50 protein-coding genes and 2 pseudogenes (2 of these 52 running past the window's edge) are annotated in these 57,225 nt (G+C 59.0%); 29 read left to right on the forward strand and 23 right to left on the reverse strand.

The genetic code is table 11. The features are described from left to right. Positions 1-841 carry the 3' portion of a D-hexose-6-phosphate mutarotase gene (locus ACA044_RS30445; protein ID WP_497444529.1) on the forward strand. 59 nt of this gene lie to the left of the window's left edge, so only the last 841 of its 900 coding nucleotides appear in the window; its start codon lies off the left edge, out of view; the stop codon is at positions 839-841. Between the two features lie 134 nt (positions 842-975). Here the strand turns inward: ACA044_RS30445 and ACA044_RS30450 are convergent, their stop codons facing one another. From ACA044_RS30450 to ACA044_RS30470, 5 genes are all read right to left on the reverse strand, one after another. Continuing rightward, positions 976-1,512 carry a DUF3299 domain-containing protein gene (locus ACA044_RS30450; protein ID WP_497444530.1) on the reverse strand — a complete coding sequence of 179 codons (537 nt, stop codon included), beginning with the start codon at positions 1,510-1,512 and terminating at the stop codon, positions 976-978. Positions 1,513-1,596: 84 nt separating this feature from the next. Beyond that, positions 1,597-1,848 (reverse strand): GlsB/YeaQ/YmgE family stress response membrane protein, encoded by a 252-nt coding sequence (locus ACA044_RS30455; protein ID WP_497444531.1) that lies wholly within the window; start codon positions 1,846-1,848, stop codon positions 1,597-1,599. A gap of 105 nt (positions 1,849-1,953) precedes the next feature. Continuing rightward, a complete protein-coding gene (locus ACA044_RS30460) occupies positions 1,954-3,036 on the reverse strand; it encodes a 5-(carboxyamino)imidazole ribonucleotide synthase (protein WP_123357146.1) in 1,083 nt (360 codons plus the stop codon). 11 nt (positions 3,037-3,047) lie between these two features. Beyond that, positions 3,048-3,539 (reverse strand): 5-(carboxyamino)imidazole ribonucleotide mutase, encoded by a 492-nt coding sequence (purE, locus tag ACA044_RS30465; protein ID WP_497444532.1) that lies wholly within the window; start codon positions 3,537-3,539, stop codon positions 3,048-3,050. A 328-nt stretch (positions 3,540-3,867) separates the two neighbouring features. Next, positions 3,868-4,785 carry a LysR substrate-binding domain-containing protein gene (locus ACA044_RS30470; protein ID WP_497444533.1) on the reverse strand — a complete coding sequence of 306 codons (918 nt, stop codon included), beginning with the start codon at positions 4,783-4,785 and terminating at the stop codon, positions 3,868-3,870. 180 nt (positions 4,786-4,965) lie between these two features. On the opposite strand from ACA044_RS30470, the gene aspA reads away from it, so the two are divergent. Continuing rightward, complete coding sequence (gene aspA / locus ACA044_RS30475) at positions 4,966-6,390, forward strand: aspartate ammonia-lyase (protein ID WP_497444534.1); 1,425 nt, start codon at positions 4,966-4,968, stop codon at positions 6,388-6,390. Positions 6,391-6,478: 88 nt separating this feature from the next. Here aspA and ACA044_RS30480 read toward each other — a convergent pair whose 3' ends face one another. Further along, entirely contained in the window at positions 6,479-6,622 is a 144-nt protein-coding gene (locus ACA044_RS30480) for a hypothetical protein (protein WP_497444535.1), read from the reverse strand. Positions 6,623-6,872: 250 nt separating this feature from the next. Here ACA044_RS30480 and ACA044_RS30485 point away from each other — a divergent pair, with 250 nt between their 5' ends. From ACA044_RS30485 to ACA044_RS30505, 5 genes are all read left to right on the forward strand, one after another. Next, positions 6,873-8,321 (forward strand): alanine/glycine:cation symporter family protein, encoded by a 1,449-nt coding sequence (locus ACA044_RS30485; RefSeq protein WP_497444536.1) that lies wholly within the window; start codon positions 6,873-6,875, stop codon positions 8,319-8,321. 181 nt (positions 8,322-8,502) lie between these two features. Further along, positions 8,503-9,507, forward strand: a complete 1,005-nt coding sequence (locus ACA044_RS30490) for an asparaginase (protein WP_497444537.1) — start codon at positions 8,503-8,505, stop codon at positions 9,505-9,507. A 252-nt stretch (positions 9,508-9,759) separates the two neighbouring features. Further along, positions 9,760-10,470, forward strand: coding sequence for a histone deacetylase family protein (locus tag ACA044_RS30495; protein WP_497444538.1), 711 nt, complete (start codon positions 9,760-9,762; stop codon positions 10,468-10,470). A 12-nt stretch (positions 10,471-10,482) separates the two neighbouring features. Beyond that, positions 10,483-11,598, forward strand: coding sequence for a polyamine ABC transporter substrate-binding protein (locus ACA044_RS30500; RefSeq protein ID WP_497444539.1), 1,116 nt, complete (start codon positions 10,483-10,485; stop codon positions 11,596-11,598). Positions 11,599-11,748: 150 nt separating this feature from the next. Continuing rightward, positions 11,749-16,356: a dermonecrotic toxin domain-containing protein gene (locus ACA044_RS30505; protein ID WP_497444540.1), complete on the forward strand. Its 4,608-nt coding sequence runs from the start codon at positions 11,749-11,751 to the stop codon at positions 16,354-16,356. Between the two features lie 44 nt (positions 16,357-16,400). On the opposite strand, the gene pdxR is transcribed toward ACA044_RS30505, so the two are convergent. Beyond that, positions 16,401-17,948: a MocR-like pyridoxine biosynthesis transcription factor PdxR gene (pdxR, locus tag ACA044_RS30510; protein WP_497444541.1), complete on the reverse strand. Its 1,548-nt coding sequence runs from the start codon at positions 17,946-17,948 to the stop codon at positions 16,401-16,403. 90 nt (positions 17,949-18,038) lie between these two features. On the opposite strand from pdxR, the gene ACA044_RS30515 reads away from it, so the two are divergent. From ACA044_RS30515 to ACA044_RS30525, 3 genes are read left to right on the forward strand one after another with little or no spacing between them, the layout of a single operon-like run. After that, complete coding sequence (locus ACA044_RS30515) at positions 18,039-18,662, forward strand: FMN-binding negative transcriptional regulator (protein WP_497444542.1); 624 nt, start codon at positions 18,039-18,041, stop codon at positions 18,660-18,662. A 9-nt stretch (positions 18,663-18,671) separates the two neighbouring features. Next, complete coding sequence (locus ACA044_RS30520; protein ID WP_497444543.1) at positions 18,672-19,118, forward strand: GNAT family N-acetyltransferase; 447 nt, start codon at positions 18,672-18,674, stop codon at positions 19,116-19,118. Positions 19,119-19,135: 17 nt separating this feature from the next. Further along, positions 19,136-19,807, forward strand: coding sequence for a GNAT family N-acetyltransferase (locus tag ACA044_RS30525; protein ID WP_497444544.1), 672 nt, complete (start codon positions 19,136-19,138; stop codon positions 19,805-19,807). A 120-nt stretch (positions 19,808-19,927) separates the two neighbouring features. Here ACA044_RS30525 and ACA044_RS30530 read toward each other — a convergent pair whose 3' ends face one another. After that, a complete protein-coding gene (locus ACA044_RS30530) occupies positions 19,928-20,827 on the reverse strand; it encodes a homocysteine S-methyltransferase family protein (protein ID WP_497444545.1) in 900 nt (299 codons plus the stop codon). A 111-nt stretch (positions 20,828-20,938) separates the two neighbouring features. On the opposite strand from ACA044_RS30530, the gene ACA044_RS30535 reads away from it, so the two are divergent. From ACA044_RS30535 to ACA044_RS30545, 3 genes are all read left to right on the forward strand, one after another. Then, positions 20,939-21,760 (forward strand): ABC transporter substrate-binding protein, encoded by an 822-nt coding sequence (locus tag ACA044_RS30535; protein WP_497444546.1) that lies wholly within the window; start codon positions 20,939-20,941, stop codon positions 21,758-21,760. Next, positions 21,757-22,593 carry an amino acid ABC transporter permease gene (locus ACA044_RS30540; protein ID WP_230174604.1) on the forward strand — a complete coding sequence of 279 codons (837 nt, stop codon included), beginning with the start codon at positions 21,757-21,759 and terminating at the stop codon, positions 22,591-22,593. The genes ACA044_RS30535 and ACA044_RS30540 overlap by 4 nt, the downstream gene beginning before the upstream one ends. Positions 22,594-22,859: 266 nt before the next feature. Next, entirely contained in the window at positions 22,860-25,064 is a 2,205-nt protein-coding gene (locus tag ACA044_RS30545; protein WP_497444547.1) for an autotransporter outer membrane beta-barrel domain-containing protein, read from the forward strand. 218 nt (positions 25,065-25,282) lie between these two features. On the opposite strand, the gene oadA is transcribed toward ACA044_RS30545, so the two are convergent. Both oadA and ACA044_RS30555 read right to left on the reverse strand, forming a co-directional pair. Then, positions 25,283-27,091 carry a sodium-extruding oxaloacetate decarboxylase subunit alpha gene (gene oadA, locus ACA044_RS30550; protein WP_497444548.1) on the reverse strand — a complete coding sequence of 603 codons (1,809 nt, stop codon included), beginning with the start codon at positions 27,089-27,091 and terminating at the stop codon, positions 25,283-25,285. 11 nt (positions 27,092-27,102) lie between these two features. After that, positions 27,103-28,518 carry an acetyl-CoA carboxylase biotin carboxylase subunit gene (locus ACA044_RS30555; protein ID WP_008156643.1) on the reverse strand — a complete coding sequence of 472 codons (1,416 nt, stop codon included), beginning with the start codon at positions 28,516-28,518 and terminating at the stop codon, positions 27,103-27,105. A 190-nt stretch (positions 28,519-28,708) separates the two neighbouring features. Here ACA044_RS30555 and ACA044_RS30560 point away from each other — a divergent pair, with 190 nt between their 5' ends. Next, positions 28,709-29,671 carry a LysR family transcriptional regulator gene (locus ACA044_RS30560; protein WP_497444549.1) on the forward strand — a complete coding sequence of 321 codons (963 nt, stop codon included), beginning with the start codon at positions 28,709-28,711 and terminating at the stop codon, positions 29,669-29,671. On the opposite strand, the gene ACA044_RS30565 is transcribed toward ACA044_RS30560, so the two are convergent. The 3 genes from ACA044_RS30565 to ACA044_RS30575 form a co-directional block, all read right to left on the reverse strand. Further along, positions 29,613-29,825: a PA3496 family putative envelope integrity protein gene (locus tag ACA044_RS30565; protein ID WP_497444550.1), complete on the reverse strand. Its 213-nt coding sequence runs from the start codon at positions 29,823-29,825 to the stop codon at positions 29,613-29,615. The genes ACA044_RS30560 and ACA044_RS30565 overlap by 59 nt on opposite strands. A 223-nt stretch (positions 29,826-30,048) precedes the next feature. Beyond that, complete coding sequence (gene hexR / locus ACA044_RS30570; protein WP_007896526.1) at positions 30,049-30,915, reverse strand: transcriptional regulator HexR; 867 nt, start codon at positions 30,913-30,915, stop codon at positions 30,049-30,051. Between the two features lie 270 nt (positions 30,916-31,185). Further along, entirely contained in the window at positions 31,186-34,059 is a 2,874-nt protein-coding gene (locus ACA044_RS30575) for an EAL domain-containing protein (protein ID WP_497444551.1), read from the reverse strand. A 258-nt stretch (positions 34,060-34,317) separates the two neighbouring features. Here ACA044_RS30575 and uvrD point away from each other — a divergent pair, with 258 nt between their 5' ends. The 3 genes from uvrD (at position 34,318) to ACA044_RS30590 (ending at position 38,223) form a co-directional block, all read left to right on the forward strand. Further along, positions 34,318-36,501, forward strand: a complete 2,184-nt coding sequence (gene uvrD, locus ACA044_RS30580; RefSeq protein ID WP_497444552.1) for a DNA helicase II — start codon at positions 34,318-34,320, stop codon at positions 36,499-36,501. Positions 36,502-36,802: 301 nt separating this feature from the next. Continuing rightward, positions 36,803-37,678, forward strand: a complete 876-nt coding sequence (locus ACA044_RS30585; RefSeq protein WP_497444553.1) for a Tim44 domain-containing protein — start codon at positions 36,803-36,805, stop codon at positions 37,676-37,678. A gap of 137 nt (positions 37,679-37,815) precedes the next feature. Beyond that, entirely contained in the window at positions 37,816-38,223 is a 408-nt protein-coding gene (locus tag ACA044_RS30590) for an SMI1/KNR4 family protein (protein WP_017341592.1), read from the forward strand. A gap of 158 nt (positions 38,224-38,381) precedes the next feature. Here the strand turns inward: ACA044_RS30590 and ACA044_RS30595 are convergent, their stop codons facing one another. Continuing rightward, entirely contained in the window at positions 38,382-40,145 is a 1,764-nt protein-coding gene (locus tag ACA044_RS30595) for a cation:proton antiporter (protein WP_497444554.1), read from the reverse strand. A 196-nt stretch (positions 40,146-40,341) separates the two neighbouring features. Between ACA044_RS30595 and ACA044_RS30600 the strand changes: the two genes are divergently transcribed. Then, positions 40,342-40,824 carry an acyl-CoA thioesterase gene (locus ACA044_RS30600; RefSeq protein WP_003229693.1) on the forward strand — a complete coding sequence of 161 codons (483 nt, stop codon included), beginning with the start codon at positions 40,342-40,344 and terminating at the stop codon, positions 40,822-40,824. 147 nt (positions 40,825-40,971) lie between these two features. Here ACA044_RS30600 and pdxY read toward each other — a convergent pair whose 3' ends face one another. Beyond that, positions 40,972-41,844 carry a pyridoxal kinase PdxY gene (gene pdxY / locus ACA044_RS30605; RefSeq protein ID WP_497444555.1) on the reverse strand — a complete coding sequence of 291 codons (873 nt, stop codon included), beginning with the start codon at positions 41,842-41,844 and terminating at the stop codon, positions 40,972-40,974. Positions 41,845-41,964: 120 nt separating this feature from the next. Between pdxY and ACA044_RS30610 the strand changes: the two genes are divergently transcribed. After that, positions 41,965-42,378, forward strand: a complete 414-nt coding sequence (locus tag ACA044_RS30610; protein WP_497444556.1) for a DUF3301 domain-containing protein — start codon at positions 41,965-41,967, stop codon at positions 42,376-42,378. Positions 42,379-42,505: 127 nt separating this feature from the next. On the opposite strand, the gene ACA044_RS30615 is transcribed toward ACA044_RS30610, so the two are convergent. After that, positions 42,506-43,468 (reverse strand): CobW family GTP-binding protein, encoded by a 963-nt coding sequence (locus ACA044_RS30615; protein ID WP_497444557.1) that lies wholly within the window; start codon positions 43,466-43,468, stop codon positions 42,506-42,508. A gap of 27 nt (positions 43,469-43,495) precedes the next feature. Here ACA044_RS30615 and ACA044_RS30620 point away from each other — a divergent pair, with 27 nt between their 5' ends. Further along, complete coding sequence (locus tag ACA044_RS30620) at positions 43,496-43,852, forward strand: hypothetical protein (protein ID WP_008073576.1); 357 nt, start codon at positions 43,496-43,498, stop codon at positions 43,850-43,852. A gap of 4 nt (positions 43,853-43,856) precedes the next feature. On the opposite strand, the gene ACA044_RS30625 is transcribed toward ACA044_RS30620, so the two are convergent. The 3 genes from ACA044_RS30625 to dksA are packed head-to-tail and all read right to left on the reverse strand — an operon-like array spanning position 43,857 to position 46,147. Then, positions 43,857-44,507, reverse strand: coding sequence for a DUF1826 domain-containing protein (locus tag ACA044_RS30625; protein WP_497444558.1), 651 nt, complete (start codon positions 44,505-44,507; stop codon positions 43,857-43,859). Further along, complete coding sequence (gene zigA / locus ACA044_RS30630) at positions 44,507-45,715, reverse strand: zinc metallochaperone GTPase ZigA (RefSeq protein WP_497444559.1); 1,209 nt, start codon at positions 45,713-45,715, stop codon at positions 44,507-44,509. The genes ACA044_RS30625 and zigA overlap by 1 nt, the downstream gene beginning before the upstream one ends. A 27-nt stretch (positions 45,716-45,742) precedes the next feature. Further along, positions 45,743-46,147, reverse strand: coding sequence for an RNA polymerase-binding protein DksA (gene dksA, locus ACA044_RS30635; RefSeq protein WP_217856960.1), 405 nt, complete (start codon positions 46,145-46,147; stop codon positions 45,743-45,745). Positions 46,148-46,274: 127 nt separating this feature from the next. On the opposite strand from dksA, the gene ACA044_RS30640 reads away from it, so the two are divergent. Next, positions 46,275-46,652, forward strand: coding sequence for a glutamine synthetase (locus ACA044_RS30640; protein ID WP_497444560.1), 378 nt, complete (start codon positions 46,275-46,277; stop codon positions 46,650-46,652). On the opposite strand, the gene ACA044_RS30645 is transcribed toward ACA044_RS30640, so the two are convergent. Then, positions 46,649-47,854, reverse strand: coding sequence for an N-acetylmuramoyl-L-alanine amidase (locus ACA044_RS30645; protein ID WP_497444561.1), 1,206 nt, complete (start codon positions 47,852-47,854; stop codon positions 46,649-46,651). The two genes, ACA044_RS30640 and ACA044_RS30645, sit on opposite strands and share 4 nt — an antisense overlap. Before the next feature lie 86 nt (positions 47,855-47,940). On the opposite strand from ACA044_RS30645, the gene folE2 reads away from it, so the two are divergent. The 7 genes and pseudogenes from folE2 to ACA044_RS30680 form a co-directional block, all read left to right on the forward strand. Continuing rightward, positions 47,941-48,837, forward strand: a complete 897-nt coding sequence (gene folE2, locus ACA044_RS30650) for a GTP cyclohydrolase FolE2 (protein ID WP_497444562.1) — start codon at positions 47,941-47,943, stop codon at positions 48,835-48,837. Further along, positions 48,834-49,502 carry a metal ABC transporter ATP-binding protein gene (locus tag ACA044_RS30655; protein ID WP_497444563.1) on the forward strand — a complete coding sequence of 223 codons (669 nt, stop codon included), beginning with the start codon at positions 48,834-48,836 and terminating at the stop codon, positions 49,500-49,502. Before folE2 ends, ACA044_RS30655 begins: the two co-directional genes overlap by 4 nt. Next, complete coding sequence (locus ACA044_RS30660) at positions 49,502-50,368, forward strand: metal ABC transporter permease (protein ID WP_497444564.1); 867 nt, start codon at positions 49,502-49,504, stop codon at positions 50,366-50,368. The genes ACA044_RS30655 and ACA044_RS30660 overlap by 1 nt, the downstream gene beginning before the upstream one ends. An 11-nt stretch (positions 50,369-50,379) precedes the next feature. Further along, positions 50,380-51,255, forward strand: a complete 876-nt coding sequence (locus tag ACA044_RS30665) for a metal ABC transporter substrate-binding protein (RefSeq protein ID WP_497444565.1) — start codon at positions 50,380-50,382, stop codon at positions 51,253-51,255. Then, the gene (locus ACA044_RS30670) at positions 51,252-51,812 is read left to right on the forward strand and encodes a gamma carbonic anhydrase family protein (protein ID WP_497444566.1); all 561 of its coding nucleotides are present in this window, start codon (positions 51,252-51,254) and stop codon (positions 51,810-51,812) included. Before ACA044_RS30665 ends, ACA044_RS30670 begins: the two co-directional genes overlap by 4 nt. 2 nt (positions 51,813-51,814) lie before the next feature. Next, positions 51,815-51,922 (forward strand): annotated as a pseudogene (locus ACA044_RS30675) (hypothetical protein); the annotation flags it as partial. After that, positions 51,922-52,596 (forward strand): annotated as a pseudogene (locus ACA044_RS30680) (His/Gly/Thr/Pro-type tRNA ligase C-terminal domain-containing protein); the annotation flags it as partial. The pseudogenes ACA044_RS30675 and ACA044_RS30680, both read left to right, overlap by 1 nt. A 110-nt stretch (positions 52,597-52,706) precedes the next feature. On the opposite strand, the gene ACA044_RS30685 reads toward ACA044_RS30680, so the two are convergent. Continuing rightward, positions 52,707-53,228 carry a DUF3617 domain-containing protein gene (locus ACA044_RS30685; protein ID WP_497444567.1) on the reverse strand — a complete coding sequence of 174 codons (522 nt, stop codon included), beginning with the start codon at positions 53,226-53,228 and terminating at the stop codon, positions 52,707-52,709. Positions 53,229-53,359: 131 nt separating this feature from the next. On the opposite strand from ACA044_RS30685, the gene cls reads away from it, so the two are divergent. Further along, positions 53,360-54,799 (forward strand): cardiolipin synthase, encoded by a 1,440-nt coding sequence (cls, locus tag ACA044_RS30690; RefSeq protein WP_497444568.1) that lies wholly within the window; start codon positions 53,360-53,362, stop codon positions 54,797-54,799. Here the strand turns inward: cls and cfaB are convergent. Together cfaB and ACA044_RS30700 are read right to left on the reverse strand one after the other, a co-directional pair. Next, complete coding sequence (cfaB, locus tag ACA044_RS30695; protein ID WP_497444569.1) at positions 54,796-55,980, reverse strand: C17 cyclopropane fatty acid synthase CfaB; 1,185 nt, start codon at positions 55,978-55,980, stop codon at positions 54,796-54,798. The genes cls and cfaB overlap by 4 nt on opposite strands. A 198-nt stretch (positions 55,981-56,178) precedes the next feature. Further along, positions 56,179-57,225, reverse strand: partial view of a cation-translocating P-type ATPase gene (locus tag ACA044_RS30700; RefSeq protein ID WP_497444570.1) — the 3' portion only. The gene runs 864 nt beyond the window's last position; the window shows 1,047 of its 1,911 coding nt (coding positions 865-1,911); its start codon lies off the right edge, out of view — the gene reads right to left on this strand; it ends in the stop codon at positions 56,179-56,181.

Genomic DNA, 57,225 nt, shown 5'->3' on the forward strand with positions numbered 1-57,225 from the left:
TCACGGTCAGGCTGAATTGCTGGTGGCCCAGCAAGGTGCGCACATCCTCAGTTATCAAGTGGACGGTCAGCCGCCGCTGATCTGGCTCAACGACAAAGCTGTGTTCAAGACCGGCAAGAGCATCCGCGCCGGTGTGCCGGTCTGCTGGCCGTGGTTCGGCAACCTGTCGCGCAACCCGCAGAGTGTCCAGGCCATGCGCATCAGCCAGGAACCGCCAACCGCTCACGGGCTGGTACGGGCGATGGACTGGGAACTGGGCAGTATCGAAGCCGAAGGCGAAAGCCTGAAGGTGGAATTCGTCCTGCCCTACCCCGAAGGCGGCCTGCCGGGATGGCCCCATCGGGTGGACTTGAAACTGAGCATTCGTCTGGATGAGCAGTTGCATATCAGCCTGACGAGCGAGAACAAGGGCGCCGAACACGTCACGATCAGCCAGGCACTGCACAGCTATTTCGCCGTCAGCGATGTACGCAACGTGCACGTTGAAGGGCTGGATGGCTTGAGCTATATCGAAACCCTGGACGACTGGAAAACCGTAACCCAGACCGGTGATTTGCGTTTTACCGGCGAGACCGACCGCATCTATCTGAATACCCCGCCGAAGCTGAGCATCGTAGACCCGCACTGGGAGCGACGCATCGAACTGACCAGCAGCGGTTCGCGCTCGGCGGTGATCTGGAACCCCTGGATTGACCGCGCCGCGGCGTTCAGCGACATGGCCGACGATGGCTGGCAGCGCATGCTATGCATTGAAACGGCTAATGTGATGGATGATGTGGTGAGCCTGGCACCAGGGGCGAGTCACACCCTGGGCGTGAGCATCGCCAGCAAATCCCTTTAACACCACAAAACGAATGTGTGTGCGGGCTTGCTCGCGAAAGCGGTGTGTCAGGCAACATTAATGTCGACTGATACGCCACCTTCGCGAGCAAGCCCACTCCCACATTTTGATCTGTGCCAGGCTGACTGGCGTTTTTACAAATCCGACTCTTTGACCACCCGCACTTGCGCTGCATCCAGCGCATACGCCGCATCCGCCAGATCGTTGTTGACCTTCTCGATCTTCAGCGTGCCGGTCACCCACAGCGGTGTATAGATGTCATCCAGCTTCAGGCCTTTGGGATAACGCACCAACACCAATTGGTTAGGCGGTGGCGGTGGCACGTGGATGCAAGCGCCCGGGTACGGCACGAGAAAGAACAACGTACTGCGACCCTTGGCGTCGGATTCCAGCGGTACCGGATAACCGCCGATGCGGATGTGCTTGTCATTCATCGACGGCACGGTTTTGGTCGAATACATCACCGCCGGCAAGCCCTTGCTCTGCTTCATGCCACCCTTTTGGGTAAAGGTGCCATTGGCTTCCGGGGAGTTGTGATCGATTTCGGGCATGGCCTCGAGGGCTTTCTGGTCCGACTTGGGCATCAGTTCGAGCCAGTCGGTTTCCGGCAGTTCGCCGGCATGGGCCAATCCACTGCCCAGGATAAGAAGAGTCAACAGAAGACGGCGCATGGAAATGCTCGGCAAAGGAAAGGACGATGTAACGCCGAGCATTCTAGCCCTCTCCGGCGATGGCGCAGAGAGGGCTTTGTCGCTTCAGTTAGTTCTTTTTTTGATCAGGCCGTAGATCACCAGCAACACCACCGCGCCCACCAGCGCACCGATGAAACCTGCGCCTTCGCCAGCGCGGTAGATGCCCAGAGCCTGGCCGCCGTAAGTAGCCGCCAGCGAACCGCCGATACCGAGCAGGATGGTCATGATCCAGCCCATGCTGTCATCGCCCGGTTTCAGAAACCGAGCCAGCAGGCCGACGATCAAGCCGATAAAGATGGTTCCGATAATTCCCATGGCATTCCCCTCTGATTGAATGGCTATGCGAAAGCCTAGTCAGGCCTTGGCATCCTGCCATCAGAGAACGGCGGACACTGAAGGTTCCGCCGCCACCACATGAAACTATTCGGCAATCAGCGCTTCGACCTTGAGGATCTGCGCAGCCAACGTCTCACGGTCCGCACAGCGCAGATTGGCGTGACCGACTTTGCGGCCGACCTTGAAGGCCTTACCGTAGTGGTGCAGGTGGCAGTCGGCAATCGCGATCACTTTCTCTACTGGCGGCACGACTCCGATGAAGTTGAGCATCGCGCTCTCACCGACCTTGGCGGTCGAACCCAGCGGCAGACCGGCGACGGCCCGCAGGTGGTTTTCGAACTGGCTGCACTCGGCACCTTCAGTGGTCCAATGCCCGGAGTTATGCACGCGCGGGGCGATTTCGTTGGCCTTCAGGCCGCCGTCGACTTCGAAGAACTCGAACGCCATCACGCCAACGTATTCCAGTTGCTTGAGCACCCGGCTGGAGTAGTCTTCGGCCAACGCTTGCAACGGATGGTCGGTGCTGGCCACGGACAGTTTGAGAATGCCGCTGTCGTGGGTGTTGTGAACCAGCGGATAGAACTTCGTTTCGCCATCGCGAGCGCGCACCGCGATCAGCGAGACTTCGCCGGTGAACGGCACAAAGCCTTCCAGCAAGCAGGCGACGCTGCCCAGTTCGGCGAAGGTACCGACCACATCTTCCGGCTTGCGCAGGACTTTCTGGCCCTTGCCGTCGTAACCCAGGGTGCGGGTTTTCAGCACGGCAGGCAGGCCGATGGAAGCCACGGCGGCGTCCAGGTCAGCTTGCGACTGGATATCAGCGAACGCGGGAGTCGGAATCCCCAGGTCCTTGAACATGCTCTTTTCGAACCAGCGATCGCGGGCGATGCGCAGGGCTTCGGCGCTCGGGTACACCGGAACGAATTGCGACAGGAAGGCCACGGTTTCGGCCGGGACGCTTTCGAATTCGAAGGTCACCAGATCGACTTCATCAGCCAGTTGACGCAGGTGATCCTGATCGCCGTAATCGGCCCGCAGGTGTTCGCCCAACGCGGCTGCGCAAGCATCCGGCGCCGGGTCCAGGAAAGCGAAGTTCATGCCCAGCGGAGTACCCGCCAGCGCCAACATGCGACCCAACTGGCCGCCACCGATTACACCGATCTTCATCGTCAACAACCTCAGGCGATGCGTGGGTCTGGATTGTCCAGGACGCTGTCTGTCTGCTCTGCGCGGAATTTTTTCAACACGGTATGAAATTGCGGATGCTTGGCGCCCAGGATGCTCGCCGAGAGCAGGGCTGCGTTGATCGCGCCGGCCTTGCCGATGGCCAGGGTGGCGACCGGAATGCCCGCGGGCATTTGCACAATAGAGAGCAGCGAATCGACACCCGAGAGCATCGACGACTGCACCGGCACGCCCAGCACCGGCAAGTGGGTCTTGGCCGCACACATGCCAGGCAAATGGGCCGCTCCACCGGCACCGGCGATGATCACCTCGACGCCACGCGCCTCAGCCTCTTCGGCGTACTGGAACAGCAGGTCCGGGGTGCGGTGGGCAGAGACCACTTTCACCTCGTAAGGGATGCCGAGCTTTTCCAGCATATCGGCGGTGTGGCTAAGGGTGGACCAATCGGACTTGGAGCCCATGATCACGCCAACCAGTGCACTCATCGTCGTGCCTCTTCTCTCTGGGCGCCCGCAGGCGCGTCAAAAAACAACAAGCCACGCAAAATGCGTGGCTTGATTGTACGAATTATGGCCAGTAAAGCCGGCCGAAGGCCGCGCAGTATACCTTAAAGAAGCAGATAAACAGCCCCCGATACGACCATCTGTCATACGGTGTAAAGCAGCGGTTTTATTGACCTCAAGGTCAATCCAATACACCACAAATCTACTGTGGGAGCGGGCTTGCTCGCGAAGGCGGTCTGTCAGTCACATCAATGCTGGAAGTACCGCCGCCTTCGCGAGCAAGTCCGCTCCCACATGATCTTCAGCGGTCTCAAGATCCGGTCGTGCCTTGGGCTGCGCTGCCTTCCAGTTTGCGCCAAAGCAACCGTACATTCGCCTTGCGCACCAAGGCGCAACGGTACAAGCGAATTTCCAGCGGCACATGCCATTGCGGACCGCCGCAGACCACCAACTCGCCGCGAGCCAGTTCGGCGCGCACGCTCAGATGCGGCACCCAGGCAATCCCCAGACCTTCCAGCGCCATGCTTTTCAGGCTGTCGGCCATGGCGGTCTCATAAATAGTGGTGAATCGCAGGGCTCGCTGGCGCAACAGCATGTTTACCGAACGCCCGAGAAACGCACCCGCGCTGTAGGCCAACAGCGGCACACTGGTTTCGCCTTCCAGATCGAACAATGGTTTGCCGTCAGCGTCCGCGGCGCAGACCGGGAGCATTTCGGTGTCCCCCAGATGCAGTGACGGGAAAATCTCCGGGTCCATTTGCATCGCTGCGTCCGGATCATAGAACGCCAGCATCAGATCGCAGCCGCCTTCGCGCAGCGCATGCACCGCATCGCCGACGTTGGTGGCCACCAGTCGCGTGGCGATGTTCAGCCCTTCGTTGCGCAGTTGCGCGATCCAGCGCGGGAAGAAACCCAGCGCCAGGGAGTGAGCGGCGGCGACCTGCATCACCTCGCCCTGCCCGCCTTCCAGGTGATGAAGGTGGCGCAGCACTTCACCCAACTGTTCGACCACGGTCCGCGCGGTGACAAGAAAGAGCTGCCCCGCCGCCGTCAGCTCGACCGGCGTGCGGGCGCGATTGACCAGGGTCAGCCCCAGCGCGGCTTCGAGGCTGCGGATCCGCCGGCTGAATGCAGGCTGGGTCACGAAGCGTCTTTCAGCCGCCTGGGAGAAGCTGCGGGTGGCCGCCAGAGCACTGAAGTCCTCGAGCCATTTGCTTTCCAGATTCATCACGCCCTCCCGGACACGCACCAATTTAGGTCACACGCTCGCCGCACACGCGGCGTCACATGGGCATTATGCCGAATGTGCATAGGCTAGTGTTTAACAGCATTGGCTCTAAATTCTTCACAAGCCTAGCATTTACCGTGTTCCGGCACAGACCGGGTCCATATCGAGATGATTTCTATCATGTCTTCCGCTGCATCTTTCCGCACAGAAAAAGACCTGCTTGGCGTACTCGAAGTACCTGCTCAAGCGTATTACGGCATCCAGACCCTGCGAGCGGTGAACAATTTCCGTCTCTCCGGCGTTCCGATTTCGCATTACCCGAAACTGGTTGTTGGTCTGGCGATGGTCAAACAGGCCGCCGCTGACGCCAACCGCGAGCTGGGTCACCTGAGCGAAGCCAAGCACGCTGCCATCAGCGAAGCCTGTGCCCGATTGATCCGCGGCGATTTCCACGAAGAGTTCGTGGTGGACATGATTCAAGGCGGCGCTGGCACTTCGACCAACATGAATGCCAACGAAGTCATCGCCAACATCGCGCTGGAGGCCATGGGCCACAGCAAGGGCGAATACCAGTACCTGCACCCGAACAACGACGTGAACATGGCGCAGTCGACCAACGACGCCTACCCGACCGCAATCCGTCTGGGTCTGCTGCTGGGCCACGATGCGCTGCTGGCCAGCCTCGACAGCCTGATCCAGTCGTTCGCCGCTAAAGGCGAAGAATTCAGCCACGTTCTGAAGATGGGTCGTACCCAGCTGCAAGATGCCGTGCCGATGACCCTGGGCCAGGAATTCCGCGCCTTCGCCACTACCCTGAGCGAAGACCTGGCGCGTCTGAAAACCTTGGCGCCTGAATTGCTGACCGAAGTGAACCTGGGCGGCACCGCGATCGGTACCGGCATCAACGCCGACCCGCGTTACCAGGCCCTGGCTGTTCAGCGTCTGGCCCTGATCAGCGGTCAACCGCTGGTTCCAGCCGCCGACCTGATCGAAGCGACTTCTGACATGGGCGCCTTCGTGCTGTTCTCCGGCATGCTCAAGCGCACCGCGGTCAAGCTGTCGAAGATCTGCAACGACCTGCGCCTGCTGTCCAGCGGCCCACGCACCGGCATCAACGAAATCAACCTGCCAGCGCGTCAGCCAGGCAGCTCGATCATGCCCGGCAAGGTCAACCCGGTTATCCCGGAAGCCGTGAACCAGGTTGCTTTCCAGATCATCGGCAACGACCTGGCCCTGACCATCGCGGCCGAAGGCGGCCAGCTGCAACTGAACGTGATGGAGCCGCTGATCGCCTTCAAGATCTTCGACTCGATCCGCCTGCTGCAACGCGCCATGGACATGCTGCGCGAGCACTGCATCGTCGGCATCACCGCCAACGAAGAGCGCTGCCGTGAACTGGTCGAGCATTCGATCGGCCTGGTCACCGCGCTGAACCCGTACATCGGCTATGAAAACGCCACCCGCATTGCCCGTGTCGCCCTTGAAAGCGGCCGCGGTGTGCTGGAACTGGTGCGCGAAGAAGGCTTGCTCGACGAAGCAATGCTCGCCGACATCCTGCGCCCGGAAAACATGATCGCTCCGCGTCTGGTGCCTCTGAAGGCTTAACCAAACGCTGGCTCTTTTGAAGAGCACCGCTCACCAGGTCGAGGGACTAGACACCTCTCACCTTTTGAGGGCTTGGGGATTTGTTCCCTCAAGCCCTTTTTTTTAAATCTTTGCGGATTTCCGAACATGGAGTGTTTTCAGTGCCGCCAAGATCGCAGCCTTCGGCAGCTTCTACAGGGTTTGACACCCCTGTAGAAGCTGCCGAAGGCTGCGATTTTTGATTTGCAGCCATCTCGTTTTCGTCGCTTGCACCACAATCGTGCAGACGGAAGGCACTCTCCTATGTATAGTGCCGGCCCTCTTCGCTTGAGCGGTCGTCGGTAACGAGACCCAAACCCATGCGAAACCCGAACTAATAAAACCCGCGATATGGAACAGGGACGAACCTTCAGCCCACCTGCTGTGCCACGCGCAAGAGGGTGAAATGCGATGTGTCGGACCACCCAGTATTCGCACACACAAAAAATAGCGAGGAATAAGCCATGCTCGAAGTCATCAACGACTTCCTCTCAGGGAAAGTACTGATCGTGCTCATTGTCGGGCTCGGTAGCTACTTCACGATCCGCTCGCGTTTCGTTCAGTTCCGTCATTTCTTCCACATGTTCGCGGTGTTCCGTGACAGCCTGCGCAGCAGCGCCGGTCAACTCAGCTCGTTTCAGGCCCTGATGCTCAGCCTTGCCGGCCGTGTCGGTGCGGGCAACATCGCGGGTGTCGGCATCGCCGTGACCCTCGGGGGCCCCGGTGCAGTGTTCTGGATGTGGGTGACCGCGCTGGTCGGCATGTCCAGCAGCTTCTTCGAATGCTCCCTCGGCCAGCTCTACAAGCGCTGCGACTCCGAAGGCCAGTACCGTGGCGGCCCGTCCTACTACATCCAGCACGGCCTGCAGAAACGCTGGCTGGGCATGATCATGGCCGTATTGCTGCTGGTGACCTTCGGCTTCGCCTTCAACGGTCTGCAATCCCACGCCGTGACCCATTCGCTCAATAGCGCCTTCGGCCTGAACACCACCTACACCGGGCTGGGCCTGGCGGCGCTGTTGGGTCTGGTATTCATCGGTGGCATCAAGCGTATCGCCAAGGTCGCTGACCTGCTGGTTCCGGTGAAGACCCTGGCCTACATCGGTGTAACCATCTACGTGATCGTGCTGCAATTCGAGCACGTGCCGGGCATGCTGATGACCATCGTCAAAAGCGCCTTCGGTCTGGATCAAGCTTTCGGTGGCCTGATCGGCAGCGCCATTGTCATGGGCGTGAAACGTGGCGTATTCGCCAACGAAGCCGGTTTGGGCAGTGCGCCGAACGTCGCCGCTGTGGCGCAGGTCGAGCACCCGGTCGCACAAGGTGTGGTGCAAGCGTTCAGCGTGTTCCTCGATACCTTCTTGATCTGCACCTGCACCGCGTTGCTGATCCTGCTGTCGGGCTTCTACACTCCGGGTTTCGAAGGTGACGGCATTGCCCTGACCCAGAACTCCCTGGCTGCGGTAGTCGGTGAATGGGGCCGGATGTTTATCAGCGTCGCACTGGCGTTGTTCGTGTTCACCTCGATTCTCTACAACTACTACCTGGGCGAAAACAGCCTGCGCTTCCTGCTCGGCGAAAACCGCAAGGCGCTGATGGGCTATCGCGCGCTGGTACTGGTACTGATCTTCTGGGGCGCGATCGAGAACCTCGGCACGGTGTTCGCTTTCGCTGACATCACCATGACCCTGCTGGCTTTCGTGAACCTGATCGCGCTGTTCCTGCTGTTCAAGGTCGCCATGCGCATCCTGCGTGACTACGATGACCAGCGTGCTGCCGGCATCAAGACTCCGGTGTTCGATTCGAGCAAATTCCCGGACCTGGACCTGGACCTGAAAGCCTGGCCGGCCAATCCGCCAGCCGTTCCTCAGGCACAGGCTCAACCGGAAGGCGTGACCGCAGCGCAACGCTGATCGGTAAAAAACCGGGCGCACCCCCTGCGCCCGGCGTGACACAGCGTTCGGTCAGCGTCATGCTTGGCCTGACGCTGTGGCAGCCCAATGAAGCTGCCGTTTTGGTTCGAGTCCGCAAGACCGCATCGCTCCCTTCGCGAGCAAGCCCGCCCCCACAAGTCATCGTTTTCGGAGAATGACCATGAATTCCTCGACTTTTCCTGCTGCCCAGCACGTCATGGTGCTCTACACCGGTGGCACCATCGGTATGCAAGCCAGTACCCACGGCCTGGCTCCGGCGTCCGGGTTCGAAGCACGAATGCGCGACTACCTGCACAGCCAACCCGATCTGGTAGTGCCGCAGTGGCGCTTTCGCGAGATGTCGCCGCTGATCGACAGCGCCAACATGACGCCCGCGTACTGGCAGCAACTGCGTGAAGCGGTGGTCGACGCCGTTGATGTTCAAGGCTGCGACAGTGTGTTGATCCTGCATGGCACCGACACTCTGGCCTACAGCGCCGCGGCCATGAGCTTTCAATTGCTCGGCCTGCACGCCCGCGTATGTTTCACCGGCTCCATGCTGCCGGCCGGCGTGACCGACAGCGATGCCTGGGAAAACCTCAGCGGTGCATTGGCTGCCCTTGGCCAGGGCCTGGCGCCGGGTGTCCACCTGTACTTCCACGGCGAGATGCTGGCGCCGACCCGTTGCGCGAAGGTTCGCAGTTTCGGTCGTCATCCGTTCAAGCGGCTGGAGCGCCAAGGCGGCGGTGTGAAGGCGACTTCCGTGCCGGCGCAGCTGAACTACAACCAGCCCAAACAACTGGCGGAAGTCGCGGTACTGCCGCTGTTCCCAGGCATCGGCGCCGAGCAGCTGGATGGCCTGCTGAACAGTGGGATTCAGGGCCTGGTGCTGGAGTGCTACGGCAGCGGCACCGGGCCGAGCGACAATCCTGAGTTTCTCGCCAGCCTTGCGCGGGCGCGGGACAACGGTGTTGTGGTGGTCGCGGTCACGCAATGCCATGAAGGCGGTGTGCAGCTCGACGTGTACGAGGCCGGTAGCCGCTTGCGCGACGCCGGTGTGTTGTCCGGTGGCGGCATGACCCGCGAGGCGGCGCTCGGCAAGTTGCATGCGCTGCTGGGGGCAGGCCTTGAAACCGCTGAAGTTCGGCAGCTTGTAGAACTCGACCTGTGCGGCGAACTTATCTGATCCAACACCAAAACCTGTAGGAGCGAGGCTTGCCCGCGAAGCTTTTGGCGCACTTGAGGACGCCTTCGCGGGCAAGCCTCGCTCCTACAGGGGTCGGATGCGTCATTCGAGGGCATCGGTGCGCCATCAAGGGGCGAATTCCGGTCAAATCTTTTGGCCATATCAATCCCTTTTTGGCCTTTCCTGCCGTTCTCCCAAACGCCACCCGCCGCAAGACTGTGTTCAATCGAATCAGCCTGCGGAGAACAAGAAATGCTGATGATCTACTCGGACGATCATCACCTGCACCACGGCCGTTGTGAATTGATGGACGGGCAACTGATGCCCTGCTTCGAAATGCCTTCCCGTGCCGACCATGTTCTGCAGCGCGTGCAGTATCGAGACCTGGGCCGTCCACCAGGACACCATGCCGCCAGTGACTTGATGGGCGGTTATTGCTACCTCAACAACGCCGCCATCGCCGCTCAGGCATTCCTTGATCAGGGCCATAAAAAGGTCGCGATCCTCGACGTCGATTACCACCACGGCAATGGCACCCAATCAATTTTTTACGAGCGCAACGACGTACTGTTCGCCTCGATCCACGGCCATCCGGAAGTCGAGTTTCCGTTCTTCCTCGGCTACGAAGACGAACGCGGTGAAGGCGCAGGCGAAAGGTTCAACTTCAACTACCCTTTGCCCGCCGGTTCTGGCCGGGACAGCTGGAGCGCAGCGCTGGAACAAGCCTGCAAAGAGATCGAAAAGTACGGTGCCGACATCGTCGTCGTTTCCCTGGGCGTCGATACGTTCAAGGACGACCCGATCTCCCAATTCAAACTCGACAGCCCGGATTACCTGGCGATGGGCGCGCGCATCGCGGGCCTCGGCAAGCCCACGCTGTTCGTGATGGAAGGCGGTTACGCGGTAGAAGAAATCGGCATCAACACCGTGAACGTTCTCGAAGGTTTTGAAAGCGCCCAATGAGGAATTGGAACAATGAACAGACTCAAGCGTTTTATCGCGCCAGCGCTCTTCTCCACAGTGCTATGCGCCACGGTACTCAGTGGCGCCGTTCACGCTGAAGAACGTACTTTGCGGGTGTACAACTGGTTCGACTACATCACCCCCAAAGCGCTGGAAGACTTCAAGGCCCAGAACACCCAGACCAAACTGGTCTATGACATTTTCGACACCAACGAAGCGCTGGAAGCCAAGCTATTGACCGGCAACTCCGGCTACGACGTGGTGGTGCCGTCCAACGTATTCCTCGCCAAGCAGATCGAAGCCGGGGTGTTCCAGCCGCTGGACCGCAGCAAATTGCCGAACTGGAACCACCTCGATCCCAAGCTGATGAAGCTGATCGAAGCCAACGATCCGGGCAACAAATTCGCCGTCCCGTACATGTACGGGACCATTCTGATTGGCTTCAACCCGGACAAGATCAAGGCGGCTTTGGGCGACAACGCACCGGTGGACAGCTGGGACCTGATTTTCAAAGAAGAGAACATCAGCAAGCTCAAACAGTGCGGCGTGGCCCTGCTCGACTCGCCGTCGGAGATCTTGCCGCTGGCCCTGCAACACCTCGGCCTGGACCCCAACAGCAAGAAGCCGGCGGACTACGCCAAGGCTGAAGCGCTGCTGATGAAGATCCGTCCGTATATCACCTACTTCCATTCGTCCAAGTACATGGCCGACATCGCCAATGGCGATATCTGCGTGGCGGTCGGTTACTCCGGCAGCTTCTCCCAGGCCGCCAACCGCGCCAGGGAAGCCAAGAATGGCGTGATCGTCGACATGCGCCTGCCCAAAGAAGGCGCGCCGATCTGGTTCGACATGCTCGCGATCCCGAAAGGGACGAAAAATCCGCAAGACGCCTACACCTTCATCAATTACCTGCTGCAACCCCAGGTCATCGCACCGGTCAGCGACTTCGTCGACTACCCGAACCCGAACAAGGACGCCACGGAAATGGTCGACCCGGCGATTCGCAACAATCCGAACCTGTACCCGTCCGAAACGGCAATGAGTACGCTCTACACCCTGCAGCCATTACCTCGCGATGCCGAACGGGCGCGGACCCGGGCGTGGACAAGGATCAAATCCGGCCAATGAATGTGGCATAAACCTGACCTCGCAACGCCACCCCGGCGTTGCGAGGCGCCTATATATAGTTACCACCCTGCCTGTCTTGCTTGTCCCTAGCATGGAAAAGCCTAAGCGTTCAGCTCCGGCGATTGCCATATCACAAGACAGGAACATCCTATGACGCAATCCTCTTCAACCACGACTTCGTCGCCTGATGCCGACCCTGGAGCCGCTCTGGTCAACCAGATGAGCGTCGGCCCCTCCTTCCCCGAGGTTGCCGCAGTGCTACTGCGAGAAGCCCTCAAAGAGGTGTATCCGACACTAAACATTGACCCGCACATCGCCATGGTCGGCGATCCGGATTGGGAAATGGTCGATGGCGAAATCTTAGCCCTCCCTACTCGCTATAAGGCGCTCAGCGATATGCTGGCCGAGCTGGCGATCCAGAAAGATTCGACGCTGCTGATAGAAGGTTTGCATTTTCTGACCCAACAACCGATCACAACACCTGCAATGCATTTGCCCGTGCGTATCGACCGGGTCGGGCGTCTGCTCAATGAACTTGTGCCGGCCATGCTACCGGCCTTTCAAGAGCAACAGCTGACGTTCTGGAATGAATCCAACGACACATCGGGCCCGCGCTGGCATGAACTCTCCAGTACGTTGCGCAAGGTCTGGAATGTCGAACAGAGCGAAGACTGGAGCTCGACTGAATGCAACATGGCCAGACAGTTGTTCGCTAACCCAGACCTGGAAGATCGCAAAGCCAAGGACATCTACAAGACTCATGCCTATCTGCTCGATATCGATGAAGTCGATGGCGACGAAGTGAGACATCTGAACGAAACGTCCCTGGTGGTGCTGATCGGCGAAATCGAGAGCAAGGAAGTCATCCTTACGTATTCAATACTCAACGGCTACGAAAAATTCGACTCGCAAGAAGCGTTGGGAGAGTCCCTGGCAGCTCACCTGGACACCTCGGTAGAACGCAAGAAAATCCAATGGCGGTTGTATGAACCCGCTGGCAATATTTTCGATCACCAGGCCTGTGCGTTGATTGCCATGCAGATCCAGGCCATCGGATCCATTGATCTTTCAGGCAACTCGACATCCGGCAATACAGACCACCCATTGAGCAAGCCTCCCGGCACCGAGGGGCCAGTGGTTAAAAAAAGCCCCGGCCAGGGGTGGTTTCAAAAACAAATGCCCGACTGGTTGCGCGCAGCGTCAGAGTCCGATCAGACGCTGTTCGCTCGACACATGAAGAATCTGTCGGCTCTGAGCAGTACGCAAGCCGGCAAAACCTACCTGGACGATATTCCATCCATCACCGACTATGCGTTGAGCGCTCTGAAAAAGCAGATGCAAACAGAACACGCCGACGCCTCGACTCTCGATTTGAAGAAAGTCCAGATTGAGGTCAAGAGCCTGGTTGTCTGGGGAACTTTTATCGTTCCCGGCAAAGTCGAGACCACCACGTTCAGCCTCGTGGATCTTGCACTGCAAAATCTGATTGCCCTGCCCCTCGGGAACAAGACAATCAAATACCAGAACGGCAAACCGGTGCCCAAGTGGATGACTGTCGATTACATCGAAAAGCTCATTACCACCGTAGACATCGGCCGCACTTACCCCGCATTGGTCAAAAGCAAACTTCTCGACGACTCATCGGAATCAACCCGCCGCGAAAAGTTGTATACCAGCCAGTTACGCATTCAGTTACCGCTGCTCACGTTGGAGCGCAAGATTCGCGGACAGGCCAACATAGACGAACGGGGTTACCGTTATGTCGCCGCGCTGATGGAACCCGAGGAAACGGATCGCAAGGTAGACGGGCACACCATCGTCATGCGCAAACTGGTCTTCGTACCCGATTTCGGACTGAGCACCTCAGAGGATGTCGTGGCCAACATGTTCTTGATCGGCCCGCAAGAACCGGATGCCGGTCCTTGTCTGCTTTATCGACCGCTGCTCGACCCACCGATTTCCCAATATCCGTCGCTCAGCAACTTGCTATATGCGATCCGGAAATCGGCGCCTCTGCGCCAATCGGTACTGGCATGGCTGCCCGACGGGGTGCGCGAGGATTACAGCCGATACACTTTTCCTGGCCCCTTGCCCTCGCCCTGGGCCGTCGTGAAATATGTGGCAAACCCCATACTGTCATATATGAAAAGCGGTCCCGTCCAACTGGGCCAAGAAACCCTCAAGGGCGATTTCCTGGCCGTGTTGTTCAAAGCCAATACCGATGCTCTGGTTGAACTCGCCAACCGTCAGTCGGTATCTGACAGCGAAAACCGCTGGGAGACCTTCAAACGGGCTGGCTGGCAGATTTTCAGTTTGACGCTGCCGTATCTGGGAAACACCGCAGGGGTTGCGACCTGGCTCTGGCAGATCATGGATGATCTGGAAAAAGTGACCAACGACAGCGATATAACCGACAGTCAGACCAAATGGGAAGCATTCGTTGACTTGCTGCTGAACATGGCAATGGCGGTTACCACTCATGCCATCAACCGCGCCAGGGATACCGGCAGTCGCCGTCGAACAGACGCGCCTGAGGTGGTACCAGACGTGGAAAACCTGCCGAAACCAACACTCGTCACCGAAAAGCTCGCCCCTCTCAAGACCGGAGAGCTGCCACCCGATCACCATGAGCCCATCCATACCAACGGTGCCTTGACAAGTAACCAGAGAAATCGTCAGAGCGCCCTGAAAGCCTTCAGCACGAACAAGCCCACAGACCTTGGGCAGCCCGAGGCCGACGGCATGCGCAAGGGCCTCTATAAGCATGCAGAAGAATGGTATGCCGAAGTGACGAACACATGGTTCAAAGTCACGGTGGAAGGCGATGAAGTGCTCATTGTCGATGCGAAAGATTCTACGCGCACGGGCCCTCTGTTGATGAGTAACACTCAAGGCCAGTGGAACATCGACACCCGCCTGCGCTTACGCGGAAGCGGATCAAAAGGTGCCCGGCAAAACGTCAAGGCCGACGCAAGACGCCGCAGCATTGAACTGCTCGACGAACTGAACCGGTTTGAAGCGAAGAAACCGCAGCAACAGGCCGCGCTGAAAATAGCCTACGACGACGTGACCAATGCCCCAGGCTCCTCCAGGGAGGCTAAGCGCGATGTTTATATAAAAGCTCTGAGCATGGAGCGAACAAGCTACGAAGCAGCGTTGAAAATACTGATCGAATGGCCCGTCTTCGAGTCGATGCCCGACTACGCACGAAGCAGGCTCGGCTACCTCAACGCGCAAATAAATTTCACCTTCGCAGAGATCGATGCACTGCTCGAACGGTTTAGCCCGGCCGTGAAAAAAGCCACGGACATGATCGACTCTAAGGTCGATGTACTGGAGCAACAGCACATTGATGATGCCCAAAGCATGATCACGGTCGGTGACGACATGATTGAGCGTCTGGACTATATGGAAACACGCTTTGGCGCGCTCAAGACGCTGGGTCGGGAAGGTTTCGAACTCATCAGGCAACACCGTAAAGCACTGCCCGTCTACAAGATCGACGATCTTCGACTCATCCAGTTAGAAATGTATCGCTATCTCTGTCTGTCACTGGACAGCGTCAAAACCGTACCCGAAGGCTGGGCAACCCTCGAACAAATTGTGGATAACGTTACGGTCTCGTTTCAAAGCCTGCGCGACGCTATTGATGAACGAAGCGTGATACGCCTGGACGAACAGATCAGCGCGCTGGGAAGCCTGACCGAACAGTTCACGGCCATCGAAGAGCATCTGAAGCACTTTGGTGAAGAGTACAAGGATAGCGCCCGCCCGGAACAAATCACCCGACTGAATCGGCAGATCGGCGGCATCAAAAAACGTGCCTTGCGTCATCTGGCGCATGCCCTTGACAAGAGATATTTTCAGAGAAACGCAGGCAACCCTTACGAACCACGTCCAGGACCCAGGAAAAAATTCATAAGGACACGTCATTGGGGCATCGTCAGCGGCGAGCCTCGCTTATCGAAAACCGGGAAAGAGACCGACTGGGTAGATGTCAAGAATCCGTTCTCGAAAAAGGTCATCGTCACGTTCCACCACAAGGGAGCAGGCGAGTGGGTAGCCCACGAAAGGCATGGCTCTCACCCAGCTGTCACCCCTGCGCTGGCAAGCAGTATCACCAAGGGCAATGCTTTAATCGACGGCTTGGCTGCGTTCAAGACGAAGGTCGAAGAACAGGTAAAACAGCCAGACCGAACGTCGACCGGTATCGGGCTGATCATGCATGAACATGCAACGAGGCTGGAACTCGTCAGCCGAGCGATCAAGACGCGACTGGATGCGGAAAATGTTTCTGAAGAGGAAAAGCGTTCGGCCGAATCCTTGCGTACAACGCTCGACAAGGAGTCCAAAGAGCTTCATACGTTGGCCATCAAAACCGTGCTGAGTGTAATCAAACAAAGCCCCCCCACCATGGATAACGTTAAATGGCTTAAAGACAGGGGTGAAATTTCCATCGAGAAACAAAAAAACAGGTCTCAAATCGACGGCCCACGACGCGATTATCTCGACAGGTATCAGATCAAGGATTTAACAGAGGGGCAGACGCTCTGGTTCGCCGACTTCCATTACTCGACCAAGTGGGCACCTGTTCATGCGTACCTCTCTGCCCGCTTGAAAACGCCAGAACAAATCAAGCAAGGAACAGCCGTCGATACCACCGAGGGGTTGAACCAGCGTCAACTGATCAGTCGCTACCGTAGTGAAATTGCCGTAGATCAGGCCAAGGAGCTGTTCTTCCCAAAACAGCCGTCATAAATGCGCAGACCAGGGTATCCCGTCATGCCCTGGTCTTCGAGCCGTCACATTGTCCAGGCCCTTGTCAGACTTGCCAGCGCGATGCGGATCGCCGCTGGCGGGACGGCCGCGAACCCCAGAACCAGCCCCGCACGCATTTGCGACGGCTCCGTGGCGGGCAACCAATAGCCGCTCAATCCATTGACCTCGACACCTACGCTGGCAGCCTGTGCCACCAGATCACGCTCGCGTTCGACGCTGTCCACCGCAACGGTGACATGCAGCCCGGCCACGACGACCGGCATGGCGCCGATGCCCGGAATATTCTTCGGCCACCCTGCAAGCAGCGCATCACGCCGAGCCAATGCGGCCCGGCGCATGCGGCGGATATGCCGCTGAAAGTGCCCTGCCGCCATGAACTCGGCCATCACTGCTTGGGTGCTCACCTCAGAATGTCGAACATCGACCGCACGGCGCTGAGAAAACGCGTCTACCAGTGCCGGAGGCAACACCAGATACCCCAAACGGAGCGCCGGAAAGGCGACCTTTCCGAAAGTCCCGACATACAGCACCCGCCCCTGCCGATCGAGTGCAGCCAATGGTGCCAGCGGCGCGCCGCTGTAACGGTATTCGCCATCGTAGTCATCCTCGACGATCCACCCTTGGGTGCGTTCGGCCCAGGCCAACAATTCAAGACGTCGCGCCAGACTCATGACCACCCCGGTCGGGTACTGATGCGACGGCGTGACATAAGCCAATCGACAATCGCTGAGCGCCGCCAATTCGGTGCAATCAATGCCCTCACTGTCCACCGCTATCCCGTGCAATCGCGCGCCGGCTACAGCGAACGCATGACCCGCCGCTCGATACCCCGGATTCTCAATGCCCACCCCATCGCCAGGCTCCACCAGCAACTGTGCACAAAGGCTAATCCCCTGCTGCGCACCACTGGTGATCACTATTTGCTCAGCCGAGCACTGCAAGCCCCGCGAACTGCGCAAGTACGCGGCAATCATGCCGCGCAACCGCGCATCGCCCGCCGGATCGCCGTAACACAGCTGCTGTAAATCCGGTTTACGCCAGAATGCCGCATTCAGCTTGGCCCAGACCGCGAAAGGAAACAGATCGAACGCTGGAACGCCAACCCGAAATGCCCGAGGTGGGCCACTGGGAGGCAAGGCCAAATGGTTCTTTTCAACGCGACCCAAAGCGCCGCTGTGGATAACTTTACTGGATGGAATCACAGGTAAATCCAGCCAATTTGTGGATAAGGCTGTGGGTAAGCCTGTTGAAAACCCTGTGGATACTTTTGTGGATAGTTTTTTCGCCGCAAGCGCGGGTTGAGGCAATTGCGCGACATACGTCCCGTCGCCAATACGCCCCTCGATGAAGCCTTCAGCGTAAAGCTGATCGTAGGCACGAACCACGCTGTTGCGGGAAATCGATAACGCCGCCGCCAGATCGCGACTGGCTGGCAGTCGGGTGCCGCTGGCCAATCGTCCGTCGAGCACTCGCACTCGCAACGCCTGATAGAGCTGACGGCTCAAACCCTGACGGCGGTCGAGTTCGATACCCGCCGGGTTGAACGACGTGGGAAACGGCGTATTCGACATGGGAATGGACCTATGAAATTGGTCATTAATGGCTCTTACAACAGACCAATAGCCTGCCTAGGATGCAGGCATTCGCCAAGGAAAATTTCCATGTACACGCCCAGCACTTTCGCCATCGATGATTTGAATGAACTGCATCAGCAGATACTCGACACTCGTCTCGCTGTCTTGGTCACCCACGGTGAACAGGGCCTGCAAGCCAGTCATCTGCCGCTGCTGCTGAATGTTGACCAAGGCCCGAATGGCACCCTCTACGGCCACCTCGCCCGGGCCAATCCACAATGGCGGGAATTGCAGAACGGCGCCGAGGCGCTGGTGATTTTTGCCGGTGCCGATGCTTACGTCAGCCCGGAGTTTTACCCGAGTAAAGCCGAACACGGCAAAGTCGTGCCGACCTGGAACTACGTCGCCGTGCACGCCTATGGCATGGCCGAAGTGTTCACCGACGCCGATCGCCTGCGCAATCTGGTCAGCGCTCTGACTGATCGTCATGAAGCCGGTCGCACCCATCCATGGAAAGTCGCCGATGCCCCCACCGACTACATTGATGGGATGCTCAAGGCCATCGTCGGTTTTGCCTTGCCGATCCAGCGTCTGGAGGGCAAACGCAAGCTCAGCCAGAACCGCAATGCTGCAGACATCGCCGGTGTGCGCGAGGGGCTGGCCGCCAGCCCTGATGTGCATGACCAGGCCCTCGCCCACTTGATGCGTTAAGGAACCAACATGAGTCAGATCGACATTCGCCAGGTCTCCGCCGACGATTACGCTGCCTGGCTGCCGTTGTGGCAAGCCTACTTGCGCTTCTACAACACCGAATTGCCCGATGCGGTCACTCAAAGCACCTGGCAGCGCCTGCTCGACCCGAGCGAACCGACCCACGGGTCGCTGGCCTGGGCCGATGGCAAAGCGGTGGGCATGGTGCATTTCATCTACCACCGCTCGAACTGGAGCATCGAAAACTCCTGCTACCTGCAAGACTTGCTGGTAACGCCCGAAACCCGCGGCACCGGTGTCGGTCGGCAACTGATCGAATTCGTCTACACCACGGCCAAGGCCGATGGGTGCTGCAAGGTTCATTGGCTGACCCACGAAACCAACGCCACCGCGATCCAGCTCTATGAGCGCATCGCCGAGCGTCCCGGTTTCATCCAGTTTCGCAACGTCCTATAAGGTTCAAGGAGAGCAGTATGTCGACTTCACTCGCGGACTGGAAAGGTGTTCCGCCGCCCTCGGTTCAACTGATCGAAGGGCGTTTCATCCGCCTGGAAAAACTTGACCCAGCACGTCACGCCGACAGTTTGTGGAAAGCCCTGGAAGGCCCGGGCTCGGATCCGAAGCTCTGGGACTATTTGCCTTACGGTCCTTTCCCGGAGCGCAGCGCATTCAACGATTGGCTGAACAACCACGCGGCCAACAGCGACCCGTATTTTTTCACGGTGATTGACCGCGCCAACGGCGACGTACAGGGACTTCTCAGCCTGATGTCGATTGTCCCGTCTCAGGGCCGCATCGAGATTGGCCATGTGACCTTCGGCGCACCGATGCAGCGTTCGCCAAAAAGTACCGAGGCGGTTTATCTGCTGGCCAAGGAATCCTTTGCCTTGGGTTACCGGCGTCTGGAGTGGAAATGCAACAACGACAACGCCCGCTCCAAATACGCGGCGCAGCGGTTGGGGTTCAGTTTTGAAGGGGTATTCCGCCAGCACATGGTGGTCAAGGGTCAGAACCGTGACACAGCGTGGTATTCGATTCTGGATTCGGAGTGGCCGGCGATTGGAGCGGGGGTCGAGCGGTGGCTGTCCGATGAAAACCAGACGGAATCGGGGCAGGTGAAAACGCTGGTTGAGTGTCGCCAGTAATTTTCGGCGTCTGGGAGGACGCCTTCGCGGGCAAGCCTCGCTCCTACAGGGGTTTTGTGTCGATCACCATTTTATGGTCAACCGAAAACCTGTAGGAGCGAGGCTTGCCCGCGAATGGCATCACGCTAATTTCTGGGCCAACACCGCAATATGCTCCGGCCCGATTCCGCAGCACCCGCCTAAATGGCTGGCCCCGCGCTTCTGCCAGTCGGCTGCCCATTGCAGATAACCCGGCGGGTCGAGATCTTCGCGCAACGGGTCCAGACCGTCGTTGGCCGTGGCCTCTTTCGGTTGCGGCGGGAAGGCATTGGCGTACGCGCCGATCTGAATCTTTACCCCCAATCGTTCGAAGGTTTCCCGCGCCGCATCAATCGCAGCGCCAATCACTTCCGGCTGACTGCAGTTGAACAGCAAGGTCTCGACACCCAACTCCGCCGCCACCGCTGCGGCCTCAGCCACGGGCTCACCGGAGCGCAAACGCGGCACTTCGTCGATGTCTTCATCCTTCAAGGTAAACGACAGCCAGAACGGCTTGCCGTCCTTCGGCAGGCCGGCATGGATCCCCCGTGCCTCGATAATCGAGCTCTGGGTTTCGGCCAGCCACAGATCGACATGCGGCGCCAGGCCATTGACCAGAGGGGTCAGCAGTTCAGTCACCCGGGCCGCATCGAACAGATCGGGACGGTAGGAGCCGAACAACGGCGGCAATGAACCGGCCACACGCACCGGTTTGCCCGCCGCATCGACCGCTCGCCGGGCCAGCTCACCGGCCAACGCCGCAAGGGCCTGACCTTCAGCGGCAAAACGCGCTTCACCAATATGGAACGGCACCACCGCGTAACTGTTGCTGGTGATCACGTTGGCACCGCTTTCGATATAGGCCGCGTGCACCGCCTCCACGGCTTGCGGCGCCTCGCTCAAGGCCAGCGCCGACCACTCGGGTTGCCTGAACGGCGCCCCTCGGCGTTGCAGCTCACGACCCATGCCGCCATCCAGAATTACCGTGCTGCTTGCGCCCATATGCTTTTCACTCATAAGCTTATGAAAATAACTCACTACCAGAGTCGTTCTTATAACTATTTAATACGCACCACCCGGTTAATAACAACCTCTTTTTTTCAGGGATCAACTGTGAAATTTCAACCGCTGCTGGCCCTGGGCCTGACGATTCTGGCTGCCTCCACCCAAGCCTTTGCGGGCGCCACTCTGGACCGCATCGAGCAAAAGAAAGTACTGGTAGGCGTGTTGATGGAAAGCTATCCACCTTTCTCGTTCCTCAACGATCAAAACCAGCTTGATGGTTTCGACGTCGACGTGGCTAAGGCCGTGGCGGACAAACTGGGCGTCAAGCTGCGCCTTGAAACGCCGTCCTGGGATGTGATCGCCGCCGGTCGCTGGAGCGGACGTTACGACATCTGCATCTGCTCCATGACCCCGAGCAAGGCTCGCGCCGAAGTCTTCGATTTTCCGGTCGAGTACTACGCCTCCCCTGCCGTGATCGTAGTCAATGCCAAAGACAACAGCATCCACAGCGCCAAGGACCTGAGCGGCAAAAAAGTCGGCCTCACCAGCGCCTCCAGCTATGAAAGCTACCTGAACAAAAACCTGGTGATCGAAGGCGCTGAAGATACCCAATTGCAGTACCCCTTCGAGAATGTGCAAATCGCCCCGTATGACACCGACAACGTCGCGTTCCAGGATTTGGGCCTGGGCGCCGGTGTGCGTCTGGACGCAATCCTCACCAACCTTGTCACTGCCCAACCGCGCCTGAACGAAGACAAACGCTTCAAGCTCGCCGGTGAGCCGTTGTACTCGGAGCCGAACTCGGTGGCCATCGAAAAAGGCGATGCCCAGTGGGACGCCAAAGTACGTGATGTGTTTGCCCAGTTGAAACAGGACGGCACCTTGAGCAAGCTGTCGCAAAAATGGATCGGCGCCGACATCAGCAAATGACTTCTTTCCCCAAACCACCTCAGCCGCCGCAACCGGTGGCTGAGTCGTTGCTGCAACGGGTCTTCGGTTTCCGCACGCGGTTGTACCTGACCTGGGCAGCGATGTTTGGCTTGTTCGCGAGTTTCTTCCTGAGCTTCGACCTGAAGTTCTCGATCATCCTCGACAAACTGCCAAACCTGATCGGTTTGCACCTGGCGCCCAACGGCTTTCTGCAAGGCGCGGCGCTGACGCTGTTTCTGTGCCTGTGCTCGATTGTGGCGTCGTCGCTGCTGGGCTTCATCACCGCCTTGGCTCGACTGTCGAAAAGCGCGGTGGCGTTCGGCATCGCAAGCTTCTATGCCTCGTTCTTTCGCGGCACACCGCTGCTGATCCAGATCCTGCTGATCTACCTCGGCCTGCCACAACTTGGCGTCGTGCCGGGTGCCATCGCCGCCGGCATCATCGCCCTGTCGCTGAACTACGGCGCCTACCTGAGCGAAATCTTCCGCGCCGGTATCCTCGGCGTCCCCCACGGCCAACGCGAAGCGTCACTGGCCCTGGGCATGCGCGAAACCGTGATCTTCTGGCGCGTCACCCTGCCCCAGGCCATGCGCACCATCATCCCGCCCACCACCAACCAGTTCATCTCCATGCTCAAGGACTCGTCACTGATATCGGTGATGGGGGTTTGGGAAGTGATGTTCCTGGCGCAATCCTATGGGCGTTCGAGCTATCGCTACATCGAGATGCTGACGACGGCGGCGATTATTTATTGGCTGATGTCGATCGGGCTGGAGCTGATTCAGGCGCGGATGGAGCGGCATTATGGGAAGGCGTATTTGAGCCGTAGCTAGTCGACGCACACCCTATCAGGAGGGCTGCGATCTTTTGATCTTTAACGTACAGCAGATGCGTTTTTGACGGTGCGATAGCCCCTGTTTCTTGATTCATTGTATGAAAAAGCCACAGCTCGAACGGGTAAAAACAGCTGCACTCAAGCGACTGACCATTTTCTCCACAACCATCTGACACTCCCCGCAAGCCCGTCGGAAGCAGCTGACATCGGCACCTATAGCCTCCCTCTTAGAGTTTGGCCTCCTGTCAAAAGAGGCCGTACTCGATGCCCGTTCAACACAAATACAAACCCCACCACCTTGTCTTGGCCATTGCGCTTGCAGTTGGTTGTGCAGAGTTCTCCCTGGCCCAGCAACTGGAGCCTCAAGTCGACGCCGACGCAAAACCCACCAAAACCCGAAAAAAAACCGCCAAACCTGTAGCCCCCACTGACAGTGGGTTTGAAGACATCGAACCCATCGGCCCACTTGAACTTACAGCCCGATCAGCGGCCCCACCGAACGAAGATCAGACAACTCTGCCGGCAGCGACAAAACCTGTCAGTGCTGCAATCGAGTTCGACGATGCCTTCTACGAAGCCCTTGTGTTCCCCGAACCCTCCGCGACAGAAGCAGCAGTCGTTGCAGCCGAAGAGAACCCTTTCGACGACTTCCAGAATGCCTATACCACTCAGCACACAATCCCTTCAAAGCCCCTCGAAAACATTGATGGCGTCTCCTTGCAGCTGGGAGAGGCCGACGACCTGCTCGTGATCAACAATGGCATCCGATGGGACGGCCGTATAGACGGGGGCGAAGGGAAAAACGGCTTGCTGCTGAACGCCACCGAAGGCGGTGAGATTGGTGAAACAAGTAACTTTGAAGGTGTCCGCGTAGCCCGAGGCCTTTGGACACTAAGCCATGATTTCAACGGCACCGCCGAGGTCAAGGCCGGGGCCGCCCTATTGAACAACGGCTCGATAAAGGGTGATGCCTATGTCGACCAAGGCGCAATCTTTGCCGGTAAGGGCGACGTTCAAAATTTGTACGTGGATGGAAGGTTGTTTGTCAGAAAAGATAGCGCCCCCATCATCAGGGGTAACCTGGAGTTATCCGAAGACGCGGCTATCGACTACATCGTGTCGGCCACCGAAGGCGCTTCAGCGCTTACGGTCAAGGGTACGGCCACACTGGGTAACGCAGGTTTGAATGTTATTGGTCTTCCCGGTAACTACGCCCAAAGCACCGTCCACACCGTGCTGAACGCCGGAAAGATTGAAGGTGAGTTCGGACAAGTCACCAGCAATCTGGTATTCATGACGCCGAAGGCTTCCTACAGTGACACTCAAGTGACGCTGACCTATACGCGCAACGACGTGCCGCTCGAGACAGTTGCCACCTCTGCCAGCGGGCAGGCCCTGGCCCGCAGTGTGGACACCCCCAAAGCCATGACCGCCAACGCCGCCATCAGCGCGCTACTGGCCAGCAACAAGGCCAATGCCTCCGTCGCCATTGAACAATTGGCCGCAAGTAGCAACGCCAACCTCGCAAAAGCCACTTTAAGCAGTGTCAGCCCGGTCAGCGCCAGCATGCTCTCAGCCATGCGCCAGCTGGATAACGGCACGAGCACTTTCTCCGACAAAGCTCCACGCCTTGCCACTGGTAGTGAAAACAGCAGCCGCGTCTGGCTTCAGGCGTTGGGCAATGGCGGCAAAATCGAGAGCGACTTTGACAACACGCTGAAACATTCCACCCAAGGCCTCGTTCTGGGCGCCGACTGGCGGCTCGACGAGCAATGGCAAGTCGGGGTGATGGGCGGAAAATCACAGACGAAACTCGATGCCCGGCAATTCGACGGCGATCTCGACAGTTGGCACCTGGGTGCTTATGCGGTGCGCCAGGACGGCCCATTGGCGCTGCGTCTCGGTGCTACCTACGCCACTCATGAAGGCAGCAGCAAACGTCGGGTCGCATTCAACGGATTCAACGACCGCCTCAAAAGCAGTTATGACGCCAACACTCAGCAGGCCTTCGCCGAAGCGGGCTTCAATCTGGGCCGCAACAATGTGACGGTCGAGCCATTCGCCAGCGTCGGCTATCAACGCTACCAGCGTGACAACCACACCGAAAAAGGTGGGGATGCAGCGCTGAAAGTCTATGGGCAAACCCAGGACAACTTCAGCAGCACCTTCGGCCTGCGCGCGGCGAAGCTGAACACACTGGACAACGGCATGCGCCTGACACCGCGATTCAGCGCCGGCTGGAAACACATCTACGGCGAGCTCGACAGCGAAACGCGCCAACAGTTGGTCAAGGGCGGGAAACGTTTCGACATCGCCGGGGCAGCGTTTGATCGCGACAGCCTGTCGCTTGATGCCGGGCTCGACCTGGGGCTCTCGGCCCACCACACGCTGGGCGTAGGCGTCACCGGCGAAATCGGCAGTGATAGCCGTAATCATGGGGTGATGGGGCAATGGCGGATAGCGTTCTGATGAACCCGCCTCATCCTCACTGATTCAGTGCAATACCTTGTGGGATCGGGCTTGCTCGTGAATGCGGTGTGACATTCAGCATCCATATTGACTGACACTCCGCTTTCGCGAGCAAGCCCGCTCCCACACTTGATCTGCAATCCACCCAAACGCCGGGCAAAAAAAAGGGGAGCACATGCCCCCCCGAGGTTTAAAGCGGTGTTATCTCGGCTGTTAACTCAGCCTTCGATCTCGATCAGAATCTCGCCCGGGTTCACCCGGTCGCCCTTGACCACGTGAATGGCGGTGACTTTGCCGGCGATGGCCGATTGGACTTCGGTTTCCATCTTCATCGCCTCGGTGATCAGCACGGCCTGGCCGGCTTTCACGGTGTCGCCTTCCTTGACCAGCACGTCGACGATGTTGCCCGGCATGGTGGTGCTGACGTGGCCCGGTGCAGTGGCTTGTTTGCGTTTGCTGCTGCCACCGCTGACGAATTCGTTGAGCGGTTCGAACACCACCTCTTCCGGCATGCCATCGATGGACAGGTAGAAGTGGCGCTTGCCTTCCGCCTTGACGCCTACACCGGTGATATCGACGCGGTAGGTTTCGCCGTGGACGTCGATGACGAACTCGGTCGGCACGCCTTCGCCGCCGGCCGACGCCACGCCGCCCACTTCCGGAATCGGCAGCAGCACTTCTGGTGTGAGGGTGCCGGCTGCGCGTTCTTCGAGGAACTTGCGGCCGATGTCCGGGAACATGGCATAGGTCAGCACATCTTCTTCAGACTTGGCCACGGCGCCGATTTCGGCACGCAGCTTGGTCATTTCCGGCTTGAGCAGATCGGCCGGACGCACGTCGATCACTTCTTCGCTGCCGATGGCCTGACGACGCAGTTTTTCGTTCACGGTGCCCGGCGCCTTGCCGTAGCCACCTTGCAGGTAGAGCTTCACTTCGTTGGTGATGGTCTTGTAGCGCTCGCCGGCCAGCACGTTGAAGAACGCCTGGGTGCCGACGATCTGCGAGGTCGGTGTCACCAGCGGCGGGAAGCCGAGGTCTTCGCGAACGCGAGGGATCTCCGCCAGCACTTCGCTCATGCGGTTCAGGGCGCCCTGCTCTTTCAACTGGTTGGCCAGGTTGGAAATCATCCCGCCCGGAACCTGGTTGACTTGCACACGGGTGTCGACGGCGGTGAACTCGCTTTCGAACTGGTGGTACTTCTTGCGCACGGCGTAGAAGTACAAGCCGATTTCCTGCAACAGCTCCAGGTTCAGGCCAGTATCGAACTCGCTGCCTTTAAGGGCGGCAACCATTGATTCGGTACCCGGATGGCTGGTACCGGAAGCGAAGCTGGAGATCGCGGTGTCAATATGATCGGCACCGTTTTCGATGGCCTTGAGTTGGCACATGGTGGCCATGCCAGCGGTGTCGTGGGAGTGGATGAACACTGGCAGCGACTGCTCGGATTTCAATGCCTTGACCAGTTCGCCGGTGGCGTACGGGGTCAACAGGCCAGCCATGTCCTTGATCGCCACGGAGTCGCAACCCATGGCTTCCATTTGCTTGGCTTGGGCCACGAAGGCCTCGATGGTATGTACCGGGCTGGTGGTGTAGGCGATGGTGCCTTGAGCGTGTTTGCCGGCAGCTTTCACGGCTTCGATGGCGACTCGCAGGTTACGCACGTCGTTCATCGCATCGAAAATACGGAACACGTCGATGCCGTTGACCGCCGCCTTGGCGACGAAGGCTTTGACCACGTCGTCGCTGTAGTGGCGGTAGCCGAGCAGGTTCTGGCCACGCAGGAGCATTTGCAGACGCGTGTTAGGCAATGCCGCGCGCAGCTGGCGCAGGCGCTCCCACGGGTCTTCTTTCAGGAAGCGTACGCAGGCGTCGAAGGTCGCGCCGCCCCAGCATTCCAGCGACCAGTAGCCGACTTTGTCGAGCTTGTCGCAGATCGGCAGCATGTCTTCGGTGCGCATGCGGGTGGCGAGCAGCGATTGGTGGGCGTCGCGCAGGATTGTGTCGGTAACGTGGATTTGTTTGCTCATTGTTCTATTCCTCACAGGCCTGCGTGGGCGGCGATGGCGGCGGCGATGGCCAGGGCCAGCTCTTCGGGTTTGCGCTTGATCGAGTAGTTGGTCAGTTCAGGGTGGCTTTCAACGAAGCTGGTGTTGAACTGGCCGCTACGGAATTCCGGGTTACGCAGGATTTCCTGGTAGTACGCGGCGGTGGTCTTGACCCCTTGCAGACGCATGTCGTCCAGAGCGCGCAAGCCACGGTCCATCGCCTCTTCCCAGGTCAGCGCCCACACCACCAGTTTCAGGCACATGGAGTCGTAGAACGGTGGAATGGTGTAACCGGTGTAGATCGCCGTGTCGGTACGCACGCCGGGGCCGCCGGGCGCGTAGTAACGGGTGATCTTGCCAAAGCTCGGCAGGAAGTTGTTTTTCGGGTCTTCGGCGTTGATCCGAAATTGCAGCGCGAATCCGCGGTGCTGAATGTCTTCCTGTTTCACCGAAAGCGGCAGACCGGACGCGATGCGGATCTGCTCGCGAACAATGTCGATGCCGGTGATTTCTTCGGTGATGGTGTGCTCCACCTGCACCCGGGTGTTCATCTCCATGAAGTACACCTCGCCTTCGGCGAGCAGGAACTCCACGGTGCCAGCGTTCTCGTAACCCACGGCCTTGGCTGCGCGCACCGACAGGTCGCCGATGTAGGCGCGCTGTTCCGGGGTCAGTTGCGGGCTCGGAGCGATCTCGATGAGCTTCTGGTTGCGACGCTGGATCGAGCAGTCACGCTCGAACAGGTGCACCACGTTGCCGAAGCTGTCGCCGAGGATCTGCGCTTCGATGTGTTTTGGATTGACGATGCATTTTTCGAGGAACACTTCCGCGGAACCGAAGGCCTTGGTGGCTTCGGAAATGACACGAGGGAATGCTTGTTCAAGTTCTTCCCGGCTGTCGCAGCGACGGATACCACGGCCACCACCACCGGAAGTCGCCTTGAGCATCACCGGATAACCGATGCGGTCGCCTTCGATCAAGGCTTCCGCGATATCCGCGACGTTGCCTTCGGTCCCCGGGGTGACGGGTACGCCAGCCTTGATCATGCTGCGACGGGCTTCGGTCTTGTCGCCCATGCGGCGAATCACTTCAGCCGATGGACCGATGAACTTGATGCCGCGCTCCGCGCAGATATCTGCCAGTTCAGCGTTTTCCGAGAGGAAACCGTAGCCGGGGTGCAGCGCATCGCAACCGGTTTCTACCGCCAGATTCACCAGCTTGCGCGCATTCAGGTAGCCGGCCAGTGGCTCGGCACCGATGCTGTGGGCCTCGTCCGCGCGTTTCACATGCAAGGCATGACGGTCGGCGTCGGAATAGATCGCGACCGAGCGAATGCCCATCTCGGCGCAGGCACGTACGATTCGTACGGCAATCTCACCACGGTTGGCGATCAGGATCTTTTTTATCACTTGGAGGTTCCCTTGAGCCGGTGGTACCCACGACCTGTCAAACCAGGTCGACGCGTGACCAAATGTTTCAATTCAGTCGCAGCTCCACACTAGCCTTCGCAAGGGATTAACAAAAATGAATAATAATTGGGTTACACATAAGCAAAGACTTATAGTTGAGGCATCAGCATTCGCCCAGGATCTCTAGAAAATGCGTAAGTCATTGATGCGTATGACATTGCGTCAATTGAAGATCTTCAATGAGGTGTGCGACTTAAGATCCTACAGCCGCGCTGCCGATGAAATGTCTCTCACACAACCTGCCGTGAGCCTACAGATTCGTCAACTCGAGGAGCTGATCGGCCAACCGTTGTTCGATTACGTCGGCAAAAAACTCTACATGACCGAGGCAGCCGAAGCACTGCAGCGCGCCAGCCGGGACATTTTCGGGCGCCTGGAAAACCTCGATATGCAACTGTCGGACATGCAAGGCTCATTGCAGGGCCAGCTGAAGCTGGCGGTGGAGTCCAGCGCCAAGTATTTCGTGCCGCACCTGTTTGCCGCGTTCAAGCGTCAGCACCCCGAAGTGAACCTGCACCTGACGGTGGTCAACCGAGGCCAGGTCATCCGGCGCCTGTCGGACAACCGTGATGATCTGGTGATCATGTCGATGGTCCCACAGGACATGGGGCTGGAATTCCTGCCGTTCCTCAATAATCCGATTGTCGCTGTAGCGCCGCCGGATCATCCACTGTGCCACATGGGCCCCCTGCGCTTGCAGGATCTGGAGCCCTACACATTGCTGTTGCGCGAACCCGGTTCCGGTACGCGATTGGCGTGCGAAGAGTATTTCAAAGAGAAGCGGGTGCACTTCACCCAGACCCAGGAGGTCGCCTCGGCGGAAGCTCAGCGTGAATGCGTATTGGCGGGTCTGGGCCTGGCGCTGTTGACACGCCATGCCCTGAACCTTGAGTTGGCGACCGGCGCCCTTATTGAGCTACCGGTCGAAGAGCTGCCGCTGCTGCGTAGCTGGTGCCTGGTGCAGGCCAAGGCCAAACGGCTATCGCCGGTGGCCCATGCATTCCTTGCGTTTATCCGCAGCGAACGGGCGCAGATCAGCGCGCTGGTTGAGCGTTTCGACGGGAAACTGCCGGTGCTGCCTGCCAGTAGTTGAGTTCGAGGTCGTCAGGAAATTCGCCAATTTCATTCAGAAGCTGGCGGCGTTCGCAGCGATCTTCAATGGCGCGGCGAAATTCCATGCGGCGCTGGTCTTCTTGCTGACGACGGGTTTTGACGGCGCTGTTGCGTTCTTCGTAGGGCTGAGCCATTTCGAGTCTCCCAAGGCGAGTACGGGAGTTTCACGATAGGCGCGAGGGATGACGGTTTGGCGGCTTGTAAGTTACAGACTGATGAAATTCATCAGGCGACGCCGTACATGTGACGAGGGGGCTTTCCCCCGTTGGGGCGCGTAGCGGCCCCAACGCGTTTGCGACTGCTGCGCAGCCGAACGGGGGCAAGCCCCCTCGCCACAAGGTCCGCGACAATCTTGAATCAATCGTCGAGGGCTTTTACTGACTTGGGCGACAGTCGCAAGCTGCGAAGGCTGCGTTTGACGCTTTTCAGGTGATTGACCAGGCTCGGCCCGCGAGCCATGGCTACGCCCATCGCCAACACATCGATCACCACCAGATGCGCGATACGTGAAGTCAGCGGCGTATAGATTTCGGTGTCTTCGTGCACGTCAATCGCCAGGTTGACGGTCGACAACTCGGCCAGCGGTGTCTGACTCGGGCACAGGGTGATCAGCGAGGCGCCGCTTTCACGCACCAGGTTGGCAGTGATCAACAGGTCCTTGGAACGCCCCGACTGGGAAATGCAGATCGCCACGTCGCTCGGCTTCAAAGTCACCGCCGACATCGCCTGCATGTGCGGGTCGGAATACGCCGCTGCGGTCAGCAGCAAACGGAAGAATTTGTGCTGGGCATCCGCCGCCACTGCACCGGACGCGCCGAAACCGTAGAACTCGACACGCTGGGCCTGGGACATGAGCGACACAGCCCTCTGCAACTCCACCGGATCGAGTTTCTCGCGAACCTCCATCAGGGTGTGCAGGGTGGTGTCGAAGATTTTCAGGCTGTAATCGGCGACCGAATCGTCTTCATGGATCGCGAATTGCCCGAAGCTCGCGCCAGCCGCCAGGCTCTGCGCCAGTTTCAGCTTCAAGTCCTGAAACCCGGAGCAACCGATGGCGCGGCAAAACCGCACGATGGTCGGCTCGCTGATGCCCACGCTGTGGGCCAGGTCGGCCATGGAACTGTGCATCACCGCCGCAGGATCAAGCAGCACATGGTCGGCGACCTTGAGCTCCGACTTGCGTAACAGGTGGCGTGACTGGGCGATGTGTTGCAGCAGATTCAAAGGGCTGGACTCTTTGTTATTGGCAGGTGCCGGGGATGTAGCACGCTTGTAGTTATACTACATGAATGGGCTTTTTGCCTGCTCAATACGTAACTCAATGTCCCGTTTCACGCGACATGCACTCCATGTAGCCCTCTCGATCCTTGTAGCAGCTGGCGAAGCCTGCGTTCGACTGCGAAGCAGTCGTGTAGGTGAATGCGGTTTAGCAGGAAAAATCCGGTACGCAGGTTTTACGACTGCTGCGCAGCCGAACGCAGGCTTCGCCAGCTGCTACATGGGGCTGGCGTCGCGACGTAAAAGTTCGGCCAGGTCAGTGGCTTCGGCCGGACGACTGATCAAATAACCTTGCACTTCATCGCAACGCTCGGTTTTCAGAAACTCCAGTTGCTCCGGCCGCTCGACACCTTCAGCCACCACTTTCAGCGACAGGCCGTGGGCCATGGCAATGATCGCCCGAGTGATCGCCGCATCCTCGCTGCTCTCCCCCAGGCCGCGGATAAACGCCTGATCGATTTTCACGTAGTCCACGGGGATGCGCTTGAGGTAGCTGAGAGACGAATAACCGGTACCAAAATCGTCAATCGCCAGTTTCACTCCGATATCGCGCAACTGCTGGAAGGTCGCGATGATGTGCTCGACGCTGTCCAGCAACTGGCTTTCGGTGAGTTCCAGCTCCAGGTAGTGCGGCGCCAGACCGGTTTCTTCCAGCACCTGGCGCACCAGGCTGACCAGTTTCCCCTGACGCAATTGATGTACCGACAGGTTGACCGATACCCGAATCGGCTCAAGTCCCTGACGCTGCCACTCACAGGCCTGCCAGCAAGCCTGACGCAAAACGAACTCGCCGATAGCGCCGATCAGCCCGGTTTCCTCGGCCAGTCCGATGAAATCCCCTGGCGGTACCTGGCCCAAAGTCGGGTGACTCCAGCGTACCAACGCCTCGGCGGCGTTCAGCCGGCCGGTGGCGAGGCAGAGTTTCGGTTGATAAAACACCTTCAGCTGCTTTTCTTCGATGGCTTTGCGCAACTGGTTCTCAAGCTGCAAACGCTCAAGGGTGCTGGCTTGCAGGCTGTCGGTGTAGAACTGGAAGTTGTTGCCGCCCAGATGTTTGGCATGTTGCATGGCCATGTTCGACTGGCTGACCAATGCGGAAATCTCCCGCGCGGTGTCCGGCAACAGGCTGATGCCCATGGACGCGCTCACCACCAGTTCATGCCCCTCTACGGTGATCGGCAAACGCAGCTTGGTCGACAATCGGGTCGCCACGCGCGCCAGGCTCGACAGGTTGCCGTAGGCATCGAACAGCACCGCAAACTCATCACCGGACAACCGGGCGATGGTGTCTGCTTCCGGCAGCGCATTGACTAAGCGCCGGGCCATTTTCTGCAACAGTTGATCGGCAATTTCGTGACCGAGGCTATCGTTGAGCAGTTTGAAACGATCCAGATTGATGTGCAGCAACGCCAGACTGCGCCGACCGCCCTGGCGCACCCGCTGATGAGCCTCGCGCAGCCGTTCGCGGAACAACGAACGGTTGGCCAGCCCCGTGAGTTCGTCGTAATGCGTGAGGTAGCGCATACGCTCTTCGGATTCGCGTCGCGCAGATAGATCGGCGAAGAAGCCGACAATATGACTTACATTTCCCCGCGTATCGCGTACGGCATTCAGTTGCAGCCATTGCGGATACAACTCGCCATTCTTGCGGGTTTCGACCAACTCGCCCTGCCAACTGCCGTGCTGTTCCAGTGCCTGACGAATCGCCGCGTAATGCCGGCGAGCGTCGCGGCTGCAGGGCAAATCGACCACTTTGCGCCCGAGCATGTCGTCGATGTCATAGCCAGTAACCCGACTGAAGGCCTGATTGACGGCAATCAAGGCGTAATTCGGGTCGAAAATCACAATGCCTTCGCTGGCCGCCTCGAATACCGTCGCCGCCAGTTGGCGCTGTTCTTCCAGACCTTTGCTGGCACTGATATCGCGGCGGGTGCCGACCATGCGGATCACCCGGCCGTTTTCGCTGCGCTCAACCGCTCGACCACGGTCCTCGATCCAGACCCAATGGCCATCGCCATGCCTTACGCGGTATTCGATCTGATAGTCCTCGCTGCGGCCCTTCAAATGCTCGACCAGCGCCCGCTTCAGCGACGGCAAGTCTTCAGGATGCAGCCGCGGCTTGAGGTGGCTGAGCATCGCCGTCACGTATTCCGGCTCCAACCCGAACAACTCCTGAAGGTGAGTGTGATGGACTTCGTCTGTTTGCAGATTCCAGTCCCACAAACCGAGCTCGCTCGCCTTCAACGCCAGCGCCAACCGCGCTTCGCTCTTGCTCAAGGCCTGATTGGCCGCGTCCAGCTCCAGGCTGCGTTGCGCGACTCGGTTTTCGAGGCCGACCTGGGTTTCGCGCAATTCGTCTTCGGCGCGGCGGCGCTGGTCGATTTCCTTGGCCAGCTCTTGGTTGAGCTGGTCGCTGCGGCTTTGCGCCTGCTGCAAGTGCTCGATCAAGGCCTGATTTTGAAAACGCCGTAGCAATCCCTGATTGATCAGCCGATTGACCTGCCAGGCGACCACACTCAACGAACCCAGCAAAATCAACCCGAACCAGCCCCAGCCCTGTTCCTGCTCATCGCCGCCCCAGAACAGATAACCGATGGCCGGCAACAGACAGGGCAAGGTAAAGGACAGAAAAGCCGGCAGGCTGACCGCGTAAGCGACGCTGGCCGAAAGGGTCGCGGCGCCGATCAGGCCGAACACCCAGGCTTGCTGCATGAAATTGTCAGCAGGCACCAGTGCGATGCCGGCACCGGCCAGGGTCAAACCAGTCATAGCCGAGCCGAGCAGGAACATGCGACGCCAGATCGGGTGGGCCTGACGGTGGGGAATCGCCGAATCGAAGGCTGCGACCTGAATCACTCGCAACGCCACCAGCGACAACAACCAGATCAGCCAGACGCTGACCACGAAGTAACGCTGCGGGCTCCAGAGCAACCCGGCGCAGACCAGACCGTTGATCAGCATGAACAGCGTAGGCAACAGCGAGCCCTGGTACAGCAGGCGCGTGCGTTCGACCGCCATCTCCATGGCGTACTGTTTGCGGATAACCCGAGGCTCCACAGAGGGGCCCGACAGGTCGGAGCTGAGGGTCATAGGCAATGTTCTTGTTCTTATAGTGAGCATGGGAGCCCGAATTGTGGACCGAGCATACACAAGCAAATGCCCGGACCAAACAGCCCAGGGTCATAAAATAGACAAAAAGTTTGAGTCGCCCGCGCCGGTGCAAAAGCAGCCAGACGAGTCCCACCCATGCTTGCAGCCAATGACCGACCGGTCGTCATCGGTGCTTCTTTCATCGGCTAATGCAAAGCTCGGTTTGCCCGGTGCGACGGCGCACCCTAGAATGCCCCGATGCGCGATGATCTCTCCCTTCTGCTGAACTCCCTCAACGATGCCCAACGTAAGGCCGTAGCTGCCTCCGTGGGTCGTCAGTTGGTCCTGGCCGGTGCTGGCTCCGGTAAAACCCGAGTGCTGGTGCACCGTATCGCCTGGTTGATCCAGGTCGAAAACGCCTCGCCCCACTCCATTCTGTCGGTGACCTTCACCAACAAGGCCGCTGCCGAGATGCGTCATCGCATCGAGCAGCTGATGGGTATCAACCCGGCCGGCATGTGGGTCGGCACCTTCCACGGCCTGGCGCACCGCTTATTGCGGGCGCACTGGCAGGAAGCCGGCCTGAGCCAGACCTTCCAGATTCTCGACAGCGACGACCAGCAACGGCTGGTCAAGCGGGTGATCCGCGAGCTGGGCCTGGACGAGCAACGCTGGCCAGCACGGCAGGCCCAGTGGTTCATCAACGGGCAGAAAGACGAAGGTCTGCGCCCGCAACATATTCAAGCCAGTGGCGATCTGTTCCTGGCGACCATGCGCAGCATTTATGAAGCCTATGAGGCCGCGTGCCTGCGCGCCGGCGTGATCGACTTCTCCGAACTGCTGCTGCGCGCCCTCGACCTGTGGCGCGATCACCCGGGCCTGCTCGCCCATTATCAGAAACGCTTCCGGCACATTCTGGTGGACGAGTTCCAGGACACCAACGCCGTGCAGTACGCCTGGTTGCGTCTGCTGGCCAAGGGCGGTGACAGCCTGATGGTGGTCGGTGACGATGACCAGTCAATCTACGGTTGGCGCGGCGCGAAAATCGAGAACATTTATCAGTATTCCGACGACTTCCCGGATGCCGAGATCATTCGTCTGGAGCAAAACTACCGCTCCACAGCCGGGATCCTCAAAGCTGCCAACGCCCTGATCGCCAACAACACCGGGCGCATGGGCAAAGAGTTGTGGACCGATGGCGGCGAAGGCGAAGCGATCAATCTGTACGCCGCCTTCAACGAACACGACGAAGCACGCTACGTGGTTGAAACCATTGAAAGTGCGCTGAAAACCGGCTTGGCCCGCAGCGACATCGCGATTTTGTACCGCTCCAACGCCCAATCGCGCGTTTTGGAAGAAGCCTTGCTCCGTGAGCGCATTCCGTATCGCATTTATGGTGGTCAGCGCTTCTTCGAACGAGCAGAAATCAAGAACGCCATGGCGTACCTGCGTTTGTTGGAAGGCCGTGGCAACGATGCGGCACTGGAGCGGGTGATCAACGTTCCGGCCCGTGGCATCGGCGAAAAAACCGTCGAAGCCATCCGCGATCATGCGCGCCACAGCGATGTGTCGATGTGGGAAGCCATGCGTCAGTTGGTGGCCAACAAAGGCCTGACCGGTCGCGCTGCCGGCGCCCTTGGGGTGTTTATGGAGCTGATTGAGAACCTTGCCGCCAAGTGCATGGAAATGCCGCTGCATTTGATGACCCAAACCGTGATCGAGCAGTCGGGGCTGATTGCCTACCACCAAGCGGAAAAAGGCGAGAAAGGCCAGGCCCGGGTAGAAAACCTTGAGGAACTGGTCAGCGCCGCGCGCAACTTCGAAAACCCGGAAGAGGATGAAGAGCAGTCGCCACTGGCGGCATTCCTCGGTCACGCTTCGCTGGAGGCCGGAGACACCCAGGCCGACGAGCACGAAGACAGCATTCAGTTGATGACCCTGCACAGCGCCAAGGGCCTGGAATTCCCTTACGTGTTCCTGGTGGGCATGGAAGAAGGTCTGTTTCCGCACAAGATGAGCCTGGAAGAGCCCGGCCGTCTTGAAGAGGAACGCCGCCTGGCCTACGTCGGCATCACCCGGGCGATGCAGAACCTGGTGCTGACTTATGCTGAAACCAGACGCCTGTACGGAAGCGAGACCTACAACAAGGTGTCGCGTTTCGTACGCGAAGTGCCAAAAGGTCTGATTCAGGAAGTGCGACTGTCCAACAGTGTCAGCCGTCCGTTCGGCGGCGGCCAGCAGCAGAGCTCCAGCAGCCTGTTCGGCGGCAGCGAGATCCCGGATACCGGGTTCAGCCTCGGCCAGACGGTGCGGCACTCGGTGTTCGGCGACGGAGTGATCCTGAATTTCGAAGGCGCCGGCGCTCAGGCGCGGGTGCAGGTGAACTTCAGCGAAGGCAGCAAATGGTTGATGCTGGGTTACGCCAAGCTGGAAGCGATCTAAAGGCTAAAAAGATCGCAGGCTTCGCCAGCTCCTACAAGGAATTCGCATACCCTGTAGGAGCTGCCGAAGGCTACGATCTTTTTCCAAAGCCGCCTCATAGTCAGCTTGCGCAGCAACACTAGGTATCCTTCCTACAGAACTCATCCACTCATCCTACAGACCAAAGTTAACAGGCCTTATTGCGCTGACTGAAGCTGAACACAACCTGTCAAGCAAAAGCCCGAAACACTCTGCCGCTAGCCAGTAACACTCCAGCTGTGCAACATGGCGCGCGTGCCTTCCACAAATGGGAATTCCCTTTATGAAACGTTTTCTTAGCATCGCCATGGCGTTGTGCATTGGCCTGACGATGAGCCTCGACGCCAATGCCGCCAAGCGCTTTGGTGGCGGCAAGAGCTCCGGCGCTGCGCCGACTCACCAGACCAGCCAAATGGCTCCTTCTTCTGCTGCAGGCGGCGCTGCTGCCACTGCGGGCGCGGCCGGTGCTGCTGGCGCCGCTACCAAGGCCAGCGGTGCTTCGCGCTGGCTCGGCCCCCTGGCCGGTATCGCTGCCGGTGGCCTGCTGGCCTCCATGTTCATGGGCGACGGCTTCCAGGGCATGCAGATCTTCGACATCCTGATCATGGCGATCATCGCCTTCCTGGTCTTCCGCTTCATCGCTGCCCGTCGTCGCAAGCAGCAGGAGCACATGGCTCCAGCCGGCGCGCCGATGCAGCGTGAAGTGTTCGAACAGAAACCAACAGCCATGGGTTCGATCTTCGGCGGCTCGGCTGCACCTGCTGCCGCTCGTCCGGTGATCAATGCTCCGGCCTGGTTCAATGAAAACAACTTCATTGAAGCGGCCCGCAACCACTTCCAGTCCCTGCAGCAACACTGGGACGCCAACGAAATGGACAAGATCGCCGAGTTCGTGACTCCGCAACTGCTGGAGTTCCTCAAGCGCGAACGTGCCGATCTGGGCGACGGCTTCCAGTCGACCTACATCGATAACCTTCAGGTACAACTGGACGGCGTTGATGACCGTGCGGACAAGACCATCGCCACCCTGACCTTCAGCGGCGTGTCGAAGAACTCGCGTTTCGACCAGGGCGAAGTGTTCAGCGAAAGCTGGAACATGGAACGTCCACAGGGCGAAAACCAGCCTTGGCTGGTAGCGGGTATCCGCCAGAACGGCTGATCACTTCCCGCGTTTCACCTGCTGTAATAAAAACCCCGGCCTCGGCCGGGGTTTTCTATTTCGCGGTTGCATCTATAGCGAGCTACTGTATAAACCGCCCCAACTAAACCGCGCCATCAAGCAAGAGGATCCCGGACGTGGAAGAAATCATCGAACAACTGCGTGAAGCCAACGAACCGGTACCGGTCCCCTTGGAGTTGCCCGACGAAGATCTGCTGGTAGAAATCGAAGAACAACTGTTCATCGATATTCCATTCGTATTCAGAGAATTCCTGCTGACCGTCAGCGATGTGGTCTATGGCAGCCTTGAGCCTGTAACCGTCACCGACCCGCAATCCCACACCTACCTGCCAGACGTTGCTGCCAACGCCTGGGACGCTGGTGTCGATCGCAGCATGATTCCGATCTGTCAGGATGGTGACAACTACTACCTGGTCGAAGAAGACGGCACCGTGGTGTTGTGGTTGGCCGAAGAAGAGCTGATCGCCGAAGAAACCTGGGAATCGGTATGGCACTGGGCGCGGGACGTCTGGCTGGAAAGCTGATTTTCTCCTGCGCGACTTTTTTGCAGCAGCTGGCGCAGGCTGCGTCCGGCTGCGAAGCAGTCGTAGATCTGCGACCCGGTTAACCAGACTCACATCATTGCCTCATTTGCGACTGCGTCAGCCGGACGCAGCCTTTGGCAGCTGCTACAGGTGCAACGTCAGTGGCCAGAAGCATCCTTGTGGTTATCCAGGGTTTCCAGCAAGGCCACTTGCATCCGCGTATGCACGCGAATGAACCAGCGCCAGAGCAGCGCCGCCACGGTGGCCGCGACTATGGCGATCAGCACCAGTAACTTGTTGGTCGGCAGAGTACTGGCCGACAAGGCCGCCAGCAGCAGGAAAACCACCAACAGCGAGAGGATCGGGATCACTTCGGCGATCACCCGACGCACTCGCTGTGTATGGCGGCCGGCCATCTCCGGCTTCACCCCCATCTCTGCCAGCAGCATCGACAGCGCCTTGAGCTTGCGATAAGCGGCGATCAGAAACGGCAGTGACAACAGCAACGCCCCGCCCCAGATCAACGCTTTCTGCCAGCTTGGGTCGCTGATCCAGGCTTGCAGGTAAACGGACATGCGCTCGGCGAAGAAGGCGCCCGATAAAAAGATCGCTATCACCAGCGCCAGATTGACCCCTACCTGCAACAGAATCCGCCGAATCATCGACGCCAACAGTGCGCCCTCACCCTGAGGCTGAATGCTGCGCAGCCATTCGCCATACATCGCCAGCACACGGCCCAGACGCTGCGGCATCACCGCAGCAAGCTTGATCGACAGCGGATCGGCCGCGCGGATCAGATACGGCGTTAGCAGCGTGGTGATCACCGAGACGGCCACAGCCACCGGATAGAGAAAGTTGCTGGTGACCTGCAGCGTCACGCCCAACGCCGCGATGATGAAAGAGAATTCACCAATCTGTGAAAGCCCCATCCCCACTCGCAGTGAAGTACGTCCGTCATTGCCGGCGATAAACGCGCCGAGGCCGCAGGACAGCATCTTGCCCAGCACCACGGTCACGGTGATCACCGCGATCGGCCAGGCGTATTGCAGCAGGATCATCGGGTCGAGCATCAGGCCGATGGCGACAAAGAAAATTGCGCTGAACAAGTCGCGAACCGGCTCGATCAACTGCTCGATCTTCAGCAGTTGGTGCGATTCGGCCATGATCGCGCCGATCAGGAACGCGCCGAGGACCATGCTGTATTCAAGTTTGACCACCAGCAGGCAGAAGCCGAAACACAGGCCCAGCACGGTGATCAGCAGCATCTCGTTGCTTTCGAATCTGGCCACATAAGCCAGCAGCCGCGGCACCAGCAGGATGCCGATGACCAGCGCGACGATCATGAAAAGAGAGAGCTTACCGACCGTGGAAAAGACCTCGTTAGAACTGACGGTGCCGCTGACCGCGATACTCGACAGTAACGCGATGATGCCGATGCCAAGGATGTCTTCGACGATCAGTACGCCGAAGATCAACTGAGCAAAGCGCTCGTTCTTCATCTTCAGGTCGTTGAGCGCCTTGACGATGATGGTGGTCGAGGAAATCGCCAGGATCGCACCGAGGAACAGCGAATCCATGGTATTCCAGTCGAACCAGCGGCCGATTTCATAGCCGATCCAGATCATCAGGACGATTTCCAGGAACGCTGCGATGAACGCCGTGGCGCCGACCTTGAACAGCTTGCGCAGGCTGAACTCCAGGCCCAGGCAGAACATCAGGAAAATCACCCCGAGCTCGGCGAGGGTCTTGATGGTTTCTTCGTCGTGGATCAGGCTGAACGGCGGCGTGTGCGGACCGATGATGAAGCCGGCGACTATGTAACCGAGCACCACCGGTTGTTTGAGACGATGAAAGAGCACGGTCACCACGCCCGCGATCAACATGATCACTGCCAGATCCTGAATGAAACTGATGGCATGCATGGTGTGTGGCTCCTGGGGTGGGCTTTTGAAGGGTAACATCGCGACTTCCGACGGGAAGACGGTGCAATATATGGAAACAGATCGATCCGGGCGTGACGGCGGCCCCCCGCCCGGCGTCCCGATAACTGTTGGTTTGAAAAACCAAGCACCCACAGAGGTGCAACCCCGAATCCTGCCTTGAACCCGTGAGTACGTTATGGAACCCGGAAACGCCCAGCTGTCGATGACGGTATTGATGACCCCCGACATGGCCAATTTCTCTGGCAATGTCCACGGCGGCACCTTGCTCAAATACCTCGATGAAGTGGCCTACGCCTGCGCCAGCCGGTATGCCGGCCGCTATGTGGTGACCCTGTCGGTGGATCAGGTGATTTTCCGCGAGCCGATTCACGTCGGCGAACTGGTGACTTTTCTGGCCTCGGTCAACTACACCGGCAACACCTCGATGGAGGTGGGCATCAAGGTCGTGACCGAGAACATCCGCGAGCGCTCGGTGCGCCACACCAACAGCTGCTTCTTCACCATGGTCGCGGTGGATGACCAGCGCAAACCGGCCGCGGTCCCGCCGCTGCAACCGCAGAACAGTGAAGACAAGCGTCGGTACATGCAGGCCCAGCAGCGTCGGCAGATTCGTCAGGAACTGGAAAAGCGCTATCAGGAAATCAAGGGCGACGCCTGAGCTGTTCAGTGCGTTCGATGGTGTTCATGAGATCATCTTCGCGAGCAAGCCCGCTCCCACAATAGATCTTCAGTGCACACAGATTTCGTGTACGACAGAGAGCCCGTGTGGGAGCGGGCTTGCTCGCGAATGGCGTCGACACGGATCTCAGAGACTGATCGCAGTCGCCTCGAACCGCACCCGGGGATGGGCGACCCGGTCCTGCGCCCGCACCAGTTCCAGCTCATAGCTGGCGCAAGCCTGGGTTTCCAGCAGCACTTCATGCACCGCCGCTGCGGTGAATTCAAAGGCGCTTACAAGACTGTCCCCCAACAGCACACGCGCCAGGAACAACCCGGAAGTCAGATCACCAACGCCCACCGGCTGACGCGGAAACGCCAGCAACGGCCGACGCAGGTGCCAGCTGCCTTCAGCGGTCACCAGCAACATCTCGAAGCCATCCGTCAGTTTGCCGGGATAGTCCAGATGCTTGACCAGCACCGCCTTCGGACCGCGTGCCAACAGCGCGCGAGCCATCGCCAGGCAATCGAACAATGACTGCGCCTTGCGCCCCGAGAAGCTGTTCAGCTCCAACTGGTTCGGGCACATGAAGTCGGCCACCGCTGCGGCCTCTTCCAACAGAAAATCGCTAACCTCCGCCGGTACGCTGCAACCCTTCTCCGGATGGCCCATCACCGGGTCGCAGAGGTATAACGCTTTGGGATTGATCGATTTGATTCGCTCCACGCCCGCGAGAATCGCCCGACCCTGGGCCGCGCTGCCGAGGTAGCCGGACAACACGGCATCGCAGTTGCCCAGCTCGCCAATCGCCGCGATCCCTTCCACCAATTCCGGAATCTGATGCGGGGCCAGCACTTCCCCGGCCCACTGGCCATATTGCGTGTGGTTGGAGAACTGCACGGTATTGAGCGGCCAGACGTTCACCCCGACCCGCTGCATCGGGAAAACCGCGGCGCTGTTGCCAGCGTGGCCGAACACCACGTGGGACTGGATGGCGAGCAGATGGGGCGTACGTTTCATGCGGGGAGTTTTCCGTAAAACGATTGAAATTCGAGCCGCGCAGTATGCGACTAAACGCAGCCTGTACGACAGACCGGCGACGCAGTTAAGCTGGCACTATCTTGTTGGAGCACCCCGTTGATGCTGACCCTCGGAAATATCTTCGTGCTAATGCTGCTCGCCACCGGTGGCGCGTGGTTGTGGCACAACCACGGCTTGCGCGAACGCGCACTGGAGCGGGTCACGCAGCATTGCGCCAAGCTGCGGATCGAGCTGCTGGACGGCAACGTGGCCTTGAAGAAGATCGCTTTCATTAAAGATGCCAACGGCCGTCGGCGCCTGGCCCGTGTGTATAACTTTGAATTCACCGTGACCGGCGAAACCCGCCACACTGGCACCATCACCCAGTTCGGTGCCCATAGCGCACAGATCGAGCTCGCGCCCTACCCGATGCCGTTCGACGACACACCGCCGGTGGTCGATGTCGCGAAGCCCCGCGCCGAGGTGATTGAACTGAGCCAGTGGCGGCAAGAACACACCAAGTGGCGTCCCTGAGTCGGGTGTCAGTCTGTTAAAACCAATCGCGGGCAAGCCCGCGCCCACAAGGTTCACACTGTACCTGTGGGAGCGGGCTTGCCCGCGATGAGGCCTTCAAAAACTGCGCAAAAACTCGCTAATTTGCCTAGGTGCGGCACCCCGCCAGACCTTTCTGCAGCACTTCTACAGCCTGCTGCTCACTGAAAATCAACTCGATACGCGAATCTCGCCGCCATTCGCTGGGCTGCCAATCCGGCACCGAGTTATCCAGCGCATTGGCCGACACCCACCCCCCGACGCTGTGGATAACCAGCTTCGCCCGCCGCCATTCAAGGCTCTGAAGCCACTTTCCGATCAGTTCAGCATCGAATGTCTGACCTGGATGCCAGCGCCAGCCGACGCTCCAGCCGCCCTCTTGTGCCTGACTCAAGCAAATCGGCAGCGCGGGGTCGGTCCAGATGGCCGGCATCTGCGCCAATCCCTTGGGCACGATGAAGTTATCCACACCCGCTACAGCCTGAGTCTTGAGACCCGGTAACTCGCTCAACGGCAAGACAGCTTGCTGCGTCCAGTACAAAGGACGTGTCGGCAACTGTGCGGTGATTCGCTGGCGATCACTGTCGTCGAGGCCTTCTGCCTTGTTCAGCAACAGCAACCCGGCACTGTCCATGGCTTGCTGTTGCGCCGCAGGTAGCGGTTTTCCGGCCGCGAGCGCCTGGGCGTCCAGCACCAGCACGCAAGGTTGAACAGCCAGGACGCCTTGCCACGGCGCCTCACTCAATTGCCTGAGCAACTGCGCCGGATGTCCCAGCCCGGAGGGTTCGATGAACAGTCGATCCGGTCGCGCCTTGCGCAGCAACCGCCCGAGGCCGATCTGAAACGGTGCACCATTGACGCAACACAAACAGCCCCCGGCCACTTCCCCCAGTGCGATACCATCGGCGTCCTGGGTCAACAGCGCGGCATCCAGACCAATCTGGCCGAACTCGTTGATCAGCACCGCCCAGCGCTCACCTGCGGGCCGTTGCGCCAGCAGGTGCTTGATCAGGCTGGTCTTGCCGGCACCCAAAGGGCCGGCAATGACGTGGGTGGGAATGTTCTGCAACATGGTCGAGGTTTTCTGAGGAGGTAAAGAATGCGGTTGATGGGATGGTCGTTGCTACTGGCGCTCACATCGGGCGAAGCGCTGGCCCAGGCCTGCGTAGTGCACAGCACAGCTGAGCGGCTCGACGTGAAGGTCTGCCAGCAAAACCGCAACATCCCGGAAAAACTGTTCGCCGATGGTTTCTGCCAGCCGAATCTGCCCGGGCAGAAAGTCGAGGTGCAGTATGTCGACCAATGCCCCACCGGCGCGTTCGGGGTGTGCAGCAACGCTCAAGTCGCCAATATGCCTTACCGGCAGGATATTCACTATTACGGCGTGGCCACCGATGCGGCGTATTTGAAGCCGTTTTGCGAAGCCCAGAGCCAGGGAACCTGGCTCAAACCTTGAAAGGTTAACTCAGCCAGTCGAGGGTCAGGATCAAACGACGCTCGCCCGGCGCCGGCTGCGGCGAGCGATGGATCAGGCCGAGGCCTTCGTTGCCGTGCCACTTCTCCCCTTTGAGTAGTGCCACTTCGCCGCTGACAATCTGCTGGATCAGCGAATCGTCCTGCGGTTCGGCGTCAGGTTTGCCTAATTGCCGGCGATCCATCGCCCCTTCTTTCAGCCACTGGCTGCCGATGCCTGCGTAGGTGGTGATCAACCGCACCGGCACATGATCGACGTGGAAACGCGGGCACATGGCTTTGTCCAGAACCCGCAGACGCAGGCCGATACGCTGGGCGCCCAACAGGCAGGCAAAGGCGCTGACCAGCCAGGAAACGTCGGCGATGAAGCCTTCGTAGCCCTCGATGTCGCTGAAGCCTGAGGCTAAACCGTGGAGATTGGGTGCGGCGTCATCGCTAGGCATTTCCAGGAACAGCGACTCGGCCAGCGGCTCGTTCAGGGACAACAACAAACGACCGAAATCGGCAATGTGCGCCGGGAGTTGGCGTTGCCAGAGGGCGAGGTTTACGCCGTCATCCAGAATTCCGGTCAGCGCTTTTGGCGTATCACCTTGAACCTGACGAATGACCGGTCGCAGCTTCAGGCTGGGCGCCAACATCAGGCGGCCGCCTCTTCGTGCCAAGGACCAAACGGATCGGGCAGTAACTGCCAGCCCTCGACACCTAAGGCCATTTCAGCATCCGTCAGCAGGCAGTTATCGAGTTCGACCGTGAGTTGCGCGAAATCGATGTTCTGGCCGATAAACACCAGTTCCTGGCGGCAATCACCGGTGGCCGCCGTCCAGTTTTCCATGATCCCGGCGGTGCTTTCTTCGTCTTGCGGCCACTGGTTTTTCGGCACGAAACGCCACCAGCGCCCGGCAAAACCGTGGCGCATCAAGCCGCCGGCCTGGGACCAGCTGCCAGCGTCCCTGTGTTTGCTGGCCAGCCAGAAAAAGCCTTTGGAACGCAGCAATTTGCCGTTCACCCACGGGCGGTCGATGAAGCTGAAGAAACGCTGTGGATGAAACGGTCGCCGCGCACGATAAGCCGTGGAGGCGATACCGTATTCCTCGGTTTCCGGCACGTGCTCACCGCGCAGTTCCTGCAACCAGCCCGGGGCTTGGGCAGCCTTTTCGAAGTCAAAGCGGCCGGTGTTGAGAATTTTCTTGAGCGGCACTTCGCCCATGACCATCGGAATGATTTCGGCCTGGGCATTGAGCCGTTCGAGAATCGCGATCAACTCCTGGCGCTCACTGCTGCTGATCAAGTCGATCTTGCTGATCAGGATCACGTCGGCGAATTCGATCTGCTCGATCAGCAGATCGGTGATCGAGCGTTCGTCCTCCTCGCCGAGGGTTTCGCCCCGAGAGGCGAGGCTTTCGGCGGCCTGATAGTCGAGCAGGAAGTTCATGCCGTCGACCACGGTGACCATGGTGTCGAGCCGCGCAATGTCCGCCAGGCTCTGCCCTGCTTCATCGCGAAACGTGAAGGTTTCCGCCACGGGCAGAGGCTCGGAAATCCCCGTGGACTCGATCAGCAGATAATCGAAACGACCGTCCTTGGCGAGTTTGCTGACTTCATCGAGCAAATCTTCACGCAAGGTGCAGCAAATGCAGCCGTTGCTCATTTCCACGAGCTTTTCTTCGGCACGATTCAGGCTGACATCGCGCTGAACTTCGCTGCCATCGATATTGATCTCGCTCATGTCGTTGACGATCACTGCGACCCGCAGATTATCGCGATTACGTAGTACGTAATTAAGCAGCGTACTTTTTCCGGCGCCGAGAAAGCCCGACAGGACGGTCACGGGGAGACGATTGGGCATCAGGTATTCCTCATCGGATGTGGCCGGTCAGATCGCCCGTTGATGGCGTTCGCGCAGCTCTTCACGTTCTTTGGCTTCAATACACAGGGTGGCGGTGGGTCGTAGCAGCAGGCGCTTGAGGCCGATCGGCTCACCGGTTTCACGACACCAGCCGTACTCGCCGCGGGCCAGGTGTTCGAGGGCTTCGTCGATCTTGTCCAAGAGCTTCTTTTCCCTCTCCAGCAGGCGCAGTTGCCACTGGCGCTGTTCTTCGGCGCTGCCAATGTCAGCGGGATCGCTGTGGGGTTCCTGCTCGCGCAACACATCGAACTCTCCGGCAATGCGCTCTTGCAGCTCGCTGCGCTGAGCCAGCAACAGGTCGCGAAAGAAGCCTTGCTGGGCGTCGTTCATGTAATCGGCGGCGGGTTGAGCGAGGAGTTCTTGTTCAGTCATGGCGGTGGATCACAAAAGCGGGCGTGCCTTTATGTTATAGTATAACAACACAAACAAGCCACTCCCCTCTTGCTCGCCGCGACAAAGGGCACGATGCTTTAACCCGTCCGTCCCTTTGAGAAATGCCATGGGAAACACCCTGAGATTCTCGCTGTTGAGCCTTTCGTTGCTGATCGCGGTCGATGCCTGGGGACAAGTCCCGAGCCTGGCCAACTGCACTCGCAGCGCCAATCTGCTGGCTTGCGTAGATGCCGACGGCAATGCCTACAGCGTTAACACCGTCGGTAACACGATCTATTTGCGCGGCTTCGAAGTGGCCGGCAAACGCCAATGGGCGCAAACCAACAGCCGCTATGGGCAACTGACGTTCTTCACTGGCATCGCGTCCGATGGCGAAGCCTGGGTCGGCTACAACCGCCGGGTTGGCTGGACAACCATCAATCGGTTTTCCAGCTCCGGCGGCAGCAGCGGCAAGTTCACGTGTAGCCGAATGACCGGCTGCTAGGCCTGCGCCTTTTTCTGTTCCTGCTGCCAGGCGATGTAGCTGTTCATCGGTGGGTTCTTCTGAAAATAGCGCTGCAAACCTTCGAACAAACCATCTGCCACGGCCTGCTGATGGCGGGCGGTGACCAGTCGCTGGCTGTCGCGGGCATTCGAGATGAAGCCGGTTTCCACCAGAATCGACGGCACATCCGGTGACTTCAATACAGCGAATCCCGCTTGTTCCACGCGCTTCTGATGCAACGTGGTGATGCCCGCCAGACTGCCGAGTACCGTGCTTCCCAACTGCAAACTGGCGGCGATGGTGGCGTTCATCGACATGTCGAGAATCACCCCGGCGAGCATCGGATCCTTGTCCTTGAGATTGAGCAGGCTGGTGGCGCCCAGCAGATCTGCACCGTTCTCTCGTTGCGCCATGAAGCGCGCCGTGGCCGAGGTCGCGCCGCCTTCGGACAGGCAGTACACCGACGCACCTGAAGCGGTCAGACGCGGCGCCGCATCGGCATGAACCGAAATGAACATGTCGGCATTGTGCTTGCGGGCAATCTCCACGCGTTTGCGCAGCGGGACGAAAAAGTCGTCGTTGCGCACCAGTTTCACGTCGAAGCCCTTCTCGCGCTGCAGCCGCTTGGCCAGCAGTTGGGCGATCGATAGCACCACGTCTTTTTCCCGCTCACCTTTGGCACCGACCGCGCCCGGGTCTTTGCCGCCGTGACCAGGGTCGACCACCACGATGATGTCGCGCTTGGGGTGGGCCTTGTCGGTGACGGGTTCACGTTTTTCCGACGGCGCCGCGATCTGTAGCGGTGCAACACTCTTCAGATCGAGCACCAATCGATGCCCCTGCCCGTCCTGCGGCGGTAACAAGAAACTGTTGAGCTGCACCGGGCCGCTGAGGTCAAGGACGATGCGCGTATCGCCCTGACCGAAATGTCCGGAACGGATCGCGCTAATCACCGTGTTGCTGAGCACCAACTGACTAAAGTCGCCACTAAGGCTTGCGCCACTCAGATCGATGATCAACCGCTCCGGAGCACTCAAGGAAAAGGTTTTGTATTGCACCGGCCCGCTCAGATCGAACACCAGGCGCAGCTTGTCGTTGGAACGCCACAGTCGTGCATTTCGAATTTGTGTGGCGGACGCACCAAAGGGTAAAGCGAAGGCCGCGCTGGCCAGAATCAGATTGAGCAAGTGACGTCTGTGCATGGTGAAAGCCCGCTCACGAAAAAGGCATCGTCGATTTGGTTGTTATAATATAACATGCCAAATCAACTCCTACGATGGACCTGCTCATGAATGCGCTGACTCTGCCGGATATCGCCGCGCAGGCCTCACGCCAAGCCCTGTCACTCGATTGGGTGGGCATGTGCGGCATTGCTCTGCCTGTTTTGTTCGATGGCCAACGACTGAGTGCCAAAGCCGACGCAGGCGTTAGCCTCGACGATGGAGAGGCGCGCGGTATCCATATGTCGCGGCTGTATCTGGCGCTGGAAATGCTTGAGCAGGAAAACCTTTCGCCCGCGTTATTGCGGCGAGTCTTGCAGAGTTTTCTTGAGACTCATGAAGGACTTTCCCACAACGCTTACCTAAAAATTCACACCGAACTATTGCTCAAAAGACCTGCGCTCGTCAGTCCACTGGCCGGCTGGAAAACTTATCCAGTGAGCATCAAAGCGAGTTTGAAAAACGCGATGTTCCACGTGGAACTAAAAATCGACGTTCCTTATTCCTCAACCTGCCCGTGCTCAGCAGCACTTTCGAGACAATTGATTCAGCAACAATTCGTTGATGACTTCGCCAATCGGCCATTACAACACGCCGACGTTTTGGCTTGGCTCGGCTCCACGAGAGGTATCGTCGCGACGCCGCATAGCCAACGCAGCAATGCGCAATTGCAGCTGCGCCTGCACGACTATCTGGATGACCTGCCGCTGATCGCAGCAATCAACGACGCGGAAGCAGCCCTCGGCACCGCGGTGCAAACCGCCGTGAAACGTGCTGACGAACAAGCTTTCGCCCTCGCCAACGGACAGAACCTGATGTTCTGCGAGGACGCTGCCCGACGTTTGAATCTGGCCCTGAAACGCTCTCCAGGCATCAACGCCTTTCACGTGCGAGTCGTCCACGCCGAAAGTCTTCACGCCCACGATGCCGTCGCCGAAACCCGCTGGAATTGGGAGGCCGCATGATCCGGTGCCAAGCTTTGCGCTGGGGCGCACCCGGTCAACCGCTCACTCCGCCGGTGGATTTCCAATTATCCAAGGGCAGCCTGACCGCCGTCATCGGTGCCAACGGTTCGGGCAAAAGCAGTTTGCTGAAAGTCATCGCCGGCCTGCAAAAACCACTGGCCGGCAAAGTCATCATTGATGTTCCACGCAAAGGCGGCCTTTCGTTTCTGCCTCAGCAACAACACCTGGACCGACAATTCCCCATCAGTCTGCAAGAGTTGGTGGCCGCTGGTTTCTGGGGCAGCAAACAAGCTCCGGAAATTCGCAGCCAGCGCCTCAAGTCAGCGCTGGAAGACTGGTGCCTGACCGGCCTGGAACATCGCCCATTGATGGCTCTCTCCGGAGGCGAATTACAGCGGGCCCTGCTCGCCCGGTTGAGTCTCGCCGAAGCCCCCTTGTTGTTGCTCGACGAACCCCACGCCGCGCTCGACGAACTCGGCCAGGCGCTGCTCTGGAAACACATCCACGCGTGGCATGCCGAAGGTCGAACCCTGGTCGTGGTGTGTCATGACCTGGCCGCTGTGCGCCAACACATCCCACAAGCCCTATTGATCAAAAGCAGCGGCTGCGTCCTCGGCCCCAGTACCGATCTGATTCGCCAACAACCCCAGACGCAGGTGGCTTGATGATCGCCGCCGCTCAGCTTTGGCAACCGTTCCACGAATTCGTATTCATGCGCCGGGCGTTGCTTGGTGGTCTTGTTCTGGCGTGCAGCACCGCTCCGCTTGGGGTGTTTCTGATCCTGCGGCGCATGAGCCTGATCGGCGATGCAGTGGCTCACGGCATCTTGCCGGGCGCCGCATTGGGCTTCTGGTTCGCCGGTTTGAGTTTGCCCGCGTTGACCATCGGTGGCCTCGGCGCTGGTCTGAGCATGGCCGGGCTGGCCGCCTGGATCACCCGCCGCACCGGCCTGCGAGAGGACGCGAGCCTGGCCGCGATCTACCCGATATCGTTGGCCAGCGGCGTGCTGATCCTCGGCATCGCCGGCAAGCGTCTGGACCTGTTGCACCTGTTGTTTGGCTCGGCGCTTGCGGTCGATGGGCCGACCTTGACCGGCATGCTCTGGGTCTCGGGCTTCAGTCTGATCGCCATGGCCCTCATCTACAAACCCCTGTTACTGGACACCCTCGACCCACTCTTTCTGCAAACCGTCAGCCGCCTCGGGCCATTGGCTCACGGAGTATTTCTAACCCTGGTGGTGCTGAATCTGGTGATCGGGTTTCAGGCCATCGGCGCCCTGATGGTGGTCGGTTTGATGATGTTGCCGGCCGCGGCTTCGCGCTTCTGGAGTCGCCGCTTGCCGGCACTGATGGCCATCGCCGCGCTGCTCGGCTGCCTCTCGGTCTGGCTCGGATTATTGCTGTCGTTCTACTACTCGCTGCCCAGTGGCCCGGCGATCGTGCTGGTGGCTGGCGGTTTGTATCTGCTGTCCGTGGTGTTCGGTCCGGTGCACGGTTTGCTGCGCCGCCCGCCTTTACTCACATCCCAATGAGGTGTTACCCGATGCGCGCTTTACTCGTGCTGTTCAGTTTGATGCTGTCGATGTCGTTGTCTGCCGCAGAAAAACTCCAGGTAGTCACCAGCTTCAGCATCCTCGCCGACATGACTCATCAGGTCGGCGGCGACCATATTCAGATCACCAACATGGTCGGCCCGGACGCCGATGCCCACACCTACGAGCCGACTCCTGACGATGCAAAGGCATTGCTCAAAGCCAAACTGATCATCAAGAACGGGCTAGGTTTCGAGCCGTGGCTGGACCGCCTGGTGACCAGCACTGAGACCAAAGCCCCGGTCATCAGCGCCAGCCACGGTGTCATTCCGCGCTCGCTGGATGAAGACGGCGAAACCATTCCCGACCCACACGCCTGGCACAACCTGGCGAACACCGAGTTGTACATCAGCAACATCACCAAAGCGCTGATCGCCGTCGACCCTGCAAACAAGGCCGACTACGAACACAACAGCCAGGCCTACCTGAAAAAGATCTACGCCTTGCTCGCCGAGGCCAAAGCCAAGCTCGGCTCGCTGCCGCCAGGTAATCGCAAAATCGTGACCTCCCATGACGCCTTCGGCTATCTCGGTCAGGCTTACGGCATCGATTTCATGGCGCCTCAAGGTCTGTCCACCGAGCGCGAACCTTCGGCCGCCGAAGTCGCTGCGCTGATCACTCAGATCCGTCAGGCCAAGGTCAAAGCGGTGTTCATGGAAAACATCAAGGACGCGCGCCTGCTCAAGCAAATCGCTGATGAAAGCGGCGCGCATATCGGCGGCACGTTGTACTCCGATGCTCTTGCGGCAACCGGTCTGGCCAGCACCTTCACCGGGCTGTTCGAATACAACCTCAACACCTTGTACGACGCGTTGAGCAAGCCATGATCCGCAAGAATCCTTCCGGCGATCTGCCGTCGATTGCGGAGTCGGCGTATGTGGATAAAACCGCCATCATCTGCGGCAAAGTGGTGATCGGCGAGAACGTCTTCGTCGGCCCCTACGCGGTAATTCGCGCCGACGAAGTGGACGACTCCGGTGAGATGGAAGCGATCACCATCGGTGCCAACTCGAACATCCAGGACGGCGTGGTGATCCACTCCAAGTCCGGCGCGGCGGTGACCATCGGCGAGTTCAGCTCCATCGCCCACCGCTCCATCGTGCATGGCCCCTGCACCGTCGGTAACCGCGTGTTCATCGGGTTCAACAGCGTGCTGTTCAACTGCGCGGTGGGCGACGGTTGCGTGGTGCGGCACAACTCGGTGGTCGACGGTCGTGACTTGCCTGAAAACTTCTACGTGCCTTCCACCACGCGCATCGGCCCCAACACTGACCTGTCGCAGTTCCCACCGGTGAGCGTCAGTGCCTCGGAGTTTTCCGAAGACGTGGCGCGTACCAACGTCGATCTGGTGCGCGGTTACAAAGCCCTGCAGAACGAGTTCTGACCATGAGCAGCGTGCTGATTCGCAACGCCCGGTTGGTGAGCGAAGGTCGTGAATTCGACGGTGATTTACTGGTAAACCACGGTCGCATCGTCAAGATCGCCAGCAGCATCGCCGTTCCTGCGCGCTGATGCTGGCCATGGCCGTCAAACAGCTCCATCCGAATGCACAGTTGCGAGCCGGGTCGTCGCTGGGTGATGGTTTCTTTTATGAGTTTGCTTTCCAGCGCTCTTTAACTCTGGACGAGCTGCCAGTTATCGAAGCGCGCATGCATGCACTGGCGGCGACCAACCATTCGATCCGACGGGAAACAGCTCCCCGGGCGACGCCAGCCGAACGGCTAACGCTGTATCGCTTGGGGGATTTTGAAAGTTTTGCCGCAGGCCCGCATGTTCCCACCACCAAGGTATTGCAAGCGATCACTCTGGACCATATCAGCGGCACGTCGCAGCAACGGATCTACGGCACGTGTTGGTCCAGCCAACAGGAGCTGGACACCTGGCGAGCGCCGCCACAGGTGATGGTCGTGAACATCGATGAACGTCAAACCGGTTATGCACACTCATTGACCGAATCGCTGCGCCGCCGCGGACTGCGTGCCAATTCGGACCTGCGGAACGAGAAAATAAGCCACAAGATTCGCCAACACAGCCAGAAAGTGCCGTATCTGTTGGTGGTGGGAGAGAAGGAAAGGGACGGTGGATTTGTCAGCGTGCGCAGCAGCAGTGGGGAGGATTTCGGGAAGAAAGGGATTGAGGCGGTGTGTGAGTTGTTCAATTCAAGGTGACTAAACGGACGCCTTCGCGGGCAAGCCTCGCTCCTACAGGATTTGTGTCGTTCGCACGATCACGAAACGACATTGATACCCTGTAGGAGCGAGGCTTGCCCGCGAAGCTTTTAAGCTCGTGGTTTAACGGTCCCGCAATCCTGGCCCAACCACACAGCGCGAGTATCGAGGCTACCCTTCTGCTGAATGCCGGTGGCGTTGAAGGTGCCGTTGACCTTGGTGGTGAACTCACGATCGCTGAGGAATGTGGCGACACCCGCACCTTGCGCTTTCGGACAGCTGAAACGGAATTTCCACTGGTTGCCGGTACGCTCGGTGATTTCCTGCTTGCAGCCCGATTGAGGGTCCGTCAGTGGAATGTTATCGGTCTTCACCTGCTCAGGTGTCAGGCAGGCCCGAATCCCTTTGCCGCCCATGGTGATGCCCTGCTTCTCCAGCTGCGCGCGCTGTTCAGGGGTCATCTGACTCTGTATCTGGCCGAGAATCAGTTGCAGATCAGGCAGGTTCTGGTCATCGACCTTCATGTTGCTTGAAGTCATTTCCCACAAACCCGGTTGCAACATCTGCGCCTGAGCGGCCACAGGAAGTGCCAAACCAAGCGCCATGGCCAAACCCAGCAGACGAACGTTCATCGAGTAACTCCTGATCATTAGTGGCCGTTAGACGTCAGCCACGGGCTTCGGTTCATGGACCAATTAAATAGCGACATTCTGCACGGAACATGGTCTGTTAAGCATTGAATCTTCAGGAGCAAGGCTGCCCCATGGATTATTTTGGACCGCATGTTTTCGGCTATCTGATCGCTTTGCTGCACACGCTGGGTTTGATCGCTGCCATCCATGCCGTATTGACCGTTCGGACCGCTCAGGGTTCGATCGCTTGGGCTCTGTCACTGCTGTTCATTCCCTATCTCACGCTTATTCCTTATCTGGTCTTCGGCCGCAGCACCTTCGATGGCTACATCAAGGCCCGGCGGCAAGCCAACGAGGAAATGCGCAAGGCAATCTCCGAGCTGAACTGGCGCCCTTGGGTAGAAGAGGCACTGACTGCTCGTGCCTCCAGCGCTTACGCCTCTTTGCGGGCCATGCCTAAATTGGGACGCATGCCGTGTCTGGCGAACAACGAAGTGCGCTTGTTGATCGACGGCCAGGCTACCTTCGATGCGATTTTCGACGCCATCAGCAACGCCCGGCAAGCGGTGCTGATCCAGTTCTTCATCATCCACGACGACCGCCTCGGCCAACGCCTGCACACACTGCTGACGAAGAAAGCTGCCGAGGGCGTGGCGATTTACTTGCTCTACGACCGCATCGGCAGCCACTCCCTGCCCCACGGTTATGTGCAACCGTTGCGTGATGCCGGTATCGAGGTCAAAGCCTTCGCCACCCGCAGCGGCTGGCTCAACCGCTTTCAGGTCAATTTCCGCAACCACCGCAAGATCGTAGTGATTGACGGGATTGTCGGTTTTGTCGGCGGGCTCAACGTCGGCGACGAGTACATGGGCGAGAAACCACCCCTTGCGCCATGGCGTGACACCCACGTCCTAGTGCGCGGGCCAGTGGTGGCCTGCATGCAGGAATCCTTTGCCGAAGACTGGTTCTGGGCGGCCCGTTCGCTACCGCCGTTGATCTTGCCGGAGGTTTATCCGGATGACGGCGTGCTCTGCCAATTGCTGGCAACCGGCCCGGCGGATTCCTACGAAACCTGTTCGCTGTTCTTCGTCGAAGCCATCCATGCGGCGACGGAACGGGTGTGGATCACCACCCCTTACTTCATCCCCGACGAAGCGGTGTTCGCCGCGTTACGACTGGCAGTGTTGCGTGGTGTGGATGTACGGATTTTGTTGCCATCACGGGCGGATCACCGGATCGTCTACGCCGCTTCCAGCCTTTACGCCTTCGAAGCGGTACGTGCTGGCGTGCGCCTATTCCGTTACCAGCCGGGGTTCATGCATCAGAAAGTGGTGTTGATCGACAGCGAAATCAGCGCCATTGGCAGCGCCAATATGGACAACCGTTCGTTCCGGTTGAATTTCGAAGTGATGTTGCTGACGGTCGACAGTGCGTTTGCCGCCGAAGTAGAACAGATGCTCAACGACGACTTCGCCCAGGCTCACGAAATCGCCAAAGAAGAAAGCCGGGAAACCCACCGCCTGCAACAGGTTGGCATGCGCATCGCCCGGCTTATTTCACCGATTCTCTAATTGTAAATGTCGTCGCGGGTCCACGGCAGTTCATGGCTGCCATCGGGATGGGTTTTCACCGCGAGGATTTGGTGCAGGTTGATCCAGCCTCTGGCGAAGGCATAGGCGCACCCTGCCAGGTACAACCGCCAGATCCGCAGTGCCTGATCCGGGACCAGCTTGGCGGCGGCTTCCAGATTGTCTTCCAGGCGTTCGCTCCAGTGGTCCAGGGTTCGCGCGTAATGCAGGCGCAGACTTTCGACATCGACGATCTCCAGACCCACGTCGCTGATCTCGGCCGAAATCATCGACAGGTGCGGCAGCTCGCCGTTAGGGAACACGTACTTCTCGATGAACTCACCGGCACCGCGCCCGACCGGACGACCGTCGATGTGTTTGGCGGTGATCCCGTGGTTCATCACCAGGCCACCCTCTTTCACCGCGCCGAACAAGGTTTTGCAGTACTCGGCAAGATTCGCATGGCCAACGTGTTCGAACATGCCGACGCTGACCACCTTGTCGAAGCGCCCGTCCTGAGGCAAATCGCGGTAGTCGAGCAGTTGCAGTTCGATCTGATCCTCCAGACCTTCGGCTTTCACCCGTTCGCGGGCCAGTTCCAATTGCTCTTTACTGAGCGTGATCCCGAACACCTTCGCGCCGAACTCCCGAGCCGCATACCGCGCCAACCCGCCCCAACCACAACCGACATCCAGCAGATATTCGCCTGGTTGCAACCGCAGCTTGCGGCACAAGTGGCGAAACTTGGCCTGCTGGGCTTGCTCGAGGGTTTCACTGCCGGTCTCGAAATAGGCGCAGGAATACGCCATGTCGCTGTCGAGCCACAATTGGTAAAACGCGTTGGAGAGGTCGTAGTGGTAAGAGATGGCTTTGGCGTCGGTTTCCTTGTCGTGAACCGAGCGCACCGGTTGCTCATCTTCGTCCTCGTTGATCAGCGCCTGACTCCATTCATCGCAAACACGAATCACGTCGCTGATGGAGCCTTCCAGCTCTAGCTTGCCTTCGACAAACGCCGCCCCCAGTGCGTCGAGGCTGGGATGAGTGAACTGGGTAACCATGTGTGGGTCCTTGACCACAATGGTGACGCTGGGCGTCGGCCCCAGATTGAACTCATGGCCGTCCCACAGTCGCAAGCGAAGTGGTAATTGCAGATTCTGTAAGGCCGGTGGAAGTTGCGCGAGCATGAAAAGTCCCCCTTGTTTCAGACGTCAAATCTGAGGGTAGACCATCCTTGAAAAATAGCAGGCTATCGATTTAATAGCCTTTTTCTATTCCCGGTGTTGCCACAACAGTGAAGCCAGCCAACGGGCGACCCTTGAAAATGACCGCCTTACCCTAGATGACTACAAATCCGGCACACAGTTCTGAAAAGTTGTAGACGCTCACACCTCATCCTTAAGCTTGAGTAGGGGTTCCTGAAAGCGTAGCAAACGCCCGGCATTACCGAGCACTAATAACGTACTCAAGTTATGCAACAGCGCGGCAATCATCGCCCCAGCCGCGCCAAGCCAGCCGAATGCGGCGAACGCGACGATGGCCAGGGTCCAGCCCAACCCGATAATCACGTTGACCTGCAAGGTCTGCCGACATTGGCGACTCAAGCGCACACAGGTGCCGAGCCGGCGCAGGTCGCTGCCGATCAACACGATATCGGCCGAAGCCAGCGCGATGTCCGCGCCGCCCGCACCCATGGCCACGCCGACGACACCGGCCTTGAGCGCCAGGGAGTCGTTGATGCCGTCTCCCACCACCATCGGCCGGAAACCGCTGCCGATTTCTTTCAGCACGCGGTTGAGTTTGTCCTCCGGCAAGGCCTGGGCTTCGACATCGCTGATGCCCACATCCCGGGCCAGCGTGTGCGCAACACTTTGGCGATCCCCGGTGAGCAACAGCTGACGACCCAAACCCAATTCACGCAACTCACTCAGGGCAAACCGCGCCTCGGGTTTGACGCTGTCAGCGAGCAACAGCCAGGCGAGAAATTCACCGTTGAGTGCCAGCCCGGCGATAGGGCCGTCGTGTTCGGGAACCGCTGATGTGGCGATGCCCAATTGTGCGAACAGCTCCGGACGACCGAGGGCCGCTTCGCCCTGCTCGGTCATCGCCACTACACCCAGCCCCTGACGCTCATGAATGTCAGAGAGCAGCAGAAAGTGTTCCTGAGTAACCAACCCAGCCAAGGCGCGGCTGACCGGGTGACTGCTGGCGGAACCGAGACTGGCAGCGAGTTTCAGTACGTGACTGCGATCCTCCAACGGACTGTCGATCGATTGCAGGCGCAAGGTGCCGAACGTCAGGGTTCCGGTCTTGTCGACCACCAACGACGTCAGGTCAGCCAACTCTTCAAGAAACGCCGAGCTGCGAATCAGAATCCCGTGCCGTGCCGCCACCGCCACCCCGGCAATGGCCGTGGCCGGTGCCGACAACAC

This window comes from Pseudomonas sp. LBUM1673, assembly GCF_059695645.1.

What these genes read in the sequence shown, in the direction of transcription:
- ACA044_RS30450 (WP_497444530.1), bottom strand. Translation starts at nt 1,512, where the DNA reads ATGCGCCGTCTTCTGTTGACTCTTCTTATCCTGGGCAGTGGATTGGCC.
- ACA044_RS30455 (WP_497444531.1), bottom strand. Translation starts at nt 1,848, where the DNA reads ATGGGAATTATCGGAACCATCTTTATCGGCTTGATCGTCGGCCTGCTG.
- ACA044_RS30460 (WP_123357146.1), bottom strand. Translation starts at nt 3,036, where the DNA reads ATGAAGATCGGTGTAATCGGTGGCGGCCAGTTGGGTCGCATGTTGGCG.
- purE (WP_497444532.1), bottom strand. Translation starts at nt 3,539, where the DNA reads ATGAGTGCACTGGTTGGCGTGATCATGGGCTCCAAGTCCGATTGGTCC.
- ACA044_RS30470 (WP_497444533.1), bottom strand. Translation starts at nt 4,785, where the DNA reads ATGAATCTGGAAAGCAAATGGCTCGAGGACTTCAGTGCTCTGGCGGCC.
- aspA (WP_497444534.1), top strand. Translation starts at nt 4,966, where the DNA reads ATGTCTTCCGCTGCATCTTTCCGCACAGAAAAAGACCTGCTTGGCGTA.
- ACA044_RS30480 (WP_497444535.1), bottom strand. Translation starts at nt 6,622, where the DNA reads ATGGCTGCAAATCAAAAATCGCAGCCTTCGGCAGCTTCTACAGGGGTG.
- ACA044_RS30485 (WP_497444536.1), top strand. Translation starts at nt 6,873, where the DNA reads ATGCTCGAAGTCATCAACGACTTCCTCTCAGGGAAAGTACTGATCGTG.
- ACA044_RS30490 (WP_497444537.1), top strand. Translation starts at nt 8,503, where the DNA reads ATGAATTCCTCGACTTTTCCTGCTGCCCAGCACGTCATGGTGCTCTAC.
- ACA044_RS30495 (WP_497444538.1), top strand. Translation starts at nt 9,760, where the DNA reads ATGCTGATGATCTACTCGGACGATCATCACCTGCACCACGGCCGTTGT.
- ACA044_RS30500 (WP_497444539.1), top strand. Translation starts at nt 10,483, where the DNA reads ATGAACAGACTCAAGCGTTTTATCGCGCCAGCGCTCTTCTCCACAGTG.
- ACA044_RS30505 (WP_497444540.1), top strand. Translation starts at nt 11,749, where the DNA reads ATGACGCAATCCTCTTCAACCACGACTTCGTCGCCTGATGCCGACCCT.
- pdxR (WP_497444541.1), bottom strand. Translation starts at nt 17,948, where the DNA reads ATGTCGAATACGCCGTTTCCCACGTCGTTCAACCCGGCGGGTATCGAA.
- ACA044_RS30515 (WP_497444542.1), top strand. Translation starts at nt 18,039, where the DNA reads ATGTACACGCCCAGCACTTTCGCCATCGATGATTTGAATGAACTGCAT.
- ACA044_RS30520 (WP_497444543.1), top strand. Translation starts at nt 18,672, where the DNA reads ATGAGTCAGATCGACATTCGCCAGGTCTCCGCCGACGATTACGCTGCC.
- ACA044_RS30525 (WP_497444544.1), top strand. Translation starts at nt 19,136, where the DNA reads ATGTCGACTTCACTCGCGGACTGGAAAGGTGTTCCGCCGCCCTCGGTT.
- ACA044_RS30530 (WP_497444545.1), bottom strand. Translation starts at nt 20,827, where the DNA reads ATGGGCGCAAGCAGCACGGTAATTCTGGATGGCGGCATGGGTCGTGAG.
- ACA044_RS30540 (WP_230174604.1), top strand. Translation starts at nt 21,757, where the DNA reads ATGACTTCTTTCCCCAAACCACCTCAGCCGCCGCAACCGGTGGCTGAG.
- ACA044_RS30545 (WP_497444547.1), top strand. Translation starts at nt 22,860, where the DNA reads ATGCCCGTTCAACACAAATACAAACCCCACCACCTTGTCTTGGCCATT.
- oadA (WP_497444548.1), bottom strand. Translation starts at nt 27,091, where the DNA reads ATGAGCAAACAAATCCACGTTACCGACACAATCCTGCGCGACGCCCAC.
- ACA044_RS30560 (WP_497444549.1), top strand. Translation starts at nt 28,709, where the DNA reads ATGCGTAAGTCATTGATGCGTATGACATTGCGTCAATTGAAGATCTTC.
- ACA044_RS30565 (WP_497444550.1), bottom strand. Translation starts at nt 29,825, where the DNA reads ATGGCTCAGCCCTACGAAGAACGCAACAGCGCCGTCAAAACCCGTCGT.
- ACA044_RS30575 (WP_497444551.1), bottom strand. Translation starts at nt 34,059, where the DNA reads ATGACCCTCAGCTCCGACCTGTCGGGCCCCTCTGTGGAGCCTCGGGTT.
- uvrD (WP_497444552.1), top strand. Translation starts at nt 34,318, where the DNA reads ATGCGCGATGATCTCTCCCTTCTGCTGAACTCCCTCAACGATGCCCAA.
- ACA044_RS30585 (WP_497444553.1), top strand. Translation starts at nt 36,803, where the DNA reads ATGAAACGTTTTCTTAGCATCGCCATGGCGTTGTGCATTGGCCTGACG.
- ACA044_RS30595 (WP_497444554.1), bottom strand. Translation starts at nt 40,145, where the DNA reads ATGCATGCCATCAGTTTCATTCAGGATCTGGCAGTGATCATGTTGATC.
- ACA044_RS30600 (WP_003229693.1), top strand. Translation starts at nt 40,342, where the DNA reads ATGGAACCCGGAAACGCCCAGCTGTCGATGACGGTATTGATGACCCCC.
- pdxY (WP_497444555.1), bottom strand. Translation starts at nt 41,844, where the DNA reads ATGAAACGTACGCCCCATCTGCTCGCCATCCAGTCCCACGTGGTGTTC.
- ACA044_RS30610 (WP_497444556.1), top strand. Translation starts at nt 41,965, where the DNA reads ATGCTGACCCTCGGAAATATCTTCGTGCTAATGCTGCTCGCCACCGGT.
- ACA044_RS30615 (WP_497444557.1), bottom strand. Translation starts at nt 43,468, where the DNA reads ATGTTGCAGAACATTCCCACCCACGTCATTGCCGGCCCTTTGGGTGCC.
- ACA044_RS30620 (WP_008073576.1), top strand. Translation starts at nt 43,496, where the DNA reads ATGCGGTTGATGGGATGGTCGTTGCTACTGGCGCTCACATCGGGCGAA.
- ACA044_RS30625 (WP_497444558.1), bottom strand. Translation starts at nt 44,507, where the DNA reads ATGTTGGCGCCCAGCCTGAAGCTGCGACCGGTCATTCGTCAGGTTCAA.
- zigA (WP_497444559.1), bottom strand. Translation starts at nt 45,715, where the DNA reads ATGCCCAATCGTCTCCCCGTGACCGTCCTGTCGGGCTTTCTCGGCGCC.
- dksA (WP_217856960.1), bottom strand. Translation starts at nt 46,147, where the DNA reads ATGACTGAACAAGAACTCCTCGCTCAACCCGCCGCCGATTACATGAAC.
- ACA044_RS30640 (WP_497444560.1), top strand. Translation starts at nt 46,275, where the DNA reads ATGGGAAACACCCTGAGATTCTCGCTGTTGAGCCTTTCGTTGCTGATC.
- ACA044_RS30645 (WP_497444561.1), bottom strand. Translation starts at nt 47,854, where the DNA reads ATGCACAGACGTCACTTGCTCAATCTGATTCTGGCCAGCGCGGCCTTC.
- folE2 (WP_497444562.1), top strand. Translation starts at nt 47,941, where the DNA reads ATGAATGCGCTGACTCTGCCGGATATCGCCGCGCAGGCCTCACGCCAA.
- ACA044_RS30655 (WP_497444563.1), top strand. Translation starts at nt 48,834, where the DNA reads ATGATCCGGTGCCAAGCTTTGCGCTGGGGCGCACCCGGTCAACCGCTC.
- ACA044_RS30660 (WP_497444564.1), top strand. Translation starts at nt 49,502, where the DNA reads ATGATCGCCGCCGCTCAGCTTTGGCAACCGTTCCACGAATTCGTATTC.
- ACA044_RS30665 (WP_497444565.1), top strand. Translation starts at nt 50,380, where the DNA reads ATGCGCGCTTTACTCGTGCTGTTCAGTTTGATGCTGTCGATGTCGTTG.
- ACA044_RS30670 (WP_497444566.1), top strand. Translation starts at nt 51,252, where the DNA reads ATGATCCGCAAGAATCCTTCCGGCGATCTGCCGTCGATTGCGGAGTCG.
- ACA044_RS30685 (WP_497444567.1), bottom strand. Translation starts at nt 53,228, where the DNA reads ATGAACGTTCGTCTGCTGGGTTTGGCCATGGCGCTTGGTTTGGCACTT.
- cls (WP_497444568.1), top strand. Translation starts at nt 53,360, where the DNA reads ATGGATTATTTTGGACCGCATGTTTTCGGCTATCTGATCGCTTTGCTG.
- cfaB (WP_497444569.1), bottom strand. Translation starts at nt 55,980, where the DNA reads ATGCTCGCGCAACTTCCACCGGCCTTACAGAATCTGCAATTACCACTT.